Raw genomic sequence first — 55,298 nt, forward strand, 5'->3', positions numbered from 1 at the left:
ACCGCGGCGCCGGCGCCGGGGCGGCTCAGCCCGGGGCCCATGTGCGGGCGGCTCGGGCCGACGGGGCGCAGCCGGGTGCCGGGCCGGCCGGGGCCGTTGGAGCGGAAGTCCAGAGGGGCCGCCATGCGCTCCCGGCGAAGGGCGTCGCGTTCCCGGCGGTTCTCCGGGATCCGGGCGGCCGGACGCGGCGCGAGGCGGCTGGCTCCTTGATTCACGGATCCGAACCTACGACGCGATCGGGGGTAATCCGGGTAGCGAAACGCCGGACGTGCCGGCGGCGCGCCGGGGGCCGCGTATCAGCGCGGGAAGCGGCGCATTAGTCCGGAGAACGGATCAGTCGGCCAGTGCCCGGGTCTGGATCTCGACCTGCGCGGGCACCGCCAGTTCTTCGTCCACCAGGCCCAGCTCGTTGAGCCGGCGCGCCGTGACCAGCACCCGCGTCTCCAGCGAGCCCACAGACTGGTTGTACGCGGCCACCGCCGAGTTCAGCCCTCTCCCGACCCGGTCCAGGTGCCCGCTCATCGTGTTCAGCCGCGCGTAGAGCTCCCGCCCGAGCTCGAACACCTGCCGGGCGTTCGCCGCCAGCGCGTCCTGCGTCCAGGCGTAGGCGACGGTCCGCAGCAGTGCGATCAGCGTCGTCGGCGTGGCGATCACGACCCGGCGCGCGGCGGCGTACTCCAGCAGTTCCGGATCGATGTCCACAGCCTGTGAGAGGAACGCTTCGCCCGGGACGAACAGCACCACGAACTCCGGCGTGGGGCGTCCGCTGGCGCCGAGCGCGCGCCAGTACGCCTTCGACGCCAGCTGGTCGACGTGCCCGCGCAGGTGTTTGGCGTGCGACGTCAGGTACTGCAGCCGCTCGGCCTCGTCGGAGGCCTCCGCGGCGTCCAGGTACGCCGCCAGCGGCGTCTTCGCGTCGACGACCACGTACTTGTCGCCGGCCAGATGCACCACGAGGTCGGGCCGCAGCATGCCCTCGCCGCCGGTGGCGCCGTGCGAGCCGGGCAGCACGGTCTGGGTCTGGAAGTCGCAGCGGTCGACCATGCCGGCCAGCTCCACGGCCCGGCGCAGGTGCATCTCGCCCCACTGGCCGCGCACCTCCGGCCGGCGCAGCGCGGTGACCAGGGCCGCGGTCTGCGTGCCGAGGGCGCCGGCGGCGGTGCGCACGTCGTCGATCTGCTGGGCCAGCGCGGCCTGGGAGGCGGCGCGGCCCTGCTCGATCTCCCGGAGCCGGTCGTCGAGCCGGGACAGCGACTCGTTGATCGGCCGGCCGGCCGCGTCGAACTGCGCGCCGGCCAGGGCCAGCAGCCGGTCGGCGGAGTGGTCCAGGGCCGCGGTGCCCACCGCCAGCCTCCGGGACCGTTCCCAGAGCACGCCGAGCAGCGCGCCGATCGCGATCCCGATCACCAGCAGCAGCACAGGCATCATGAGTCCATAGTGTCCCCTGCGCCCCGCCATCGCCCGGTCCGAGCGCGGCGTGGCGACGGTGAGCGGTGCTCCGGCCTGGCGCGGACCGCCGGCGGGCCATGGGCGGGCCGAGGCTAGAGCAGGGGAGGGCGGGCCCGAGGCGGCGATTTCGCTCGGACGGACGAGGCGCTCGAGCAGGCTGCGATAATCGAGGAGGACCGGGGCCCGGTCCACCTCTCACCCCCTGCATCTCACCGTGCACCGCTACGTCGATAGGACAGCTGGACAATGGCGCTCACCATCGGAATCGTCGGACTCCCGAACGTGGGCAAGTCGACCTTGTTCAACGCCCTCACCAAGAACGACGTGCTGGCTGCGAACTACCCCTTCGCCACCATCGACCCCAACGAGGGCGTGGTCGGCGTCCCCGACCCCCGGCTGGCCAAGCTGGCCGAGATCTACGGCTCGCAGAAGACGCTCCCGGCGACCGTGACCTTCGTCGACATCGCCGGCATCGTCCGCGGCGCCTCCGAGGGCCAGGGCCTGGGCAACAAGTTCCTCGCCAACATCCGCGAGGCCGACGCCATCTGCCAGGTGATCCGGGTCTTCACCGACCCCAACGTGGTCCACGTCGACGGCAAGGTCTCCCCGGCCGACGACATCGAGACCATCAACACCGAGCTGATCCTGGCCGACCTCCAGACCATCGACAAGGCCCTCCCGCGCCTCCAGAAGGAGGCCCGGATGAAGAAGGAGACCCAGGCCACGGTCAACGCCATCGAGGAGGCGAAGAAGGTCCTCGACTCCGGCCGCACCGTCTTCGCCGCCGGCCTCGACCGCGAACCCCTGCGCGAACTCCACCTCCTGACGGCGAAGCCGTTCCTGTACGTGTTCAACGTGGACGAGGACGAACTCACCAACGAGGCCCTGAAGGACGAGATGCGCGCCCTCGTCGCCCCGGCCGAGGCCATCTTCCTCGACGCGAAGATCGAGCACGAGCTCATGGAGCTCCCCGACGACGAGGCCCTGGAACTCCTGCAGAGCATGGGCCAGGAGGAGTCGGGCCTGAATCAGCTGGCCCGCGTCGGCTTCGACACCCTCGGCCTGCAGACGTACCTGACGGCCGGCCCGAAGGAGTCCCGCGCGTGGACGATCCGCAAGGGCGCGACCGCTCCCGAGGCCGCGGGCGTGATCCACACGGACTTCCAGCGCGGGTTCATCAAGGCGGAGATCGTTTCGTTCGACGACCTGGTGGCGTGCGGGTCCGTGGCCGAGGCGCGATCCAAGGGGAAGGCTCGGATCGAGGGGAAGGACTACGTGATGGCGGACGGCGACGTCGTCGACTTCCGCTTCAACGTGTGACCGTTCCGTTACTGCGCATCAAGGTTTCCTTCAAGCGCACAGGCCACAGGAGCCGAGCCTGCCGGGGCTGGGCTCCTTCTTCGTTCCGGTGCTGGATCGGGCGGGCGGTAGGGAGTAAGCGAGGTGATACCCGCACCGTGGTGTAATGCACCATGGTGCGGGTATCGTAGTAGAAGCAAGCTCCACCGGAGGGAGAGCCATGAGCAGCACCGAGACCCGCGCCTTTACTGTGCGTGTCCCCGTTGAGCAGGCCGAAGCGCTAGAGCTGATCGCCAAGGCCGATGGCATCTCGGTCGCCGAGGAGGTTCGGGGTGCCCTGCAGGAGCGCATCGAGGCTCGTAAGGCTGACCCTGAGTTCATGGCGCTGGTAAAGGCCACCGTCGAGCGCAGTCAGGCGGCCCTGGACCTGCTGGCCAAGTAAGGAACCCGGTACGGCGTGAACGTGTGGTACCCGCAGTTGGAGGACCTGCTCGTCATCGGCGAGCAGGTCCTCGGCGTTCCCGCCGAGGACCTGGCCAAGATGATCGACATCGCGCTGGCTGATTCCGCCTTGGCGTCGCCTGCCGCGAGTTTCGGTGGTCACGAGTTCTATCCCGATCCCATCGTCAAGGCTGCCGTGTTGTGTTCGCACCTGTCCAAGAACCATGCGATGCCCGACGGCAACAAGCGGCTCGCTTATGTGTCTATGACGGTGTTCCTTCAGGTGAATGGCTACGCCTGGACTGAGCCCGACCCGGCCGATGTCGACATGATGATCCGCACCGTTACTGCTGGGGATCCGGACGACGACGTGATGATGGGCGAGTTCGTGGCGTGGATCCGAGAGCATGCCATCGCGTGAGGTTGAATGTTCCGCTTCAACGTGTGACCACCACGCCACTCTGAGTCAGGATCCGGACTCCGCCGTCCGCCGGTCGATCGCCGGCCCCAGCGCCGCGATCCCCGCGATGGCTCCGACGCCGGCCGCGAGCATGCCCCACCACAGGAACCCGGGGCCGACGAGCGTGTAGACGGTCGTGCCGAGGGTCAGGGCCAGGAAGCGGGCCACGCCCCAGGTCCAGCTGAACGCGCCCTGGTAGCGGCCTCGGGCCTGGCTGGGGGCCAGGTCGGCGATCAGGGCGCCGGCGATGCCGCCGACGGCGACCTCGCCGAGGGACCAGAGGGCGACGGTGGCGGCGTACGCCGCGGTGGTGTGGGCGACGCCGGTGAGGGCGACGCCGAGGGCTATCAGGATGCTGCCGAAGATGTAGACCGGGGTGCGCGGGAAGCGGGACAGGTAGGTGGTCGCCAGCGGCTGCAGGGCGACGACCAGGCCGGCGTTCACTGCGGCGGCCAGGCCCATCACGGAGGCGGGGAGGCCGTCGGTGCGGATCGCGAGGGGGAGCGCGCTTTCGGTCAGGCTGTAGATGAACAGCTGGATGCCGAACAGGGGCATCAGCTTCCGGGCCAGACGGTCGCGGAAGACCACGCCGTAGCCGGAGCCGCCGGGGGTGGAGCCCGTGGCGGCCTGCGCCGCAGCCGCCCGCTCCGCGATCCGCGCCGCCCGGTCCGACGGCAGCTGTGTCGCCACGATCACCGCGAACGCCAGCGAGGTTCCGGCGTCCAGCGCGAACAGCATCCAGTACCCATGCGCGGCGAGGTAGCCGCCGAGGACGCCCGCCATGGCGGTCCCGATGTTCACCGCCCAGCCGAACAGGGCGAACGCTTCGCGCCGGCGTTCCGGCGCCACGGTGTCCGTCAGCGTCGCGTACGCCGCCGGCCCCACCATCGTGGCCGTGGCGCTCAGTGCGATCGCCGCCACCGCCATCGTCGCCACGTTCGGCGCGATGAACAGCGCGCCCTGTGCCGCGGCGGTGCCCAGCAGCCCGGCCAGCATCGTCAGCTTCCGGCTGTGCCGGTCGGCCAGCCAGCCGCCGACCGCCGGGCCGACGAGGTTGCCCGCTCCCAGCGCCCCGAGGACGTACGGGGTCTGGTCCGTGGAGACGCCGCGGGAGCCGAGGAAGAAGACGAGGAACGGGCCGACGAGGAAGCCGATCCGGTTGACGACGGTGCCGGTGAAGATCACCCAGATCGCCTTGGGGAAGCCGGCGAAGGCCGCGAGGGGGTGACGGCGGGTGTGGGGCCGCGGGATACGCTCCCCGGGGCGGACGCTCGTGGTGGTCATGACGGCAACGGTGGCTCCCGGCGGCGATCATGCGACAATGATTCGGCCCCGTCCGAATCCACGGGTCCGGGGCGGGAACCGGGAGGGAAGTGCCATGGGGCTGGGAACCGGGAGGGGCGGCGAGCCGGCCGTGCTGTCGTTCACCGCTGAAGAACTGGCGCTGGTGCGTTTCTCCGTCTCCCCGATGTGGGAGGTGCTGACCAGTTTCCGCATCCTGAACCGGCCCGGCCTCTTTCCTGTCCACGGTCCCTGGTTCGACCAGGTGCGTCCTCGGCTCGCCGCGGCCGGGCTGCTCAACGGCCGCCTCAGCTCGCTGTTCCAGGACGAGACCTACGTCCCCGACTTCCTCACCCCGGCGCCGACCGTCGGCGCGCCCACCCTCGACGACGAGCTCGCCGCCATTCGGGCGACGCCCCCGGACCACCTTTCGGCTGATCTCGAGATCTACGCGGCCAAGTTCGAGGGCGGGCCGCGGCAGCCGTTCGTCGAGCGCCTCCGCACCCACGCCGAACAAGGCCTCAGTGAACTCGCCGTCGAGATCGAGCAGTACTTCCAGATAGCCCTGGCGCCCTACTGGTCACGCATCAGGACCCTGCTGGACGCCGACGTCTACCACCGTGCCCGGCAGGTCGCCGAGCACGGTGCCGCCCACCTGTTCAACGAGCTGCACCCGGACCTCAGCTGGAACGGCGGAACCCTGCGGATGCTGCACCGGCAACGGGTTCTGTGCCGCGACGACAACGCGCCCGGGCTGATCCTCGTCCCGTCGGCCTTCGCCTGGAACAAGATCCTTACTCGCTCCGCCACCGGCGACGTCCCCCAGCTCTGCTACGGCGCGCGCGGCGTCGGCACCGTCTTCGCCCGCCGCACGCCCGAGCCGTCCGAAGCGGTCGCCGCGGTGATCGGCCGTTCCCGCGCGCTGCTGCTGGCCGAACTCGAGGCGCCGGCGTCCACCACGGAACTGGCCGCCCGCACCGGGATGTCGGCCGGCGGCGTCTCCGAGCACCTGACCGCGCTGCGTGGAGCGGGCATGGTCAGTGCTCATCGCGCGGGTCGCTCCGTACTGTACGCGCGCACTTCGGTCGCCGACTCCCTGCTGGCCGCAGCGGTTTGACATCGCGTCCAACAACGCCGGGACACTGCGGGATTTCGTAGAAAGATGCGATGCGCCCCTGGCGCGCCGGTGGCGGTCAGTGCTTCATTTGTAGGCGGGGAGAGAACGGAGCGCTGTCAGCCATTAGCTGAACGGAGTCAAGGCGATGCCGCGATCACGCCGCAAGTTCGACATCGACGAGTTCGTCCGGGAGTGTCTGGAGGCCTGGGAAGCAGACGGAGCGGACGCGGTCAAGGACGTACTGGACCGGACGCTCGGGCGCGGGTGCGCGCCGGTGCGGGAGTGTTTCGGCGACCCGCGCGAGGCCCACCTGCAGGTTCTGTATCCGGGACCTGAGCTCGTCATCGAGAACATGGTGTGGGCGCCAGGGATGTCGTACCCCGCGCACAACCACAACACCCCGGTCATGACCGGGGTCTACGCAGGTCTGGAGGTCAACGACTTCTACCACCCGAGCCCGCTGATCGGCGGCCGTTTACAGCGGACTGAAACGGTTGACATCGGCGAAGGCGACGCGGTCTTGATGGGCTACGACGCCATTCACCGGATAGCCAATCCGAACCGGCGCAGTTTCACTGGGGCATTCCACATATATATGGGGGATTATCTTCACTCTTCCCGCTCGATCTGGTACCCCGACGAGGCCTCGGAGACCCCGGCCTCGTTCGCGCTGACCAAGGACATCTTCGCCGCGGCGAACCGCGACCTGGCCGCGGCGCGCGCCACCGCGGCCGAACCGGAGCAACGCAGACGAAGAAGCGCGGCCGGGCTCACGGCCGTGACCGTCTCGGCTTCCGGGGCCGGGGCCGGGAACGCCGCGAAGCCGGCGGCCACCGCGAAGGCGACGAAAGCCGCACCGTCTTCGGGCGCTTCGACGGCGTCGGCGTCATCCGCCACCGCCGCCGCCCCGAGGCGTGCGGCCAAGGCCCGCACGGCGACCCAGAAGGCCGCCGGCGCCCATCTCCATCCGCCGGGTGACCAGGGCTAATCCGCCCGCCGGAAGCCCCCGTCCAGCAACCACCGTATTTCCGGGTACGCACCGGGGATGCGCGCAACCCTCTGCTCGACACTGGTTGCCGAGCATCCCGACCGGCAGCGCGGCGTCCCGCCGGGCCCCGCGGAACCTCCGAGGTTCCCCGGGGCCCGGCGGCGTCTGCGCGCCGGGCCGGTCGCGAAGCTCCGGTCGGGTCGCGAGCGGTGAGGGTTGGGGAGACGGTGTTCGGATTCAGAATGGCCGCGGTCGGCGACGCCGACGCGCCGCACGGGTCGCGGCGGTCACGGCGCGCTTCCGGCGCGGCGGCGGGGATGGCGGTCGCGGTCACGGCGCTGGCCGTTGCGGCCGCGGTGGTGCCGACGGCGGCGGCCGCGGGCCGGGGACCATACGGGGCCGGAGCACCGCTGGCGGCCCGGGGTTCCTCCACGCACTCGACGCCGTCGTCGAGCGACTCGTCGAGCTCGTCTGACCCCACGTCGGACCCGAGCTCGCCGTCGTCGCCGAGCTCGCCGTCCTCGCCCTCCTCGCCGTCCTCCCCGTCCTCCCCGTCTTCGCCCCCGAGCACGCCGCCCAGCACGCCCCCGTCCTCCCCGCCGCCTCCGCCCCCGCAGCAGTCCGCGCCGAACGCGGTCTTCCTGGAGAACCAGAAGCCGGGCAGCGGCGCGTGGCAGATCCCGCAGCCGGGCAAGCGCGTCGGCGACGACGCGCAGCTGCAGCTGGAGGCGTACGGCGACCAGAACAGCGTGCAGCACGGCCAGACCATCGGCTTCCACGTCACCACCACGCCGGCGCAGAACTACAGCGTCCAGGTCTTCCGGATGGGCTACTACGGCGGCGCCGGCGGGCGGCTGATGGCGACCAGCCCGCAGATCGCCGGCTCGCCGCAGCCGACCTGCCCGCTGGACGTGCCGACCGGGCTGATCGAGTGCCACTGGGCCACCGGCTGGCAGCTGACGGTCCCCACCGACTGGCTGTCCGGGCTCTACCTCGCGGTGTTCACCAACGCCAGCGGGTACCAGTGGGCCGACCCGTTCACCGTGACCGAGCCGAGCCGGCCCTCGCAGATCGTGCTGGTCGACCCGGTGAACAACTACGAGGCCTACAACGAGTGGCCCTACGACCACGTCTACGGCAAGAACCTGTACGTCGGCTTCGGGCCGATGACGGTGGCCGGGACCGGGCAGGCCGTGAAGGTCTCCTTCGACCGCCCGTACCAGCAGGAGTACGGCGCCGGTGAGCGGGACCGCGGGTCGAACTGGGCGGCGCGCTGGCTGGAGCAGAACGGCTACGACGTCACCTACGCGACGTCGACCGACATGCAGCAGAACACGATCGACCTGGCCAAGTACAAGGTCTACATGTCGCCGAACCATGACGAGTACTGGTCGGCGCAGATGTACGACAAGCTGCAGGCCGCCGAGCAGAAGGGCCTGAACCTGGCCTTCCTGTCGGCGAACTCGATCTACTGGCAGGTGCGGAGCGAGCCGTCGTCCTCGGGTCAGGCCGACCGCGTCGTCGTCTGCTACAAGGGCATCAACGACCCGGTGCAGGGCGCCGCCAACACGCGGCTGTGGCGGGACGTGGGACGTCCGGAGCAGGCGCTGCTGGGCGCCAGCTACGAGTGGGCGATGGCCGCGGACACCAACTGGGTGTCCAGCGGCGGCGGCGGGCCCGCGCAGGCCGGTGCGCAGGTCGGCAAGGGCGCGGTGATCCCGAAGCTGGTCGGCGTGGAGGCGGACCGGGTGGTGCCGGGCCAGGCGCATCCGCAGGCCAAGCAGTTCTTCGTGCTCTCCAACTCGCCGTTCTCCAGCCGGTACGCGCCCAACGCCGCGCCGCAGTACCTGCAGCAGTCCACGCTGTACCAGGCGATGTCGAACGCGTGGGTCTTCGACGCGGGCACCTTCAACTGGGGCAAGGGACTGGCCGACACCGACCGCGGATACGCCGACGGCCGGGTGGCCACGATGATGGCCGACATCCTGGCGACGATGCTCGGACAGTCGAACACCGCGACCGTCGACCGCGTCGCGGGCGGCGACCGGTACGCGACGGCGGCGGCGATCGCGCGGTACGCGTTCCCCGGCGGGGCGTCGTCGGTCTACATAGCCAACGGCACCGCCTTCGCCGACGCGCTCACCGGCGCCCCGGCGGCGGGTCACGACAAGGCGCCGACGCTGCTCACCGGAACGGACGCCCTGCCGCCGGCGACCGTCGCCGAGCTGACCCGCCTGGCACCGCGCAACATCTACGTGCTCGGCGGCCCCGCGGTCGTCTCCGCGGCGGTGCTGGCCCAGCTGGGCCACTACGCGCACGGCGGGGTGGTGCAGCGCCTGGCCGGCTCCGACCGCTACGGCACGGCGGTGGCGGTGTCGCAGCACGCGTTCGCCCCGGGCGTGCCGGTCGCGTACGTGGCGGCGGGCAACGGCTACCCGGACGCGATGGCGGCCGGCGCCGCGGGCGCGCGCGAGGGCGCCCCGGTCCTGCTGACCGCCGGCAACGCCCTGACTCCCGCCACCGCGGCCGAGCTGCAACGCCTGCACCCGGCCGAGATCGTGGTCCTGGGCGGCCCGAAGGCGGTGTCCTGGACGGTGCAGGCTCAACTCTGGAACTACGCGCCGGTGAGCCGCGCCGCGGGCGCCGACCGCTACCAGACCGCGGCCGCGCTGGCCGCCATGACCCAGCACCAGGGCACCGTGGACACGGTCTTCCTGGCCAACGGCCTGACCCTGGCCGACGGCCTGACCGGCGGCGCGGCCGCGGGCCTGGTCGGCGCTCCGCTGCTGACCACCGACAGCACCGGGCTGAACCCCTGGACCGCCGCCGAGATCAAGGTCCTGAACCCCAAGCACATCGTGGTCCTCGGCGGCCCGGCGGTGGTGACCCAGGGCGCCCTGAACGTGATGGCGCAGCTGTTCACGGCGACGTCGTACAAGGCGTACGCGGCGGTGCAGGGCGACCTGACGCCGCCGGCACCGGTGGCCACCACGACCGCGCCCACGACGCCGGCCACGCCCACGACGCCCGCCGACCCGACGCCCACGACGCCGGCCGCCACGACGCCGGCCACGCCGACGGCGCCGAAGCCGACCGGGACGGCGGCCAGCAGTGGCTGAGCCCGAGGAGGGGTTCGACGACGCGGGCAGCCTGGTCGACGCGGCTTTCGGGGTGCGGCCGGAGGAACCGGCGGCCGACGTGACTCCGGCTGACGAGACTCAGATTGACGAGACTCAGATGGACGAGCTTGCGAGTGAGTCTGCTGCGTCGGAGATCAGCGCCGCAGAAAGCGCTGCGGTAGAGGCCAGTGCGGCAGACAGTGATGCCGCGGACAGCAGCGCGGCAGACAGCAGCCTCGCAGACGGCAGCGCGGCGGAAGACGGTGCCGTAGAAACCGCTGATCCGCCTGTAGCAGCGGCGGCTGACGACGCCGAGCCGAGCGGTGCTGAGCCGAGCAACGCCGAGCCGGACAACGCGGAGCAGGACAACGCCGAGCCGGACAACGCCGAGCCGGAAAACGCCGCCGCGCTGCCGAAACCTGCCTTCACCAAGTCCCTCAAACTCACCCGAGCCCGCCTCGTCGGCGCCGCCGCCGTCGTCGCCGGCGTGGCGGCGGCGAGCATCCTGGTGCTGTCCGGCGGCGGTTCCGGCGACGCGGCCACGCCGTCCGGCTCGCCGAGCACGCAGCCGTCGGTGAATCCGCAGGCGTTCTATCCGGTGCAGAGCGCGTCGCCGTTCGAGACCGGGGTGAAGTCGGCGCTGACCGACGCCCAGCTTCAGGCGGCGGTCGGCGGGTGTGACGCGTGCAAGCTGGTCACCCGGGCCAACGGCTTCACGCCCGACGGCGGGGTGCTCGCGCTCTTCCGGACGGGCGCGCCCCAGGGCGGGAAGTCCAACGTGCGGTTGGTCGTGGTCGGCGGCGACGGGAAGCTGGTGTGGTCGGCGCCCGGTGGCGTCAAGGCCCTGACCGCGGGGATCGAGCGGTTCAGCGTCGACGGCGCGGGGAACTTCTACCTCGCGCTGCCCGGGGCCAGGTCGGGGCAGGTGCTCATCGCCCTCGCGTGGCGGGACGGGAAGGTGCAGGACCTCGGCGGGCTGCTGGATCCGAAGATCAAGAGCGACTCGATCGTCGGGGTGCTGCCGCAGGCCCCGGCCGGCGCGGCCGCCACCGCCACCGCCACCGCCACCGCCACCATCGTCTCGCAGACCACCGCCGGGGTCCCGGACGCCGACACCGGCGGTCTGGTCGAGTCCCAGTACCAGATCAAGGACGGCAAGCCCGTGCTCACCGGGTGCCGGCGGCATGTCGGCGAGTCCGGGCAGTGGATCCCCTTCCAGCCCTCCGCCGACGGCTGCACGCACTGGCCCGACGGTCCCGTCGGCCCGCCGGACGGCGACGACAACCCCACCGCCCCGCACTAGTCCCCACCGAAGCGAAGGCCCCCAGCGCGTCCCTCACAGCGCTGGGGGCCTTCAGTCCTGTCCCTACCGGCTCACCCGAAGCGGCCGGTGATGTAGTCCTCGGTCGCCTTCTCCGTCGGGTTGGCGAAGATCCGCGACGTGTCGTCGATCTCGATCAGCCGGCCCGGCGTGCCGGTCCCGGAGATGTTGAAGAACGCCGTCCGGTCCGACACGCGCGCCGCCTGCTGCATGTTGTGGGTCACGATCACGATCGTGTACTCCGACTTCAGCTGCGAGATCAGGTCCTCGATCGCGGTGGTCGAGATCGGGTCCAGCGCCGAGCACGGCTCGTCCATCAGCAGCACGTCCGGGGACACCGCGATCGCGCGCGCGATGCACAGCCGCTGCTGCTGCCCGCCGGACAGGCCCGAGCCCGGCTTCTTCAGCCGGTTCTCGACTTCCTTCCAGAGGTTCGCGCCCTTCAGCGAGGACTCGACGACGTCGTCCAGCTCGCTCTTCTTCTTCACCCCCGCCAGGCGCAGGCCCGCGGCCACGTTCTCGTAGATGGACATCGTCGGGAACGGGTTCGGGCGCTGGAACACCATGCCGATGCTTCGGCGCACCGCCACCGGGTCCACGCCGGCGCCGTACAGGTCCACGTCGTCCAGCGTGACCTTGCCCTCCACCCGCGCGCCCGGGATCACCTCGTGCATCCGGTTCAGGGTGCGCAGGAAGGTGGACTTGCCGCAGCCGGAAGGGCCGATGAAGGCCGTCACGGTGCGCGGCTCGATGGTCATCGAGATGCCCTCGATGGCCCGGGTCGGGCCGTAGTAGGCGTTCAGGTCCGCGACGTCTATTCGCTTCGCCATTTCGATCTCTCCTAGGCCCGGCCGGGCTTCTTCCACCAGGCGATCAGCCTGGCGATGACGTTCAGCAGCATGATGATGATGATCAGCAGCAGGGCCGCCGACCAGGTGCGGTCGTTGGAGGCCTGCTGCGACGAGGTGTAGGTGTTGTAGATCACCGTCGGCAGCGTGGCCTGGCCCTGGTCGCCGCTGAAGGGGTCGGCGTTGATGTTCGAGATGTACCCGACCACCAGCAGGATCGGGGCGGTCTCGCCCATCACGCGGGCCACACCCAGCATGACACCGGTGATGATGCCCGGCAGCGCCGTCGGGATGACGATCTTCGTGATGGTCCGCCACTTCGGCACGCCCAGCGCGTAGGACGCCTCGCGCAGCGAGTCCGGCACCAGCTTGAGCATCTCCTCGCTGGAGCGGATGACGATCGGCAGCATCAGGATCATCAGCGCCAGGGCGCCGGCGAAACCGTTCGCCTTCTGGCCCAGCCCCAGGATCCACAGCGACAGGATGAACAGCCCGGCCACGATCGAGGGCAGGCCCATCATCACGTCCACGAAGAACGTCACCGACCGGGCCAGCATCCCGCGCCCGTACTCCACCAGGTAGACCGCCACCAGCAGGCCGATCGGCACCGCCATCAGGGTGGCCAGCCCGGCCTGCTCCAGCGTGCCGATGATGGCGTGGTACACGCCGCCGCCGACCTGGCTCTCGTCGATGTTGCGCAGCGAGTGCGTCAGGAAGTCCAGGTTCAGCGCGTTCGTGCCCTTGGAGAACACCAGCCACAGGATCGAGGCCAGCGGGATGACCGCCAGCGCGAAGGTGGCGACGGTGAGCCCGCCGGCCAGCCCGCTGCGCACCCGGCGGCCGGCGGAGGGCGCGGCCAGCACCCCGCCGCCCACGGCGCCGGAGGCCGCCCGGTGCGAGCGCCCGCGTCCGGCCGTGTCGTCCGCGGCCACCTCGCCCGGCGTGTCCTTGGCCTCGAACGCGCCCCGGGCCTCCGGCAGGTCGGCGGACGCGCCGCCGGTGGCCGCCGAGGAGACGGCGGCGTCGTAGGAGGACTCGTAGCGCATCGACTCGCCGGAGCCGCCGATCCGGAACAGTCCGCCGATGCCGCGCCGCTCGCCCTTGGCGCCGCCGTGCTTGGTGATCCGCCGGGCCAGCCAGTTCACCAGGAACGTGACCACGAACAGCACCAGACCGGAGGCGATCAGCGCGCCCTGGCCGGTCTTGAACGCCGAGCCGAACTGCAGCGCGATGTTGGCCGCGATGGTGTTGCCGCCGGGCTGCAGCAGCTTGGTGACGAAGATGTAGGACGGCGAGAGCACCATCGCGACCGCGACGGTCTCGCCGAGCGCGCGGCCGAAGCCCAGCACGACCGCCGAGCCCACGCCGCTGCGCCCGTACGGCAGCACCGCGAGCTTGATCATCTCCCAGCGGGTGGCGCCCAGCGCGTAGGCCGCCTCGACCTGGTCGCGCGGGGTCTGCAGGAACACCTCGCGGGAGATCGCGGCGATGATCGGCAGGATCATGATGGACAGGATCACGCCGGCGGTGAACACCGAGCGCCCGAAGATCCCGGACTCGAACGGCGGGAGCCAGCCCAGCAGGTCGGAGACCACCTGGGAGGCGCCCTGCATGTGCGGTACCAGGAACAGGATGCCCCACAGGCCGTAGATGATCGACGGGACGGCGGCCAGCAGGTCGACGATGTAGCCGAGCACCTGCGCCAGCCGGCGCGGCGCGTACTGGGTGATGAACAGCGCCACCCCGACCGCGACCGGGGCGGCGATGACGATCGCGATCAGCGAGGTGACCAGCGTGCCCCAGGCCAGCGCGCCGATCCCGAACTTCGGCGGGGTGTCGTCCGGCGCCCACTGGCCGGTGTACGTCACCACGTTCGCGGTGTTCGCGGACAGGGCGTCGGAGGCCCGGTAGACCAGGAAGGCGGCGATCGCCCCCATCAGGATCAGCAACAGGATCGCGGAGCCGCGCACCGCTCCGGAGAAGACGGCGTCGCCCCGGCGGGTCCCGGAGTCCAGGGTCTTGGCGGATCCCCCGCCGCCGCGCGGGGTGGGCCGGGTGGCGGTCGGCGCTATGCCGCTCATTCGGGTCCTGCCTCGTCGCTCGGGCGCCCAACGAGTGGAGCTGGGCCCGGGTGGTAAGTGTTCACTGCTGGTTTCGATTCCGTTAGACCAAAACGGACAATGCGGGACGCTGCTGGACCGGCGTCCCAGCGCCGACACGTCGGAGCCGTACGGTGGTGGCCGACGGCTCCGACGTGTCGCATCAGATCGCTGTGTCCTGCGTGCGGGCGACTACTAGCTCAGGCCCGCGAAGATGGCGCCGACCTTGGTCTGCTGGTCCGAGGACAGCGCGACGTAGCCCAGCTTCTCCAGCTGCGACTGCGCGCCGGTGCCCGCGGTGTACTGCAGGAAGTTCTTCAGCACCGGGAGCTTGGCCGAGTCGTTGCCGGTGGAGCAGACGATCTCGTAGGTCACCAGGACGGCCGGGTAGGCGTCGTCGGCCGCGTAGGTGTAGTCGAAGTTGAACTTGTAGTTGCCGTCGGCGGTGTCGACCTGCGCCTTGGAGATGAAGTTCGAGGCGTTGGCGATGGTCAGCGGGACGAACTTGCCCTGCGCGTTGCCGATCGCGGCGGTCTTCAGGTTGTTCGAGGTGGCGTAGGAGACCTCGGCGTAGCCGACCGCGCCCGCGGTGGACTGCACGGCCTGGGCCACGCCCTTCGAACCCTGGGCCGCCTGGCCGGTGCTGGCCGGCCACTGCTTGTTCGCCGCCGTCGGGAAGTCCGCCGCGGCGGTCTTGTTCAGGTAGTTCGAGAAGTTGAACGAGGTGCCCGAGGCGTCGGAGCGGTGGTAGGCCTGGATGGCCAGGTCCGGCAGGCTCACACCCGGGTTCTCGGTGGCGATCGCCTGGTCGTTCCACTTGGTGATCTTGCCGGTGTAGATCTTGCCCAGGGTGGAGGCGGACAGGTTCAGCTTGTCCACGCCCGGCACGTTGTACATCACGGCGATGGCGCCGGGGATGGTGCCCACGGAGACGGCCTTGCCGCCGCAGCGCTGGTCGGCCTGCTTCTGCTGGTCGGCGTTCAGCGGATAGTCCGAACCCGCCCAGTCGGCCTGCTTCTGCACGAACGCGGTCACACCCGGGCCGGAGCCGTTGCCGTTGTAGCTGATGTTGGTCCCGCTACCGCACTTGGTCTGGTAGTCCTTGATGAACTGGGTGATCGCCGTGGCCTGCGCCGACGAGCCCTGCCCGGAGAGCGTGCCGTTGGCACAGTTGATGGCACCGCCGGTGGCGCCCGAGGCGGAGGACGAGGAACCCGAGGCGGGGCTGGACGAGCCGCCGGCCGCCGAGCTGGTCGACGACGAGCCGCCGGAGCTGGACGACGTGTTGTTGTCGGAACCACAAGCCGTCAGGGAGGCAAGGGCGATGGCCAGCACCCCGGCGCCGACCGCGGCACTGCGTCCATTAACACCAGCGTGGATCTTCACCGGGAAGTCCCTTCGAGAAATCGGAAGTCATGAGCATGCGCTGTCATCGACGAAGCTAGGGAGGTCAGGTGAATCGATGGACGGGTGAAGGTGAACGGAGGGTGAACGGTGCCGGGCGGCCGGGCGAGTGGGACGGGAGGTGTACGTTCGGTCCGGCCGGGTAGTCGGGGAGCGGTCGGGACATGGGACGGGGAGTCCGTGTGGGGGAGGGTCGAGCTTTGCGAGGGTGGGCGATACGAGCCGCGGCGACGGCGCTGGCGGCGGCACTGGCCCTGTCGGGGTGCCAGAGCAAGGGCAAGAGCGGAGCCAAGGGGCGGCCGAAGCCGCGTTCGGTGACCAGCACGCACACCTCGTCTCCACCGTCGACCCCGTCCGCGACGGGCGGGACGTGCCACGCGCGACCGGGCCCGCTGCCCGACGCGGCCTGTACGCCCGGCGCGACGAACCCGCAGGTCACCCAGGCGAACATCAACGACACGATCTGCAAGTCCGGCTGGACGGCGACCATCCGGCCGCCGGTCGGCTACACCGACAAGCTCAAGTCCGACGGTATCCGGGCCTACGGATACAGCAACACGAGCGCGTCCGCCTACGAGGAGGACCACCTGATCAGCCTCGAACTCGGAGGCGCGCCGTCCGACCCGAAGAACCTGTGGCCGGAGCCCGGCGGCTCGCCGAACGCCAAGGACAAGGTGGAGAACGACCTCAACCGGGCGGTGTGCGGCGGCAAGGTGAAGCTGGCCGACGCGCAGCAGGCGATCGCGAGCGACTGGACCGGCGCCGAGCGGAAGCTCGGGATCGGGGGCTGAGCGGCCGGGCCTCGGCCGTCGCCCGTGCGTCAGCATGAAGCGATGGCGATCCTTCGCCGAGGCCCGGGACCGGGACTGAGGGTCAGACCTTCAGCCGGTCGATCGCCACGACCGCGCCCTCCCGCGCGTGCAGTACCCAGGCCTCGCCCGTCGCCAGCGCCCGCCGCCCGGCCCGCACCGCCTGCCCCAGCGGTGTCTCGCCGAGCAGCTCCGGCAGCACCGGCCGGTGCGTGCAGGCGACGACGGGGCGTCCCGCCTTCAGCACCTGGCGCAGCCACGCGCGTCCGGCCTCCGGCTCGGCGTCCTCCGCGAGCGCGCGTTCGGTCTCGATCTCCACGCCGAACGCGCGCGACGCGGGCAGCACCGTCTCCAGGCAGCGCGCGAAGGGCGAGCTCACCAGCGCGGCGTCGCCGTACGCCGCCAGGGCCGGCACCAGGGCCTCGGCCTCCTCGCGGCCGCGCTCGGTCAGCGGCCGCTCCGGCTCGGTGCCGTCCCAGCGCTTGCGGGGCAGCGCCTCGCCGTGCCGCAGCAGGAGCACGGGCACGGTGTCGACCGGAGCCGCCGTGAACGCCTCCAGCAGATCCTGGTCGGTCTGCCGGGTCAGCAGTGCGCGGGCCTGGGCGGCCGACACCCACTCCAGCCGGTCCACCTCGGAGTTCGGCCTGAACTCCGCGCCGGCCACGGCCTGCGCGGCCCAGTACTTCACGCGCTTCGTCCGCGGCGGGCCGCCGAACGAGACGTCGTACTCCTGCGTCGGCAGGCGCCGGCCCACCAGCACCGGACAGCCCGTCTCCTCCAGGACCTCGCGGACCGCCGCGGCCAGCCAGGTCTCGCCCGGGTCCAGCTTCCCCTTGGGAAAAGACCAGTCGTCGTAGCGCGGGCGGTGGATCACCGCCACCTCCGGCCCGGCGGGGCCCGGCCGCCACACGACGCAGCCGGCGGCCCGGACGCGGATGGGACCAGGTGGTGGTGGGGCGGAGCTGCGGGCGTTCATGGGCGAGGCGACCTTTCTCAGTACTCGTTTCCGGCGGTGCCGAGCCCCGCACCCGGAACCGTCTGCGATCCGACGGCGGTGCCCCCGGACCCGCGGCCCGGGGTACGCCCGCCACTCTCAATCCAACAACATCGCCGAACTCCGCGCCCGCAGGACCGCCAACCGCTGCTCCTCGTGCAGCCGGCCCAGCACGTAGCCGGTCGTCGCGGCGATCCGCGGGGTGTCGGCGGCGCGGTGCACGCAGTCGGCCGCCAGCACCGCGTCCCGCTGCTCGCTCAGGGCGCCGGCCGCCAGGGTGAGCCGGGTGATCAGCGCCGCCGGATCGTGGCCTCCGATCACGGCTCCGGCCGGCCGGCAGAGCTCCGTGGTGTGCAGCGCGGCCTCGGCCGCCCCGACCGCCGCCAGCCACCGGGCGTCGCCCTCGGCGTCCTCGGCGGTCAGCGGTTCCGGCAGGTGTTCGGCCAGCCGGTGCCAGGCGTCGTAGGCCGCGCCCGCGATCTCCGGCAGCACGTCCTCGCAGGCCCGCTCGGCGGCCGGGGTCAGCGGCACGTCCCGCGCCAGCGTCGCCATCCGGTCCGCCAGCGCGTGGAAGCCCGGTCCGACCAGGGCCGCGGTCGCCGCCCCGTGCGCCGCCGACCGCTCCCGGTCCAGCATCCGGGTCAGCAGGGTCCGGGTGCGGGCCGCGCCGCCGTCCGGATAGCGTCCCTCGGCGATCCACCGGTCCAGCGGGGCCAGCAGCCGCGGGCGCACCGCGTCGGCGTCCCGTTCGGCGGCCAGCACCCGCGCCGTCGCCTCCAGCTCCGCGCCGAGTTCGTCGGCCCAGGCCGGGTCGACCAGGTCCCGGCACGCGGCCAGGGCCGAGCCCACCCGCCGGCAGGCCGCGCGCAGCCGGACCGCCGCCGCCTGCTGCACCGGCAGCGCGCTGTGCGTCAGGAAGGCGCGGGACTGCTCCGCGAGGTAGCCCCGCACCGCCAGTCCCGCAGGTCCGTCCGGTGCGGCCGCCCCGAAGCCGGCCATCGCGCGCTGAGTCGCTGCATCCATGTGTCCGCCACTGCCCCCACGACGTGCGTCAGGCCTCTGCCTGACGGTTCGGTTCCGCCGTTGCCCGGATGGCGGTGCTGGTCCCTGTCCCTGTCCTGCTGCGCCGGGCGCGCACGCCCGGTCCGTCCGGCACCCGCGGACGGCCGCTCCGGCCCGCCGTCTCCCCAGCAGCGTCCACCGCGCTCACCGTGCTCACCGCGCCCACCGTGGTCACCCCGCCGGCCGCCGGCTCCACCAGGTGGACCGCTCGGCGATCAGCGTGCTCTGCAGATCCGCCAGCGGCGATCCGTCCTCGGCGTACTCCGACCGGGTCCAGGTCCCGTCGCCGCCCAGGTCCCAGGCCGCGGTGCGGGGGTCCATCGCCAGGTCGAACAGCGCCGAGATGGCGCGCCGCTGCTGCGGCTCGACCAGCCGCACCAGGGTCTCCACCCGGCGGTCCAGGTTGCGGTGCATCAGGTCCGAGCTGCCGATCCACACCTGCGCCTCGTCGTCGAGCCCGAACACGAAGGCCCGGGAGTGCTCCAGGAACCGGCCCAGCACGCTGCGGACCCGGATGTTCTCCGACATCCCCTCGACCCCGGGCCGCAGGGCGCAGATGCCCCGCACCCAGACCTCGACCGGGACGCCGGCCTGCGACGCCTCGTAGAGCGCGTCGATCACCGCCTCGTCGACGATCGAGTTCACCTTGATCCGGATCCGGGACGGCTGCCCGGCCTCGGCCCGCTCCTTCTGCTGCCCGATCAGCTCGACCAGTCCGGGCCGCAGCGCGTTCGGCGCGGTGAGCAGCCGCCCGAACTTCGTCGGGTGCGCGTAGCCGCTGAGCCGGTTGAACAGGTCCGACAGGTCCGCGCCGATCTCGTTGTCGCAGGTGAGCAGGCCCAGGTCCTCGTAGAGCCGGGCGGTCTTGGGGTTGTAGTTGCCGGTGCCGACGTGCGAGTAGCGGCGCAGGAACCCGCCCTCGCGCCGCACCACCAGCGACAGCTTGCAGTGCGTCTTCAGCCCGATCAGCCCGTAGACCACGTGGCAGCCGGCCTGCTCCAGCTTGCGGGCCCAGGAGATGTTGGCGTGCTCGTCGAACCGGGCCTTGATCTCCACCAGCACCAGCACCTGCTTGCCGGCCTCGGCGGCGTCGATCAGGGCGTCCACGATCGGCGAGTCGCCGCTGGTCCGGTACAGCGTCTGCTTGATCGCCAGCACGTCCGGGTCGGACGCGGCCTGCTCCAGGAACGCCTGCACGCTGGTGGCGAACGAGTCGTAGGGGTGGTGCAGCAGGATGTCCCGGCGCCGGATCGCGGCGAACACGTCGGCCGGCTTGCCCGGCCCCTCGTCGGCCAGGTCCGGGTGGGTCTTGGTGGCGAACGACGGGTACCGCAGCTCGCTGTACTCGCCGAGCTTGCCGATGTCGGCGATCTGGTGCAGCCCGGTCAGGTCCAGCGGCGCGGACAGCTTGAAGACCTCGTCCTCGTTGATGTCCAGCTCGCGGATCAGCAGGTCCAGCACCTGCGGCCGGATGTGCTCGTCGACCTCCAGCCGCACCGGCGGCCCGAAGCGGCGGCGCATCAGCTCCCGCTCCAGCGCCTGCAGCAGGTTCTCGTCGGTGTCCGCCTCGACCTCGAGGTCCTCGTTGCGGGTCACCCGGAAGGCGTGGTGGTCCAGGATCTCCATGCCCGGGAACAGCAGCTCCAGGTGGGCGGCGATGACGTCCTCGACCGGCACGTAGCGGCCCGGGTTGGCCTCGACGAAGCGCGGCAGCAGCGGCGGCACCTTCACCCGGGCGAAGTGCTCCTGCCCGGTGTCCGGGTCGCGCAGCGAGACCGCGAGGTTCAGCGACAGGCCGGAGATGTACGGGAACGGGTGCGCCGGGTCCACCGCCAGCGGCGTCAGCACCGGGAACAGCTGGTAGCGGAACAGCTGGAACAGCTTCTCCCGCTCCTCGCCGTCCAGGTCGCCCCAGCGGATGATGGCGATCCCGACCGCGGCCAGCTCCGGGCGCAGCTTCTCCTGGAACACCGCGGCGTGGCGGGCCATCAGCTCCCTGGTCTCGGCCAGGATCCGGCGCAGAACCTCCCGCGGCGGCAGTCCGGAGGCCGAGGTGGTGGCCACCCCCGTGGCCAGGCGGCGGCGCAGGCCGGCCACCCGGACCATGTAGAACTCGTCGAGGTTGGAGGCGAAGATCGCGAGGAAGCGCGCGCGCTCCAGGAGCGGTACCTGGGCTGAGTCCTGAGCGAGTTCCAGTACGCGCTCGTTGAACCTCAGCCAGGAGATCTCCCGGTCCAGGAAGCGGGTCTCAGGGGCCGGGCCGGTCATGATGGTCAGCCTGACACGTCGCGATGAACGGCGGGTAGCGGGAGGGTGGAATCTCGGCGTCCGGGTGAACGCGTGCGCCATCCGGGCGAAAAAGCGCTGCTCAACAGGTGAAACCCCTTCCGTGGCGGTATCGATGGATCTGGAAGGTGTACCCGGGTCCGCCCGAGGCACCTCCCCTGCTTTTGCCGCTTCGAACCGTGACGACAGCGTGACGACAGGAGGCCCCGGAGATGTTCGGGATGAAGACCCTGGTGGTGGGCGGCGGCGCGGCCGCGCTGTTGTGGATGATGAACACACATGCCAGCGCCGGAGACCTCGTGGACAACGTCAAGAACGGCGCCTCCACGGTCTCGAACGGAGTCCAGAACCTGCAGAGCGGATACCAGAGCCTTTCCAGCGGCGTCCAGAGCCTCTCCGGCGGCGTCTCCGGCGGCGTCCAGAGCCTGTCGGGCGTGGCCGCCGCGGTCCAGGGCGCGCTGCCGGCCGACAGCACCTCCCCGGGCAGCGGCCTCAGCGGCCCGGCGGTGGAGCTCAGCCCGAGCGCGGCCAAGCCCGGCCAGCAGGTGCTGATCACCGTGCCCACCTGCATCCAGCCCGACTCCGGCACCGCGACCTCGTCGGTGTTCACCAACAACGGCTCGGTCGCGCTGACCCGCAACCCCAAGGGCGCGGGTCTGGCCGGCACCGCGACGATCATCTCGACCGCGCAGAACGGCAACTGGTCGGTGAACGTCACCTGCGGCACCGGCGCCAACAAGCTGAACGGCGTCACCAGCATCACGATCTACGGCGGCCGCAACCCCACGCCGACCAACCCGCCCAAGGCCGGCGGCGGCGGTTCGGTGATGAAGGGCGACGTCGGCATGACCGCCGGCGGTATCGCGCTGGTGGCCGGCGGCATCAGCTACGGACTGTGGACGATGCGGCGCCGCGGGGCCTCCGGCACGCATGTCGGGTGACCCCGCCCCGGCGAGCCCGGGCGGCGCCGGCCGGACCGGCGGCGCCGGACCGGGCCCGCGGCGCCACCGCAGGGTTCTGCAGATCGTCCTCGCCGTGGCCGTCGTGGCGGCCGGGTTCAAGCTGCTGAGCTCCGGTGTCAGCGCCCTGACCGGGCCGCCGTCACCGTCCCGGGGCGCGCTGTTCGGCACCTGGTCCGGCCCGGCGGCCGCGCCGCTGGAGCGGTCGGTGCCGTTGCGGGTGAAGGTGCCCTCGGTGGGCATCGACGCCCCGCTGATCCGACTGGGGATGGACCGGGACGGCGCCGTCGCGGTGCCGCCGATGTCCGCGCCGTCCGAGGCCGGCTGGTTCACCGGCAACCCGACGCCGGGGGAGCGCGGCGCGGCGATCATCGTCGGCCACGTCGACACCGACTACGGCCGCGCCGTGTTCTACCCGCTCGGGAACGTTCAGCCCGGTGCGCTGGTCGTGGTCGACCGCGCGGACAAGAAGCACGCGCAGTTCCGGGTGACGTCGGTCGAGGTGGTGGACAAGGGCCGGTTCCCGGCGCAGCGCGTGTATGGCGTCGGCGAGGACATCGACACTGCGCAGCTGCGGCTGATCACCTGTGGCGGCGCCTTCGACGGCCAGCACTACGCCGACAACCTGGTGGTCTACGCGCAGCTGGTCGGCTCCACCGGCTGAGCGGTCAGGGCACGCGGTACATCACGTCGGCGCTGCGCCGCGTGAACCCGAGCCCGCCGTACACGGCGATCGCCGGCTTGTTGTCGCCCTCGACATAGAGGATCACCTCGCTGAGTCCGCGCTCCCGCAGGTGCTCCAGTCCCAGAAGGGTCAGGGCCTTGCCGAGCCCGCGGCCCTGTTCGGCCGGGTCCACGCCGAGCACGTAGACCTCGCCGACCGGTCCGTCGCCGTAGGCGCTGTGGTCGTGGACCTTGGTCCAGTGGAAACCGACGAGCTTCCCGTCCCGCCAGGCAAGGAGGAACCCGGCCGGATCGAACCAGGGCTCGGCCATGCGCGCGCGCAGGTCATCGAGCGTCATCGAGCCCTGCTCCGGGTGGTGCGCGAAGGCCCGCGCGTTGAGGTCGACCCAGGCCTCGTCGTCGGCACCGGGCCGGAACGCGGCGACCGTGACGCCCTCGACCTCCGGCGCCGGCGGCACCTCGTCGAGGGGCCGCGCCATCACCCACAGCTCGCGGTCCAGCTCCAGACCGCGCTTCCCGGCCAGCGCCGCGGCCGCCGGGAGTCCGCCGTGCGCCCACACGCGCAACGGCTTGTCGCCGCGGCGCACCTTCATCCGCAGGGCGTCCAGCAGCGCGCCGCCGACGCCCTGTCGGCGCGCCGACGGGGCGACCACGACCTCGGCCGAGGGGCCTTCCTCGGGATTCGTCTTGTCCAGGAAGGCGTAGCCGATCAACTCCGAACCCTGACCGGAGAGCCGCCGGGCCACGAAGTGCCAGGCGTCGGCGTCGCCCTGGTGCTTCAGGTGGAGCAGGACCTGCTCCGGGAGCGGCGCCACGCCGTCGGTCCGCTCGGCGGCTTCGGCCAGGGCTCGGATGGCGGCGACATCCGCCTCGGTCACATGGCGGAGGACGCCGATGGAGATACCAGTTCCTGTCACCCCACCACGGTACGGGCCGGTTCGGGGTCGGCGGAGCGCGCGTCGACCGACCCGCCGCCGGAGCCCCCGGACCCGCCGGACCCGTTGTTCGACCCGGTGCCGCGCTTGTCCGGCGTGACGAAGCGGTAACCGACGTTGCGCACCGTGCCGATCAGCGCCTCGTGCTCCACGCCGAGCTTGGCGCGCAGCCGCCGCACGTGGACGTCCACGGTGCGGGTGCCGCCGAAGTAGTCGTAGCCCCAGACCTCCTGCAGCAGCTGCGCGCGGGTGAACACCCGGCCCGGATGCTGCGCGAGGTACTTGATGAGCTCGAACTCCTTGAAGGTGAGGTCCAGGACCCGGTTGCGGATCCGCGCCGTGTAGGTGCCCTCGTCGATCGACAGGTCGCCGCTCTTGATCTCCAGCGGGACGTCGTCCGCGACCGCGCCGGCCGCCAGCTTCCCGATGGCCAGCCGCAGCCGGGCCTCCACCTCCGCCGGCCCGGCCGACTCCAGCAGCACGTCGTCGATGCCCCACTCGGCCGTGACCGCGGCCAGCGCGCCCTCGGTGGTGATCAGCAGCAGCGGGCAGTCGACGCCGGTGGTGCGCAGCAGCCGGCACAGGGAACGCATCTGGGGCAGGTCGCGACGGCCGTCCACGAGCAGGGCGTCGGCCGGTGGGGTGTCGATCAGCGCGGAGGCCTCCGCCGGCGCCACCCGCACGTTGTGCAGCAGCAGGCCGAGGGCTGGAAGCACCTCGGAGGACGGGGTCAGGGAGTTGGTCAGCAACAACAGGTTGGACATCCGCGGATCGCTCCTCGCCAGTCCGGGGGCGTCTTCTTTTCGGCGCCCGCCAGAAAACACATAGAGGACCCGTGGGGCGTCATCGCCCTGGTCCTCTGTCAGAGAGGATAGCCGTCATGAGCCGTTTCCCCGAGGTTTCCGTGCCGGAGTTCACACGTATTTTACCTGGGCAAAGGCGCAGCTCCAGCCGGTCCGGGACCGGCCAGACCCTTCTCACGGCGGACGGAGTACGGCTCAACGCGGTGCACAGGCCCGGTGTCGACAGGAGGTGGGCGTTCGTTCTGTGCCACGGATTCACCGGTTCGTGGCGTGGCGCGGACATGTCCCGGATCGCGGCCGCGTTACGGGCTCATGGCGGAGTGATCGCGTTCGACTTCCGCGGTCACGGACAGTCACACGGAAGATCCACGGTCGGTGATCTCGAGGTGCTCGACCTGCACGCGGCGGTGGAGTGGGCGCGCGTCCTCGGTTACCGGAATGTGGCGACGGTGGGTTTCTCCATGGGCGCCTCGGTCGTGGTGCGGCACGGCGGCCTGTGCGGCTCGGGCGTCGGTCCCGGCACCGTGACCGACGCCGTGGTGTCGGTGAGCGGACCGGGCTGGTGGTTCGAGCGCTCCACCCGGCCCATGAAAATGGTCCACTGGTTGGTACAGCACCCGATGGGACGGATGGTGTCGAGCGTGGCGCTGAGGACCCGCATCCTGCCGGACGGCTGGAACCCGGTGCCCGAGTCGCCGGTGGAGCTGGTGGCGCGGATCGCCCCGGTGCCGCTGCTGGTGGTGCACGGCGACGCGGACCGGTACTTCCCGCTCGGTCACGCCCAGGCCCTCTACGCCGCGGCGGGGGAGCCCCGCGAGCTGTGGATCGAGCGCGGGTTCGGGCACGCCGAGGCGTCCGCCGGCGTGGACCTCATCGGCCGGATCGGCCGCTGGGTGCGTGCCCTCCCCGCCGCGGACGAGCACGTGGGGGAACTGGAAGGAGAAGCGGGATGAGCGGACTGATCCGTTACTGGGCCGCGGCCAAGGCGGCCGCCGGCACCAGCGAGGAGCCGTACGAGGGCGAGCTGCTCGCCGACGTGCTGGCCGCCGCCGTGGCCCGGCACGGCGCCGGGCTGGGCGAGGTGGTGCGGCGCTCGTCGTTCTTGGTGGACGGCACCCCGGTGGGCCGCCGCGACCCGGCCGCCGTGGCCCTGCCGCCAGGGGCGGTGGTGGAGGTCCTGCCGCCGTTCGCCGGAGGCTGAGCCCCCGCCCTGGTACCTTCAGGCGGGCAGGCAGTCGGCAGGAGGAACGCAGGGTGGGCGAGTACACGGGCCGGCGACGTGGGCGGCCGGCTTCCGAGCCGCAGCCTGAGGAGCCCCAGTACGCCGAGGCACCCGCGTACCAGGACGGGTATTACGCCGACGAGGGATACGGGTACCAGTACGAGCAGGGTTATGAGCAGGGGTACGAGCAACAGCCCGAGTACACCGGCTATGAATACGACTATGGCTACGAGACGCCTGCGCCCTCGTACGAGCCTGCGCCTTCGTACGAGCCTGCGCCTTCATATGAGCCTCAGCAGCGGCCGCACTCGCGCCGGGGGCAGCCATCGCCTGAGGAGATGTACGGCTACGCCGAGCAGCAGTACACAGAGCAATACAACGATCAGTACTACGACGGGTACACGGAGCAGTACACCGAGCAGTACACCGAGCAGTACGTAGACGACTACACCGAGCAGTATGTCGAGCAGTACCCCGGGCAGTACGCCGAAGAGTACGTCGAGCAGTACTCGGAAGAGTACGTCGAGGGCTACGCCGAACCGCGCTTCGAGCCCCGCCGCCGTTCCGCCGCCGACGTTCCAGAGGACTATGCCCAGCAGGACTACGGCCCGGAGGACTACACCCCCGCAGCGCCGCGGCCCTACCGCGAAGCACTTCCCCTGCTCGCCCACCTCCCCTTCCTCGGGGCCTCGACCGCGGCGCTCGTCATCGCCTCCTTCGTCTCCGTGAAGGCCGTCGCGGCCGTCGTCATCCCGCTGCAGATCCTCGTCGCCTGGGCGATTCTCGACCTCGCCGGCTACGCCTCCCGCCGCACCGCGGCGTTCGTCGCCCTCCCGGCCCTCGCGGCCACCGTCGGCACGTTCAAGTTCCAGGCCGACGAGTCCGCGACCGCGGTCGCCGGGGGACTCGGTGTGGGGTTTTTCCTCGTGGCGGCGGACGCGGTGTTCCGGGCGCGCCGCCGGGGCGTAGAACCCGGTACCGTCCGGGCGATCGCGGCCGCCTCCGCGGCGCTGCTGTTCACCGGTCTGACCGGCCTGTTCCTGCCCGCCGCGCGCTTGGAGACCGGCTCCGTCGCCATCGGCGCGGCGGTCGGCGCCCTCGTCGGTCTGGTGGCCGCCCGCAACCCGGAACTGGGCTCCAGCCGGGTCGTGGTGGTGGCTCTTCCGGCCGTTGTGGCCGCCCTAGCGTCCTATACCGCGGCTATCCTCGTGGCATGACTTACGAGGAGGGGATCGAACAGCTGAACTGGCAGGCGCAACCACCGCCGCCGGCCAGGCGGCGCAAGTGGCCGCTGCGGCTGGCGATCGTGCTGCTCGTGCTGGCGGGGCTGTTCGTCGCGGCGGACCGGATCACGGTGGGGATCGCGGAGAGCCAGATCGCCAAACGCGTGCAGTCGTCCCAGAACCTGGCGACCAAGCCGTCGGTGACCATCGCCGACTTCCCGTTCCTGACCCAGCTGATCGGGATGAAGCTGGACCACGTCTCGATGGACGCGCGCGGCGTCGTGCGCAACGGGGTCCGGGTCAGCGACCTGCACGTGGACCTGAACGGCGTCGCGCCCTCCAACGGGTTCACGGAGGCCAAGGTCGACAGACTGTCCGGCACCGCCTTCTTCAGCTGGGCCGACCTGGAGGCGGCCGCGGCCGCCCAGCACCTGGACGTCACGCTGGCCGAGGGCCCGGACAACTCGATCCGCGTCACCGGCCCGCTCGCCGGCCTCGGCAAGGTCACGCTGCAGAGCAAGCTGAGCCTCGGCCCGGACAACCGGCTGCAGCTCGCCGCCACGAAGGTGGAGACGCCGATCCCCGGCCTGTCCGGCCGGATCCCGAAGGACCTCGACTTCCCGATTCCGGTCGGCGCGCTGCCGATGAACCTGACCCTGCAGCTGAACGACCTGAAGACCTCCGGCGACGGGCTGCGGGTGAAGGCTCTGGCCGACCACGTCACCATCACCAGTTCGGGCATCTCCGGCGACTGACCCCGGCCGCCCCGGCCCGTCACCGGCCTAGGTGACGATCAGCTTCCCGTGCATCTCCGGGTGGATCGAGCAGTGGAACGGGTACGTGCCCGGGGCCGTCGGCGCCTTGAACGTCACCGTCTGCCCGGCCGGCGCCCGCACGTCGAACTGCCCCGGGGCGTCCCCTGTGACGGTGTGGTCGGCGGAGTCGGAGTTGGTCACCGTGACGGTCGCCCCGGCCGGGACGGTCAGCGGCCCGGAGAAGGTGAAGCTCGCGATGGTGATCGTGCCCGCGGTCGCCGGAGCCGATGAGCTCGGTGGGGCTGAAGTGGTGGGTGGGTTGTACGGTCCGGATGAGCCAGACGAGCTTGACGAGCCGCTGGAACACGCGGCAGCCGCGATCAGCAGCGCCGTGGCGACTCCGGAGACGAGTGCTGTGCGCTTCATACCGGTGCAAACGCGGCCGGGCGCCCGACGGTTCACCGCCAACCTCGAGCGCGACTGGACGCGAACAGGTGTCGGCGGTTCACCGTCGGTGCCATCATGCGGTGGTGGCGTGGTGGCGACGAGTTGAACCGGATCCGCCGCCCTTGCGTGTCCCTGGTGTGGACGTCGCGAGCGCGGACGCGGAACGCCTCAGGATTCTTTATGCGGACCACGCGGGCCCGCTGCTGGGCTACGTCCTCAAACTGACCAACGGCGACCGGGCGCAGGCCGAGGACGTGGTGCAGGAGACGTTCCTGCGGGCCTGGCAGCACGCCGAGGCGTTCGCCCCGGACCGCGGCTCCCCGCGGGCCTGGCTGTGCACGGTCGCCCGCAACATCGTGGTGGACTACGCGCGGGCCCGCCGCTCCCGGCCGCAGGAGGTCGGCGAGGAGGGCCTGCACCTGGCGGCGGCGCGCGGCGCGGTCGTCGAGGACGACCACGACCGGATCCTGTTGGGATGGGAGGTGGCGGAGGCCATGGCGACACTGAGCCCCGACCACCGGGCCGTGCTGCGGGAGACGTACTTCAAGGGCTTGTCCGTGGCCGAGGCCGCGAAGGTGCTCGGCATCCCGCCGGGTACCGTCAAGTCGCGCACGTACTACGCGTTGCGCGCGCTGCGGACGGCTTTCGAGGAACGGGGGATCAAGCCGTGAATCGGGAGTCGGAGATGTGCGACCGCGAGGACCTGAGGTTCTCGATCGGGGCGTTGGCGCTGGGCGCGCTCGACGCCGACGAGGCCCGTGACGTGCGCAGGCACCTCGCGGACTGCCCGGAGTGCCAGGCGGAGTACACGTCTTTCGTCGGCGTGAAGCGGATCATGGACGTCGGCCTGGTCGGGGCCCCGATGCCGGAGCCGGTGGAGCAGCCGAAGCGGCGGCGCCCGCGCCTGCCCGCGTTCGCCTCGCCACTGCGCCGCCGTCTGGCGCTCGGCACGGCCGGCGGGCTGGCGGCGCTGGCCCTGGTCGGGGGCGGCTTCGCCGTGGGCCAGAACCACACCTCGCCGCCGGCGGCGGTCGCGGTGGGCACTCCTCTGCCCCCGGTCACGGCGAGCGGCGTCACGGCCCAGATCTCCTATGAGGGCCGCGGCTGGGGCACCTGGATCGACGCCAAGATGAGCGGTGCGCCGGCCGAGACGATCTGCACGCTCTACGTCTACGACAAGAACCAGACGAGGATCCAGCTGTCGAGCTGGAAGTCGGTCGGCGGCAAGCAGATCGACATCCCGGCCGCCACCAGCCTCACCCCGGACCAGATCGACCACTTCGAGGTGCGGGTCGACGACCACGGCTACGACATCTCGGTGCCGATGGCCTCGTGACCTGCCGGGTGCACGAATCTTAAGACCGGTGTCTCACAGTGCGGTACATACGTGACACCGCCGCGAGCCCTCTCTAGAGTCGGATCCATGAAGCAGCAGGCGGATTTCACCAAGCGACGCGCAGTCGATCTGTGCCGCGTCGCCGCCTGCCTGTGTCGAATGCGCTGACCCCGAAGGGTCGGCTCCTTCCGTGATCCCTGCTCTCTAGGGTCACGACGCCTGGGCTGAAGCCCGGCGGCCCTTCGTTTCAGCGCGGACCCATTGGACACGCACCTGCTTCCGCGTGCCCGCGGCCGGGACCAAGCCGGCCCCGTGGGCCTCATCCACTCCGATCCGAACCCCGAACCATCCGGAGGACTCCCATGAGTCGCAACGACGTCCTGGTGGACGCCGACTGGGTCCAGGCGCACCTGGACGATCCGAAGGTCGTCCTCGTCGAGGTCGACGAGGACACCGCCGCCTACGAGAAGAACCACATCCGCAACGCCGTCCGGATCGACTGGAAGCGCGACCTGCAGGACCCGGTCCGCCGCGACTTCGTGAACCAGGAGCAGTTCGCCGCCCTGCTCTCCGAGCGCGGCATCGCCAACGACGACACGGTCGTCCTCTACGGCGGCAACAACAACTGGTTCGCCTCCTACGCCTACTGGTACTTCAAGCTCTACGGCCACGGCGACGTGAAGCTCCTCGACGGCGGCCGCAAGAAGTGGGAGCTGGAGTCCCGCGAGCTGGTCGCCGAGGTCCCCACCCGCGCGGCCACCACCTACACGGCGCAGCCCCAGGACCAGTCCATCCGCGCCTACCGCGACGACGTCGTGGCCGCGATCGGCACCACCAACCTGGTCGACGTCCGCAGCCCCGACGAGTACTCGGGCAAGCTCCTGGCCCCGGCCCACCTCCCGCAGGAGCAGAGCCAGCGCCCGGGCCACGTCCCGACCGCCCGCAACATCCCCTGGTCCAAGGCGGCCAACGACGACGGCACCTTCAAGTCCGACGCCGACCTCACGGCCCTCTACGAGGCCGAGGGCGTCGACCTGTCCAAGGACACCATCGCGTACTGCCGCATCGGCGAGCGCAGCGCCCACACCTGGTTCGTCCTGCACGAGCTCCTGGGCCAGCCCAACGTGAAGAACTACGACGGCTCCTGGACCGAGTACGGCTCGCTGGTCGGCGTGCCCGTCGCCCTCGGCACCGAGCCGGGCGCACCGGAAGGCGGCAAGCAGTGACGGCCTCGTGCGGAGCCCCCGCAGGCGGATACAGCATCGAAGGAGTGGACGTGGCGAAGGAAACGGTCATCCAGGGCGCGGTCTCCCGTGACGGCAGCCCCGTCACCGGTTACGTCCGCCTGCTCGACTCCGGCGGCGAGTTCACCGCCGAGGTCCCCACCAGCCCCGAGGGCGGCTTCCGCTTCTTCGCGGCCCCCGGCACCTGGACCGTGCGCGCCCTGGTGCCCGGCGGCACCGTCGACGCCACGGTCGAGGCCACCCTGGGCGAGGTGTCGGAGATCGCCCTGGCGGTCTGAACCGCCCGAGTCCCAGACGTATGAGGGGAGCGCCCGTCGCCGGTCAGCGGACCGGCGGCGGGCGCCGTTCGTCGGTCACCACGCCGGCCACGCCCATCACGCCCGAGACCAAGCTCACCGAGTAGCACTCCCACCCCTCCGCTAGACTCCAGATCATGAGCGTCCAGACCCTCTTCGACATCCTCCTGGTCCTTGTGGCCGTGCTCGTCCTGTGGTTCGCCTCCTTCGTGGTGCTGCGCCTGTTCAAGGGCCAGAGCTGAGAGCCGGGATCTAGGAGAAGAAGGGCCGCGCCATGCCTCTGGAGATCCCCTCGGACCTGCACCCCAACTGCGTCCCCCTGGCCTTCCTCCTCGGCACCTGGGCCGGCGCCGGTGTCGGCGGCTATCCGACCATCGAGTCCTTCAACTTCGGGCAAGAGGTCGTGTTCTCCTACACACCCGGCAAGCCCTTCCTGCGTTACGAATCCCGTTCCTGGCTGCTCGACGAGGACGGAAACCAGGTCCGCCCGCTCGCCCAGGAATCCGGCTACTGGCGGCCGCAGGAGCGCACCGAGGCGAACGGCACCGCCGGCACCACGCGGACCCACCTCGAAGTGCTCCTCGCCCACCCGACCGGCATCTCCGAGATCTGGGTCGGGGAAGCCGACGGCGCCAAGATCGAACTGCGGACCGACGTCGTCGCGCGTACCGAGACGGCCAAGGAGTACACCGCCGGCCACCGCCTCTACGGCCTGGTCCAGGGCGACCTGCTGTGGGCGTTCGACATGGCGGCGATGGGCCAGCCGATGCAGTCGCACCTGTCCGCGCAGCTCAAGCCGACTGCGTAGCGCGCACCTCGCCGCCGCAGCGCCACTCGTGCCCCACCCGAGTCGCATCAATTAGCGAATGACTGGCGAACCGCGCCCGCACCCAGTGGGATAGTGGACATATGGACACCGCGGCCACGGAACTCACCAAGGAGCTGCGCGCGAAGGGCTACCGCCTGACGCCACAGCGCCAGTTCGTCCTCCAGGCCGTGGCTTCCCTGGACCATGCGACCCCCGAGTCCATCTGCGAAGAGGTCCGCCGCACGGCCCGCGGGGTCAATCTCTCGACGGTCTACCGGACCCTCGAACTCCTTGAGGAACTCGGCCTGGTCACCCACACGCACCTGGGCCACGGCGCGCAGATCTACCACACCGCCGACCAGCCCGCGCACGTCCACCTCGTCTGCCGCCGCTGCGGCCGCATCGTCGAGGCTGAGGACTCGGCCGCCGAGCCGCTGGTCGAGCGGCTGCGTGCCGACTACGGCTTCGAGACCGACGTACGCCATCTCGCGGTGTTCGGGAACTGCTCGGACTGCGCCGCGGCCGAGAAGGCCGAGTAGCGGTCCTAGCCGGCGGTCAGCCGCACGTCGATCACCGCGGCCCGCCCTGACGGCTGTGGGTCCACGAGGTACAAGTCCTTCGCGTCCGCGTACAGGTAGTACGACCCCGCAGTCCCGCTCTTGCCGAGGTAGTCCGACACGGGTTGCGAAAGATCCGCTTCAACGACCACGGTACCGTCACCGGTCACCCGGCACAGTGACGCGCGTGTGTGCCCGGGCACGCCGGTCGTCACGATCCGGGCGGTAGCGCCTGTCCCCAGTACCGGATACACGTCGTGGTGCTCGGCGCCCTCGTTCGGCAGCCCGTGCGGAGTCGTCGGCGTGCCGCCGGCGGTCCAGCAGGAAGCCTGGTGCCCGCCGAAGCACAGCACATCCTTCCCGACGCTGACCTGAGCTCGTGACGCCCCCTTGTCGCTCAGCGTCGCGAACAGCCCGCCGAGGTCCGTGACCGTCACCGGCCCGCCCGCGCCGAAGCTCAGGGCCTTCGGGCTGCTGCCATCGTCGGCGACCACCAGGGGATCGGCCGACACCACCTGGGGATGTGTCGCCCCACCCAGGTTCGGCACGGCAGCACCCGCCACGGCGCCGCCAGTCACCGCATCAAGCACCCGGATCTTCGCCTGGCCCTGGCAAACCTCGGCGACGACGACGTGTCCCCCGGCGGCGCTGAAGCCCTTGCCTCGGTGTTCACACTCTCCGCCGTACTTCCACTTCTGGACCCCCGTCTTCACATCCAGCCCGACGACACCGGTCTCCGCCTGGTCCCGGTCCGAATCGACGATCGCCGTTCCACCGGTGGCGGCGTAGTCCGCGGCTCCCGCGTCGGGATCCCCGAACGAACTCGACATCGGCGTCGTCCAGAGCACCTTGCCGCTTGTGACGTCCACCCCCGAGACCACCGAGCAGTCCGCGGAGCCGGCGCCGCCCCGGGTTTCGGTCGTGCCCTGCGACGCGACGATCCCCACCCCGTCGTCGACGGCCGCCGACATCCCGCACAGGTCTCCGCCGCCCGGCGTCGGCAGGTCCCAGGCCGCGCTTCCGTCGCCGCGCCTCATCGCGTGCAGGCCGTCGACCCCACCCCGGACCACGATGTCCGATCCGATCCAGAAGCCGGTCAGCGCGCTCAGCTCCGGTGCGTCATGCGCGCCGTTCACCACCCACGCCGCGTTCCGCACCGGCGGCGGGGTGGCCGGCGCCGATGCGGCGCTGGCGCTGCCAGAATGCTTTCCGGTCAGCGTGACAGTTCCTACTACGGAAGCCGCCACGATCCCCACCGCTATAAGGCTCGGCAGTACCGGCCCACGTAATACGTTCGTCGCGCTCATATGGAGCTCCGGAACCACGCCGCGTACCCCGAGGTGAACTGATCCGTGCTAGTACCGAGCACGTTCTTCATAGCGTCGTCCACACACATCGTCCCCGTGGCGTGCTTGTACACGTACAGCACGAACTGGTCCACCTTCTCCGGGCCGTACTTGTCAGCCATGTACCGCATCGCCATATGCGAATAGAAGTAACTCGAACCCGATGTATCGGAATTGGAGCTGTATACCTCTGCATCCGTCGGCAGCGCCTTCGGAGCCCCGTGCTTGCTCGCATAGCTGTGCAACGACGCCCCGTCGTACAGCAGCTCTGTCGGGGAGTACATCCGCTGCGACTCCCACTCCGCGAACCCCTCGACGACCCACAGGTGGTCCTGCTGGGATCGTCCGCTCACGTCTTCGAACGGGTCGATCATCGCGTGCGTCATCTCGTGCTTGAACACGATGTCGGCGTCCGCCGGATCCACGTTCTTGTAGTGCGTCGTGTCCACCGCTATCCGTGAGCTCGGATAGGACGCGCTGTTCACCGTCCCCGAACCCGTCCCCGCGGCCGGGGTCGGCGCTGGAGCCGCCGGCATGGGCACCGTCACGCCGACCGACTCGTCCCGTCCCTGATCATAAATATCCTGGTACAGGGTACGGTTCGACGTCAGGAACACCGCGAAGCCCGGTGCCGTCCCCGATCCACCGGTCCAGTGCGCGAAGTCGTACTCCGCGTCGCTCTCCAGAGCGTCCGCATGACTCTTCGCGAACCCCGATGACGTGTCGTCCGCCATCACCACCACATGCGTTCGCGTCACGACCGTCAGGCTCGGTACGGAATCCCACGGCGCCGGATAGCCACGACGCTGTGAAGGCGCGCCTACGTCCGTCACGAGCAGTCCTGTCGCGCCCCGCACCACGGTCCACCGGTACCGCTCTTCCACCGGTTCCTTGTCGACCCCACTGATCTGATGGTCGAAGTTCACGGTGACCGTGGCCTGCGCTCCCTGTGCGAACGTGCTCTCACCGCCGTCCACGGCGTCGACGGAGTACGTAGCGCTTTTGAACGGGATCTTCTGCAGGTTGTCGTAGAGCTGGCCCTGCTTCTTCACGAGGTCCGGCTTCTTGGGGTCGGCGATGCCGACGAACGCTGCTCGGTTCTTCCCCTTCAGCGCCGCGCCGTAGGACGCCACGAACGCGTCAAGGTCGGCCCGCGTTATAGAACCACCGGCACCTGCTTTGACGGCTTCCGGTAATGACGTCTGCTCGCCAGGTGCACCAGCTGGCGACGTCAACACCTTCGAACTCGCGGCACCTGCCCCCGTCAACCGCGGTTCCTGCCGCACCTTCGCAGCCGCGACCCCGCCGACCGTGAGCGATCCGGCCAAGGTCAGCACCGCGCACGCCGCCCATGCGACGACCGTCGGCCTTGCCATGGATTTCCCCGCCCTGTGCGTTGCACGTGGTGAACCCTGCGAGCGGACCCCCACAGGGAGAACGGCAGCGTAGCAGGCGCTTTGCGATAGGAGAGACTGGAATCATGACGAGCCCGTTGCTGACCCTGCCCTCCGCCGTCCCGGCCGACCCGCCGGACGCCGGCGTCGCCGCGCACTATGGCGATCCCCACGGTGAGCAGCGGCGGCTGGCCGAGGATCGGACCGGGTTCGTGGACCTGTCCCACCGGGGCGTGCTGCGGGTCTCCGGGCCGGACCGCCTGACCTGGCTCCACTCGTTCACCAGCCAGCATCTGGAGGGGCTGAAGCCCGGCCAGGCCGTGGAGGCGCTCATCCTGTCCCCGCAGGGCCGGATCGAACACGCGCTCTACCTCGTCGACGACGGCGAGGCGACATGGTTCCACGTGGAACCCGGCACCGCGCCCGAGATCCTCGCCTTCCTGGAGAAGATGCGCTTCATGATGCGCGTCGAGCCCCAGGACGTGACCGACCAGTACGCGGTGGTCTTCACCACCGGCCCGGTCCCCGACGGGGTCCTCGCCCGCGAGGTCGACCTCGGCCACGAGCTCTTCCTCCCGCGCGAGCGCCTCGCGGACTTCGCCAAGAGCGCCAAGGACACCGGCGCCGGCGAGCCCGCGGGGATGTGGGCCTACGAAGCCCTCCGCATCGCCGCCCACCGCCCCCGCGTGGGACGGGAGACCGACGACCGCACCATCCCCCACGAGGTGGACTGGATCGCCACCGAGGGACATCCGGGCGCGGTGCACCTGAACAAGGGCTGCTACCGCGGCCAGGAGACGGTGGCCCGAGTGGACAACCTCGGCCATCCGCCGCGCCGCCTCGTCTTCCTCCACCTCGACGGCACCCCGGAGCACCTCCCCGCCCACGGCGCCGAGGTGACGACCGGCGACGGCCGCGTGGTCGGCCACGTGACCTCGGCGGCCCGCCACTACGAGCTCGGCCCCGTCGCGCTGGCTCTGGTGAAGCGGACGACACCGGTCGACGACCAGCTGCTCGCCGACGGAGTGCCGGCGGCCCAGGAGATCGTGGTGCCGCCGGAGACGGGGGCGAACCGGCGGCCGACGTTCCGCGCGGCACGGTAGGCGGCCTCGGCGACCGGGCCGGGAGGTGGCCTCGGCGACCGGGTCGGGAGGTGGTTCGGCGACCGGGTCGGGAGGTGGTTTCGGCCATCGGCTCGGTCGCTGGTCATCGGCTCTGCGGTCGGCTTGGCCGGTGGTCACGGGCTGGGTCGCCGGGCCGCCGGGCACGGGCTCGGTCGCTGCTCACTGGCTCTGCCACCGCCTTGGTCGGTGGTCACGGGCGTGGTCGGTGGTCACGGGCGTGGTCGGTGGTCACGGGCTTGGTCGCGAGTGCGGGGCACGGGCCTGGTTGCCGGGCACGGGCACGGGCTCGGTCGCTGGTTTGGTCGCCGTCGGCCCGGCGTGGTCGCCGGCCACGGCCTGTCCGGTGCCCGGCTCGCCGAACCGGCAACCCCCGATCGCAACTCCGCCTCGCAACTCTGCCTCTGAACCCGGCTCCCGCGCCGCGCCGTGGTCCACCTCGTCCGGCCCGTGAGACATCCACCCCGTCCAGCTCCGCGACATCCGGATCATATGGTCGCCTGACAAGCGCCTCCGCCCCTCGGCACTTGATGGATCGGTGCCCCGTTCACACCCTCCGCCTATCGCGATCGGGTGGCGATCGGGCCAACCTCGATCCGCACTATTCCCCACCATGGAACGATGCTGTTATGGGCACCCAAGCCACCAGACTCGACCGGGTCCTGGCCGCCGCGCGCCGGCCGGACTCCGAGGTCGAGGCCCTCGAGGTCACCGCGATCCGGCGGGAGCGCGGTGAAGCGCTCCGGGAGGAGTCCGAACTCTCCTATCTGCGGCGCGTGCTGCACGGGCGGATCGACATAATCGATGCGGAGCTGCGGCGGCGGGCCGCCGGGTCGGCCGCGCCGCTGGTGGAGTCCCTGGCGGCGATCCTGGCCGACGAGCCGCCGGCCAACGCGCGGTCGCCCCGGCACATGGACATCGTGCCGGATCCCGATCCGGGGGAGTACCGGTCGCAGATGGAGGAGCGGATCGACGCCGCGGGGCCGGCGATCGTGCTGGACCTCTCCGACGAGCGGCTGGCCGAGGCGCGGCTGACGCTCAAGGAGTACGAGCGGGAGGTCTCCGAGTACCGGCGGATCGCGCAGGGGGTGATCGACCGGTTCGCGGCCGAGCTGGCGCGCCGCTACCGTGAGGGGCAGGCAACCGTCGACGATCTGCTCAATGAGGAGCAGAAGATGGAGTAACACCGCACATGACCGCTCAGGGAGTCGTCCCGCTCGCCGAGATAGTCCGTTCCGGCTTCACCGAGGGGTGGCACGACGGCCGCCTGGTGGCCCTGGACGCCGACGGCCGCGTGGAGTTCGCGTACGGCGACGTGGAGGCGGTCATGCTGCCGCGCTCCAGCAACAAGCCGATGCAGGCGGTGGCGATGCTGGAGCAGGGGCTGGACCTCACCGGCGAGCTGCTGGCGCTGGCCGCCGCCTCGCACGCCGGCGAGCCGTTCCACCTGGAGGGTGTGCGCAAGATCCTGGCCGGCGCCGGCCTGGGCGAGGACGCCCTGGCCTGCCCGCCGGACTGGCCGCTGGCCGAGGACGCGAAGCTGGCGATGGTCCGGGCCGGCGGCGGCAAGCAGCGGGTCACGATGAACTGTTCGGGCAAGCACGCTGCGATGCTCGCCACCTGTGTGCACAACGGCTGGTCCCTCGCGGACTACCTGCACCGGGACCACCCCCTGCAGCGTGCCTCCCGCGACACGGTGGCGCGGCTGGCCGGCGAGCCCGTCCGCTTCGACGCCGTCGACGGCTGCGGCGCCCCGCTCTACGGCATCTCGCTGACCGGGCTGGCGCGCGCCTTCCAGGCCGCGGTCCTCGCCGCTCCCGCCACGGCCGAGCGCCGGGTCGCCGACGCGATGCGCGCGCACCCCGAGTACGTCTCCGGCACCGACCGCCTGGACACCGACCTGATGGTCGGGATCCCGGGCCTGCTGGCCAAGGGCGGCGCCGAGGGCGTGCAGGCGGTCGCTCTGCCGGACGGCCGGGCCGTCGCGCTGAAGGTGGCCGACGGCGACCACGAGCGCCGCGCGGTGGGCCCGGTGCTGGTCGCGGCCCTGCGGCGGCTCGGCGTCGAGGCCGAGGTCCTGGACCGGTACGCGGAGTCCCCGCTGCTCGGCGGAGGCGTTCCGGTCGGCGCCGTGCGCTCCGCCATCTGACGCGATCCGGTTCCCCGGGCGTCCCGGGCGGGGAGGACGTCGACGAGCACCGGATCCGTTCCGCGCTTAGGCTCGCGGACATGAGCGACCCGACGCCGATCTCGACGGAAGTCCTTCCCGCCCTCCCCTACGAGGAGTGGCGGCCCACCAGGGAGACCCTGCACCGCTACCTGCAGATCGTCGGAAAGCTCGCCTTGGCCCAGGGGGTCCGGCGCAACCACTGGTGGCACATCACGTTGCGCAACCGGCCGCGCGGCTGGTCCACGGTCGAGCTCGGCCAAGCGCGCTCGGGGCCCTTGTTCACGTGCGAGTTCGACTTCTTCGACCATGTCCTGCGGATCGACACCGACCACGGCGGCCAGGCGCTGGTCCCGCTCGCCGACCAGTCGGTGGCGTCTTTCTACACGCAGACCCAGGAAGCTCTGCGCATGCTGGACATCGATCCGCGGCTCGCGAACCCGCATCCGTACGACCTGCCGGACAAGGCGCGGCCGTTCGCTGAGGACACCGAGCACGACACCTACGTCCCGGAACACGCGCACCTGGCGTTCCGGGTCTTCAGCCAGGTGGGCCGGATTCTGGAGGAGTTCAGTGCGGCCTTCTCCGGGAAGACCAGCCCGGTCCAGATCTTCTGGCACTCCTTCGACATCGCCACCCAGCGCTACTCGCCCCGGCAGATCCCTGCCCCGGAAGGGATGGACGAGGCTACGCGGGAGTCCTACTCACGGGAGCAAATCAGCTCCGGGTTCTGGTACGGCGACCCTAATACGCCGGAACCCACGTTCTACTCCTATACGTATCCCGAGCCCGAAGGCATCGAGAGCCATACGCTGCGCCCTGACAAAGCACTATGGACGTCGGCCCGCGGAAGCCACACAGCCAACTACTCCTATGACGACGCACGCAGTCATGACGACCCAGTGGGCTGTGCTCTGGAGTTCTTCCAGTCCGCCTATGAGGCCGGCTCCTCCCTCGCGGGCTGGGACTCCGCCTCCCTCGCATGCTGGAACGGCATCACCGACCCGCTCCTGCGCAGCGAAGAGCCGCTCGGGGGCCGGCGCTGGCCCGAGCGGCCCTGAGCGGACGAGCCGTCGACGGCGGTGACGCAGTCAGGCCTCCGCAGCATCGCAAGCGGCGGCGCGGGTCAGTAGGAGAGTGCGCTCCCGCGTGTTGGCGGTGAGCTCGGCGGCCGCTCGAACTCCGCGCGGGCCTCGGCATGCCGCCCGAGCCGGAACAGCAGGTCGCCGCGGACGCGCCTTGGCGAGCTGCTCGTTGTAGGCGGTCATGGCGGCGATGATCTCCGGCGGGGGCACGACCCCCGCTTCGGACTCGGTGGTGCCCGGCATGAAGACCATGAACTTCGGCATCTCGCAACCTCGGTGTGGGACTGGTGGATCCAGCCTTCCTGAGAGCGTCGGACGGTGCGCGCCGGAATCGACGGCCCGCCGTGGGAAGCCTTGATACCAAGCAAGCCTAAGCCTAGACTGTCTAGGTATGAGTCAGGACATGATGCGCGGCCACCTCGACGGCCTTGTGCTCGCCGTCCTCACCGCGGGCCCGGCCCACGGGTACGGCCTCATCGAGGCGCTGCGAGAACGCAGTGACGGGTTCTTCGACCTGCCGGAGGGTTCCGTCTACCCGGCCCTCCACCGCCTGGAGCGCGCCGGGCTGGTGGCCAGCGGCTGGTCCGAGGCCGGCGGCCGACGACGGCGGGTGTACTCGCTGACCACGACCGGGCGGCGGGCCGCGCAGGAGCGGCAGAGCGAGTGGCGCTCGTTCTCGGCGGCGGTGGAACGGGTGTTCGGTGCGCCTTCCCGGCCGGCTTCGCAGACGGGGGCGGTGACGTCATGAGCTACCGGTCGGTCGATGCCTATGTGGACGATCTCGCCTGGCGGCTGCGCGTGGGGATGCGCGGGCGCCGTCGGATCACGCGTGAGGTGGCAGCGCATCTCGCGGACCTGGTGGCCGAGGAGGAGGCGGCCGGGCTGACGCCGCAGGCCGCCGCGCGGCGCGCGACGGCACGGTTCGGTGCGCCCGAGGAACTCGCCGCCGAGTTCAACCGTGACAGCGCCCTGCACAGCGCGCGGTCGGCGGCGTGGGCGCTCGCGGTCAGTGTGGGCGCGGCCTTCGTCGCGGCCGGGCTGGCCCAACGTGAGGCGCCGGCGAATCCGTGGCCCAACGACGTCTTCTACTACGGCCTTCCGGTGCTGCTCGTCCAAGTGGCGGCGTTCAGCGCGGGGACGGCGTTCCTGCTGGCGGTCCTGGCGCCCTGGCTGCTTCGGCGTCCGCCGCGGAGCCTGGGGATCGCGGCCCGCGCACAGATGGCGGCCGTGGCCGCGCTCGCCCCGGTCGCGGTCGTCTCGGCGGGCAACGTCACCGACGCCGGACGGGCCGAGGGGGCGTTGTCGGCGTTCGTGGCGCTCGCGGTGCCGGTCGCGGCGTGGTTCAGTGTGCGGGCGGCGCTGCGTGCCGACCGGAGTCCGGGCACGTCGACGCTCGACGTCATCGCTGATTGCTGCGAAGACCTCGCCCTGCGCTGGTCCCCGACCGCGCGGCTCCACGCTTCGGTGACCCGGACCTGGACCGCGGCGGTCGGGCGGGCTCCCCACCTGATGAGCTGGCTCGAGCTGCGCCGGCATCCATGGCGCGCCGCGGCCACCGTCTCCGTCGCGGCCGGTGTCGCGCTCAAGCTGCCGGATCTGCTGCTCGGCGACGTCGATCTCCCCGCGGCGGCGGTCGAAGCGGTCGCGGCCTACATCGGCTTCGTCCTGTTCGGCGGTCTGCTCGGCCTGCGCGCACGGGTCCGGACGGCCGAACCCCTCGACGCGCTCGGCGCCGAGGGGTGAGAGCTCTGTCGTGAGCCCTGCCTGATCAGACGGCGGCCACCGTGAGCTCCGCGTCGGCCGCCGTCTCGTCGACCACCTCAGCATCCTGCGGCCTCCCCCGCTCCGGCCGCAGCACCCCGACCGCCACCACCAGCGCGGCGGCCAGCAGGACGACCCCGACCCCGAACGCCACCTTGTAGCCGCCGGCCAACGCCTCCGCCGCGCCGCGGCCCTCGGCCAGCAGGTGTCCGGTACGGCCGGCGGCCAGCGTGGACAGCACCGCGGCCCCGATGGCGGCGCCGATCTGCTGCGTGGTGTTGAACAGGCCGGAGACCAGGCCCGCGTCCTCCTCGCGGGAGCCTGCCATGCCCAGGCCGGCCGCCGCCGGCATCGCCAGGCCGCCGCCGCCGATCAACAGCATCGTGGGGAGCAGGTCGGTGGCGTAGCCGGCGTGCACCGGCAGGCGCAGCAGCAGCGACAGCGCGGCGGCCAGCAGCACCAGACCGGTGATCAGCACGGCGCGGGCGCCGAACCGGGCGATCACGCGGGCCGAGACGCCGAGCGCGATGCCGCCGATCGCCAGCGCCGCCGGCAGCATCGCCAGGCCGGTCTCGGTGGCGCCGTAGCCGAGCACCTTCTGCATGTCGAGCGCGACGACGATCTGGAAGGCGAACATGGCCGAGATCATCAGCATCTGCACCAGGTTCGCGGCGACCACGGAGCGCGAGCGCAGAATCCGCAGCGGCATCAGCGGGGTGGCGGCGGTGGCCTGCCGGACGAAGAACCCGGCGAGCAGCACGGCGGCCAGGGCCCCGAGGCCGAGCGTGCGGGACGAACCCCAGCCGTGGTCCGCGGTGCCGACGACGGTGAAGATGCCGAGCATCAGGCCGGAGGTCACCAGCAGCGCCCCGAGCAGGTCGACGCCGCCGCGCAGGCCCTGCCCGCGGTCGTCCGGGATCGCCTTCGCCGCGGCGGCCAGCGTCAGGACGCCGATCGGGACGTTGATCGTGAAGTTCCAGTGCCAGCTCAGGGAGTCGGTCAGCACGCCGCCCAGCACCTGGCCGATCGAGGCGCCGGCCGCTCCGGTGAAGGCGAACACGCCGAGCGCCCGCGCGCGCTCGCGGGAGTCGGTGAACAGGGTGACCAGGATGCCCAGGCTCACCCCGGAGGACGCGGCGCCGCCGACGCCCTGCAGGATCCGGGCGGCCACCAGCATCGCCGGCGAGGAGGCGGCGCCGGCCAGCGCCGAGGCCGCGACGAAGACCGCGGTCCCGGCCAGGAACATCCGCTTGCGGCCGACCAGGTCGCCGAGCCGCCCGGCGAGCAGCAGCAGGCCGCCGAAGGCCAGCAGGTAGCCGTTCATCACCCAGCTCAGGCCGGCCGGGGAGAAGCCGAGGTCGCCCTGGATGGTGGGCATCGCGACGGTGACGATGCTGCCGTCCAGGACCGCCATCAGCGCGCTGGTCGCGATGACGGCGAGGGCCAGGCGCTTCGCGCCCGGACTCGGAACGTGTGACTCGAGAGACATGCGATCACTCCTGCGAACCGGGGATGCCGGGGATGCCGACAGGAACGACAGTAGCGGATAGTTTTGAAGCAGACAATCTTTCTCGGGAAGATCTGCTGGCGGAGTTCTCGCGGGGTAGACTGGCGGGCATGACCTCCCTGGCCCCCGCGTTCACCGGTGACATCGCCGCCTGCACGGCGCCGGACCTGTCGTTCCTGCTCGACCACACCTCACATGTGCTCCGCACCCGGATGGCCGCGGCGCTGGCCGAGATCGGGATGACCGCGCGCATGCACTGCGTGCTGGTCAAGGCGCTGGAGGAGGAGCGCACGCAGATCCAGATCGCGGAGCTCGGCGACATGGACAAGACCACGATGGTGGTCACGGTCGACGCGCTGGAACAGGCCGGACTGGCCGAGCGGCGCCCGTCGGCCACCGATCGCCGGGCCCGGATCATCGCGGTCACCGAGGCCGGCGCCGAGATGGCGAAGCGCAGCCAGGCGATCGTGGACGGCGTGCACGCCGAGGCGATCGGCGCGCTGCCGGAGGCGCTGCGGTCGGCGCTGCTGGAGGGATTGACGCTGCTGGCCCGCGGGCATCTGGCCGAGCCGGTGGAGAGCCCGGTGGGGGCGCGGCGCGCGCGCCAGGCGTGAAGACGCGTCGCGGCGGGGCGTCCCAGGCTCGCCCGCGCCGCGCCGCGTGCCGTCATCAGAGCACGCGATGGTTAAGCCGTCTTTAAAGACCGCGCGGAAAGCGGGAAAACACCGAACCGCCCGGCCGGTGAACCGCTGCTCAGGGAGGAGGACTGAGCGGCCTCACCGGACGGGCGGTCCGGGTCTTGCATCCCACACACCAGACGCCGCAGGCGGCGTCCCCACCGGTCCACACATCCGCCAGGTCTTGGAAAGTTGACCCGACGCCCCGGCCCATCAGGACCGGGGCCCAGCGTGGCCGTCTCGTCAGCAGCCACACCGTCCGGGAGTCGGGCTCTCCCGGGTTTTTCGGGGGTGAGTCCACTATGGCCCCGCCGCCCCAGGGATTCGCTGAGACCCCTGTGAGAAAACCCTGAGAAAAGAAAGCCCAGGTCGACATGGGTAAAAGACGATAAAAGAAACCTAACGACCGTCAGCGCTGAGAAGTTCCGGCGGGGCTCAGGAATCCGCTGATCAATTCTCTGAGTTCGCTCCGGTGCCCCCACAGCGCGCCCTGCTCGTCGAAGATCGTCAGCTCGGCGGTCGGCAGCGCGTCGGCGATGCGGCGGGCGGTGGCCGACGGATGCGCCGCGTCGCCCTCCTGACCGATCACGAGGATCGGCGCCGTGACGCGGTGCAGCCCGGGCAGGTCCCGCGGTTCGAGGGGGACCGCGGCGGCGAGGGGGAGCCAGCGCCGGGGGTCGCCGCCTTCTTCCTCGAGCTCCGTGACCAGCTCCTTCGCGCGGCGGAGGGCCCAGTTGCGGGCGACCGGGCCGTCCTGGACCGCCGCGGGCTGGGTCCGCAGCAGGGCCGCGGCGACCCCGTCGACGTCGCCGGCGGCGAGGCGCTCGGCGAGCGCGCGGTGCGGGGCGACGGCCTCGGGCGCGCGGGGGACGTCGGCGACGGCCGGCAGGTACAGCACGACGCGTCCGAAACGGCCGGGGTCACGGGCCAGGATCCGCAGCAGCGTCGCGGCGCCGAGGGAGACGCCGACCGCCGCGGTGGCGTGCTCGTGGTCGGCGACGGCGAGCGCCGCGGCGGCGAGGACGTCGTAGGAGAGCGGGTCCGGACCGGTGGAGCGGCCGTGGCCGGGCAGGTGCGCGAAGACCTTGCGGCCGGGCAGCCCGGAGGCCAGGGGGCGGGTGTCCTGGATGGAGCCGGCCAGGCCGTGGAGGAACAGGGTGGTCGGCGGCTGCGGGCTTCCCAGGGCCGTGTACTCGACGACGCCGCTGACGACACCGCCGACGGCGGGGCCGTCGGCGGTGTAGCGAAGCGTTCGGGTCGGGAGGGCGGTCACCAGGGGCCGTAGGGGCCCTGGCGGCGGTTGTCGCGGGAGCCGCCGGAGACTTCCTTGAGGGCCGGGCGGACGTCCACCCAGTACACCATCGCGACGACCACGCCGATGATGGTGAACAGCAGGCCGAGCAGCAGGTTCGCGGCGATCGCCACGGTGAGGATGATCAGCCAGCCCGGCTTGGTGAGCTTCCCGGCCGCGCGGTAGGCGTCCTCGCGCTTGAGGGCGGCGTCGATCAGCACGACGACCTGGCCGATCACCACGGCGAGGGAGATCAGCGCGAGGAAGCTGTAGAGGCCGTCGCGCAGTGCGGAGCCGATCATGCGGCCGTCCTCCTCCTTCTCGGTTCAGGGGCGGTCCGAGGCTGGAACCCGCCGTTCGCTACGTTCAACGTACGCGACCGGCGGGCTCGTTCCCAGCTTCCGGCCCCACCGATCAGGCCTGGTCGGCCTTCTTGGCGCGGGAGGCGGCGGACTTGCGAGCCGTGCTCTTCGGCGCGGCCTTGGCCTGGGGCTGGGCCTTGGGGGCGGCCGCGGGCTTGGGCTCCTCGGCCCGGGGAGCGGCGTCGGCCGCGGTCTTGCCGTCGGCCGGCTCCGCCTTGTCGTCGGCCTTGTCGGCCGTCTTGTCGTCCGCCTTGTCGTCCACGACGGTGACCGACTCGACGGTGACGCCGTTGGCCCGCGTCTGCTCGACGGTCACCACCTCGACCTCGGTGACCCGCCCGGCCAGCACCCGCTCCACGACGGCCTTGCCGCGCTCGGAGTAGCCGTCGTAGGTCTCCACGGCCTTGCCGGCCACCTCCAGCGCCCGCCCGACCTGGACGAGCAGCAGGGTCTGCGCCTTCTCCCGCGCGGCCCGCAGGTCCGGCTCGGTGATCCGCTCCCGCAGCGCCTTGGCGTCGTCCTGCCACTGCCCCAGCGCGATCTTCGACTGCACCGTCTCGGCGACCCCGGCCACCCGCCCGGCCACGGACGTCGCGACCTCCCCGGCCTTGGCCCCGGCCACGGTCAGCCGCGTCGGCGCATCCTTGATCGCCTCCACGGCGGCTTCCCCGACCCCCGCCGCGAAGTAGAACGGCTTCGGGTTGCTGACGGTGGTCGCGACGGTCTTCCGAGCGCTGTCGACGAGGTTCATGACATGCCTCTCAATTCACTGCTGATCGGGCCCGATCCGGGTCCCGGGTTCGGATGAGTCCTAGTCCTGCGAGTCGTGCCCGGCGCCCTCATTGCGGAAGGCCTCGTAGATGTCGAGCAGGGCGCGCTTCTGCCGCCCGGAGAGCCAGGGATCCTCGGCGACGGCCTCGCGCACCCCGCCGGTCCTGTTCCCACCCTCGCCACCCACACCACCGGCGCCCTGGGCGCCACGGGTGCCACCGTCGGTCGCCGCGTCCTCGTCGACGCCTCCGGCCGCCCCCTCGGGCGCCCCGTCCAGCAACCCGGCCTGCACATAGAGCGTCTCCGCCGAGATCCGCAACGCCTTCGCCAGCTGCTGCAAGATCTCCGCACTGGGCTTCCGCAGCCCTCGCTCGATCTGACTGAGGTACGGATTCGACACCCCAGCGGCCTGCGCCAACTGCCGCACGGAGTACTGCGCGTTGCGCCGCTGCTCGCGGATGTACTCGCCGAGCGGCTTGATGGGGAGGGCTCCCAGGGGGTTGTGGGGCATGGGACCAGGGTGGCACGGGTGTGCTTGCAATTGCAAGCAGAGTGCTAGCAGATGTGATGCAGGGCACGGGGAAGGCCCTACAGCCGCGCCCTGCGCAGTCACGCTCGCGGCGGTCTCAGCACGCTGTGTCGGTGTCGAACACGACGGTGAGCGGCGTCACGGTGCTCAGAAGCCGCCACTCAGGTCGGTCGGCGAGCGCATCGAACCATTGATCGCGAGGCTGAGCCTCGTCGGCGAACCACCACTGGCTGTACCTGCCGAGTCCAGCGAGCTCCTCGCTCATCGAGTAGTCCAGGCGGCATTCGACCCGGGTGTGGCCGCCGTCGGCATCGGTGGCCAGCCGGCGGACGAAGCTCACCGTGAACACCGGATCTCCCTCTGATCCGAACGGGCCGTACTGATAGAGCAGCCCGTCCGCGTCGGGAACGTCCGCGGACGCGATCTCGCGCACGGCGAAGGCGCGGAACGTCGCCAAAGCGTGCTGCGCGTGGTACGGGCTGGGACGCCACGCATCGTAGTCGTCGTCGAGCTGCTCGAAGGTCTGCCGCCAGGCCGCTGCGGCCTCATCGACGTTCAAGGGCCTTGTCAGCAGGATCGGCCGCGGCCTGCTCCAGTGCGCGTAGCTGCCGTCGACGAAGTATTCCTCCTCGTCGTCCCCCACCAGCCGTGCGCCGAGTTTCTGCGCGATGCCGGCGAGTTCCGGGGTCGCGTCGCCCTTGTTCAGCGTGATCAAGCCGTCGCGCCACTCGATGCACGCGCTGTGGCCTTCGGCATACGTGTATCCGTAGGTTCCCGGCCTGTCGATCTGCTCGGGCTTCACCATGCTGGGCTCCCCGTCGGCCACCGTGATCCACTCGCGCAGCGAGATCGGATACATCGCGCTGCTGGTCCAGACGTCAGCTCGGGTGATGTGGAAGTTGTAGCCCATGAAGACTCCGGAGGGGATGGACCGAAATCGGTCAGGTGGGGCCGTGACCAAACTCGCGCTCAACGGGCTTGGACTCCGGTTAGCAACCGTTGCCGCGTCTTCACAAAACCACATCGTCAAGTCCAGGCCGTCGGGGGCCAGTCCATGAGCAGGCGGCTTCGCAAGCCGAACGCGTCGGTGAGGCGTTCAGACGTGGCGTCCCGTGTCACGTTTCGCGGGGCCTGTCTCGTCTCGGAGCCGGAAACCGGAACGTGACGAGGAAGGCACTGGAACTCATGAACGTCGCACTGTGGATCGCCGCCGGGCTGCTGGCCGTGGTCGGCTTGGTGGGTGGGGCCCTCAAGGTGGTGACGCCGAAGGCGAAGCTGGCCGCTATGCGGGGCGGCGAGTGGACGCAGGGGCTCAGCGACGGGCTCATCAAGGGCATCGGGGTGTTGGAGGTGCTGGCCGCGTTCGGGTTCGTGCTGCCGCGGATGCTGGACATCGCGCCGGTCATGGTGCCGGTGACCGCCGTGTGCTGGATGGCGCTGATGGTCGGGGCGACCGTCACCAACCAGCGGGTGGGGCAGGGCAAGCTGGCGGTGGCGACGGTGATGTACCTGGCGATCGCGGCGTTCGTCGCGGTGGGGCGCTTCTGAGCGGGGTCTTCTTTGACCGATCGGGTCACTGCGGGCGCCGGCCCAGTCGCTGAGCAAGCTGCTGGCCCGGCCGCCTGTCCACCCGGGGGCGGCGACGCAGGCGGTCGAGGCGGTCGAGGCGGGCCAGGCGGCCGAGGCAGAGCCCGCAGTCGGGGCAGGCCCGGTGGCCGAGGCGCCGAAGCCGAACTCGCGCAGGTCGTCGACGGCATCTACGCCTTCGTTGAAGCCGACCGCACCATTCTCCGACTCTTCGCCCGCTGCTCGGCCGACCTGCCGGAGCTGGCGCAGTGGTACTACGTCGACACCCGCTGCGGGCTCCTGGACATGCTCGCCGCCTATCTCCACGCCCGGATCGACGCCGGACTGCTCCGCCCGGTCCCGGACGTCCCGATCGCCGCGCGTTTCATCACCGAGACCATCGCCTGGTCCGCCATGCACCGCCACGGGGACCCCGATTCGGCGACGCTCGGCGACGAGGACTGCCGCCGGACGGTGCGCGACCTCGTGACGGCCTCGTTCCTGCCTCGCGGGCCGGTCGAGGGCTAGCGGCACGGTCGCCGTCACCTCGCTGTTCCGACGAGCCCGAAGCTCGACGCCGTCGCCGGACCGGTCCATTCGGACGACGGCCTGGCCGTGCCGTATGAGGGCTTGGCCGGTGGCGTATGAGCAGTTCCTCGACGGAATCCCGCCACTGCTCGCCGACGGGGATCTCGTGGACGTCGGCCTGGGCGACGCGCCGGAAGGGCTCGCGGTGACCAGCCCGTCCCGGCCCTCGGCGAGGTGCTTGTCGACAGCCGCCCGCCGTGGCTCGGCGCGGCGCTGGACCGGCACGGCGTCAGCGTCCATGAGTCGGCCTTCGACGCCGTCACGCCCTTCGTCGATGGTTTCCGCTGCTCACGGCACCTGATCCGGTGCATGATGGCGGGGCGCGGCCGTCACGGTGCGCGATGTAAATATCTTCCTTACGTGGCTTTGACATCGGACATGCCACGCTTAGAGCCCTCCGGGGGAGCCCGACCCTCGGCGGTGTGCGAGTGCAGACCCGCGCGCCTGCCCGGCCCCGTGCCGCTCACGTCCCCGCGTGATCGGCGTGCGGGGCCGGGCTTCTTTTCGCCCTTTTTTCGCCAGGTTTCCGCCGCGATTGCCGTCCCGGCCGCCGAGCCCCGTAGAGTCGTCCGATGATCGGACCGCCGGTGTGCGTTCCCGGCCGGGGAAGCGGGCCGGGAATGCGCTGCCGAGCCGCCACTGTTGCACCGTTGGCGGCCCTTGCCGTCGGTCTTCCCGCAAGAACCCCGATGGAGGAGGTAGCGCGCCGTGGAAACGCTGCCCAGGCGTGTGGCGCTCTTGTCCGTGCACACCTCCCCGCTGCACCAGCCGGGGACCGGCGACGCGGGCGGCATGAACGTCTACATCGTGGAGCTCTCCCGGCGCCTGGCCGCGCTCGGCATGGAGGTGGAGATCTTCACCCGGGCCACCACCGGCGCGCTGCCGCCGGCCGTGGACCTGGCGCCGGGCGTCCTGGTGAGGCACGTCACAGCCGGCCCCTATGAGGGGCTGTCCAAGGAGGACCTGCCGGGTCAGCTGTGCGCCTTCACCTCCGGGGTGCTGCGCACCGAGGCCATGCACGAGCCCGGCTACTACGACCTGATCCACTCCCACTACTGGCTCTCCGGCCAGGTGGGCTGGCTGGCCAAGGAGCGCTGGGGCGTCCCGCTCATCCACTCCATGCACACCCTGGGCAAGGTGAAGAACGCCGCGCTGGCCCTGGGCGACGACCCCGAGCCCACGGCCCGGCTGGTCGGCGAGGACCAGGTGGTGGACGCCGCCGACCGGTTGATCGCCAACACCGACCAGGAGGCCTCGGAGCTGGTCCGGCTCTACGGCGCCGACCCGGACCGGGTGTCCACCGTGAACCCCGGCGTCGACCTGGAACGCTTCCGACCCGGCGGCAAACTCGCCGCGCGCAAGATGGTGGGACTGCCGCAGGACGCGGCGGTCCTGCTGTTCGTCGGACGGATCCAGCCGCTGAAGGCCCCCGACGTGCTGCTGCGGGCCGCCGCCGAGCTGATCGCCCGCGATCCGGGGCGCCGCGAGAAGCTGGTCGTGGCGGTGGTCGGCGGGCCCAGCGGCTCCGGGCTGGCCGAGCCCACACACCTGCACCGGCTGGCGCGGCGGCTCGGGATCGCCGACGTGGTGCGGTTCGTGAAGCCGGTGGACCAGACGCGGCTGGCCGACTGGTACCGCGCCGCCGACGTGGCCGTGGTGCCGTCCTACAGCGAGTCCTTCGGGCTGGTCGCCATCGAGGCTCAGGCCTGTGGGACGCCGGTGGTGGCCGCGCGGGTCGGCGGGCTGGCGACGGCGGTGGCCGGCGGCCGGTCCGGGACGCTGGTGACCGGGCACGACCCCGCGGACTACGCCACCGCGATAGCCCGGCTGCTGGACTCGCCGCGCATGCTGGGCGAGTACGGCGCCCACGCGGTGCGGCACGCGGCGCGGTTCGGCTGGGCCGCGACCGCCGCCGCCACCGCCGACGTCTACCGTCACTCGATCGAGAGTCTCCGGCAGGCCCGGGTCAGCGAGCTCTGCGCCGGGCAATAGGGTCGGACCATGGGTGGTGATCGAGAGGGCCTCAAAGCCGCCGCGCGGTCGGCGGTGCTGGACGCGCTGGCCGACGCCGAAGTGGAGTACGAGCGGCCCGACGAAGGGTCGTTCGTCGTGCGGCTGCCCGGCGAGCACAAGCTGTGGACCACGTGCTCGCTGGTGGTCGGGGACCACACGCTGTCGCTGAACGCGTTCGTCGCGCGGCGGCCGGACGAGAACCACGAGGGCGTCTACCGGTGGCTGCTGGAGCGCAACACCCGCCTGGGGTCCCTGGCGTTCGCCCTCGACCGGCTGGGAGACGTCTACCTGGTGGCGCGGCTGCCGCTGGGGCTGATCACGCCGGAGACGGTTGACCAGTTGCTCGGGGAGACGGTCGCCGCCGCCGACTCGTCGTTCGACCAGCTGCTGGAACTGGGCTTCGCCTCGGCGATCCGGCGGGAGTGGGAGTGGCGGACCTCCCGCGGCGAGTCGCTGGCGAACCTCGCGGCGTTCCGCCATCTCATCGAGCGGACACCTGAGGGGCACGGGGCGAGCGCGGGCGAACCGCCCCAGTAGTCTGGCGTTATGACCGCCGAATACCGTCTCATCCTGCTCCGCCACGGCGAGAGCGAGTGGAACGCGAAGAATCTGTTCACCGGCTGGGTGGACGTCAATCTCACTCCCAAGGGTGAGGCCGAGGCCGTGCGCGGCGGCGAGCTGCTGCGCGAGCGGGACCTGCTGCCGGACGTGGTGCACACGTCGGTGCAGAAGCGGGCGATCCGCACGGCGCAGCTGGCGCTGGAGGCGGCCGACCGCCACTGGATCCCGGTCCGGCGGAGCTGGCGGCTGAACGAGCGCCACTACGGCGCGTTGCAGGGCAAGGACAAGGCGGCGACGCTGGCCGAGTTCGGCGAGGAGCAGTTCATGCTCTGGCGCCGCTCGTACGACGTGCCCCCGCCGCCGCTCCCGGTGGACGACGAGTACTCGCAGTTCCACGACGCGCGGTACGCGGAGCTGCCGATCGAGCTGCGGCCGCAGACGGAGTGCCTGAAGGACGTGGTCGCGCGGATGCTGCCGTACTGGTACGACGCGATCGTGCCGGACGTGCGGCTCGGGCGCACCGTGCTGATCGCGGCGCACGGGAACTCGCTGCGGGCGCTGGTGAAGCACCTGGACGGGATCTCGGACGAGGAGATCGCGGGCCTGAACATCCCGACGGGGATCCCGCTGCTGTACACGCTGGACGCGGACCTGCGGCCGACGGTGCGGGGCGGGGAGTACCTGGACCCGGCGGCCGCGGCCGAGGCGATCGAGGCCGTGAAGAACCAGGGCAAGAAGTAGGGACGGGTCCCCGCAGCGAAAACCGTTTGCGGCGTCTGGTGCCGCCGTGCGAGTCTGCGCGGCGGCACTGTCGTTGGACGAGGAAGGGCACGGGCATGCGCCGAGGCTTCGAATTCTCCGCTTCCCTTATGGATCGAGTCTTCGAGGTCGAAAACCACCGTGCCCATTGTGAACATCGGAATCCTCGCGCATGTCGACGCGGGTAAGACCAGCCTGACCGAGCGTCTGCTCTTCGAGACCGGGGCCATCGGCCGGCTCGGGAGCGTGGACGCCGGGACCACCCAGACGGACCGCGGCGAGATCGAGCGGCGCCGCGGGATCACCATCAAGTCCGCCGTCGCCGCCTTCGAGGTCGGCGATCTGCGGGTGAATCTCATCGACACTCCGGGGCACTCCGACTTCGTCGCCGAGGTGGAGCGGGCGCTCGGAGTGCTGGACGGTGCCGTTCTGGTGCTGTCGGCGGTGGAGGGCGTGCAAGCTCACACGCGGCGGTTGATGAAGACGCTGCGGCGGCTGCGGGTGCCCACGGTGATGTTCGTGAACAAGGTCGACCGGGTGGGTGCTCGGGAGGCGGAGCTGTTGGCGGATGTGCGGCGGTTGCTGACGCCGGGAGCGGTGGCGGTGACCGCGGTCGACGGCGTGGGGACGAAGGCGGCCTCGGTGCGGGCGGCGGCGCTGGGTGCGGACGATGCCGAGCGGCTCGCCGAACACGACGAGGGCGTGCTGGCGGCGCTGGTCGAGGACCGGGTGCCGGGGCAGGCGCGGTTGTGGGCGGCTTTGGCGGCGCAGACCGCGCGGAGTGAGGCCTGCCCGGTCTACTTCGGGTCGGCCATCACCGGGGCCGGGGTCGCGGAGCTCGTCCAGGGCGTGCGGGATCTGTTGCCGCCGGCTGGCGGGAACGCCGGCGCCGAGCTCCGGGGCACCGTGTTCGCGATCGAGCGGGGGCGGGCCGGAGAGAAGAGCGCTTACGTGCGGGTGCACGACGGCGAGCTCCGGACCCGGGACCGTACCGAGCACGGCACGATCACGGCGCTGGAGGTGATCGGTGTGGACGGGGCCGCGACGGCCGGGCCGGGCGACATCGCGAAGGTCCGGGGGCTGGCGGGGATCCGCGTCGGCGACCGGTTCGGCGGTGCCGTCGGGGGCGAGGGAGGAGCACGGTCGGCCGACGTCGCCCGCGACTTCGCCGCGCCGAGTCTGGAGACCGTGGTCCGGGCCGCGGACGGGGACGCGACGCGTCTGCACACCGCCTTGGTCGAGTTGGCCGACCAGGATCCGCTGATCAGCACCCGGGCCCTGCCGAGCGGGGAGAGCTCGGTCCTGCTGTTCGGAGAGGTCCAGAAGGAGGTCATCGCCGCGACCTTGGCCGAGGTGTACGGGGTCGAGGCGTGGTTCGCACCGAGCCGCACCGTTTACACGGAGCGGGTCGTGGGCGTCGGGCAGTACCAGGAAGACATGAACCACTACCCGAGTACGCGGTTCTGGGCGACGCTCGGATTCCGTGTCGAGGCGGGCGCCCCGGGCAGCGGAAGGGTCTTCCGGTACGAGACCGAGCTCGGCGCGCTGCCGCCGGTGTTCCACCGCACGACCGAGGAGACCGTGCTGAAGGCGCTGGAGCAGGGGCTGGACGGCTGGGCGGTGACGGATGTGGTGGTCACCATGGTGCACAGCGGGTTCAACTCGGTGATGAGTACGGCGGGCGACTTCCGGAAGCTGGCGCCGTTCGTGCTGATGCGGGCGTTGGCGGAGGCCGGGACCGAGGTCTACGAGCCTTGCCACGCCTTCGAACTGGACGTGCCGGCGGACGCGGTGTCGGGGGTGTTGTCAGCGCTGATCGCCCACGAGGCCGAGATCGAGGCTTCGGAAGGCGGCACGGTGGTGTGGACGTTGCGGGGGAGTCTGCCGGCGCGGACGGTGCAGGAAGTGGAGAAGGTGCTGCCGGGACTGACCCACGGCGAGGCGGTATGGCTGTCGCACCCTGCGGGGGATCGGTTGGTGCGAGTGCGGCCTGAGGGGCGCGTGCGTACCGACGGGAACCCAGGTGACCTGGAGGAGTATCTGAGGTTCCTCTCCTTGGAGAGGGGTTAAGCGCTCGCGGCGTGACTCACGCCGAAGCGCCGCCGACCCCCCGGGCGACGGCGCTTTCGGCCGGTCGTCAGCCGTCGTCAGCCCGTCGTCACCCGGCCGCGGCCGGGTGCTCGCCGGTGACCAGGAAGACCATGCGCTTCGCGACCGAGACGGCGTGGTCGGCATAGCGCTCGTAGTACCGACCGCAGAGGGTCACGTCGACCGCGGTCTCGATGCCGTGCTTCCACTTGTCGTCCATGAGCGCCTTGAAGAGGCCGCGGTGCAGGCGGTCCATCTCGTCGTCCTCGGACTCCAGGGCCAGGGCGGCCTCGACGTCGCGGGCGGCGATGATCGAGCCGACCTTGGCCACCAGCTCCTCGGCGATGGAGCCCATCTCGACGATGGTGCCGCGCAGCTCCGGCGGGATGGCCGACTGCGGGTAGCGGCGGCGGGCCACCTTGGCGACGTGGCGGGCCAGGTCACCCATGCGCTCCAGGTCGGCGCTCATGCGCAGGCTGGTGATGATGGTGCGGAGGTCGCCGGCCACCGGCTGCTGGCGGGCCAGCATGTCGAAGCTCTGGTCGTCCAGCGCGTGCTGGAGCTGGTCGACCTGGTCGTCGGCGGCGATCACGGACTCGGCGAGGGAGAGGTCGGCGTCCAGCAGCGCCGTGGTGGCGCGGGCCATCGCCGAGCCCACCAGCCGGGTCATCTCGACCAGGGTGTCGCTGATCGAGTCGAGTTCCTCGTGGAAGGCGTCGCGCATAGGGTTACCGCTCCTGTCGTCGCTGGCTAAGTCGTCGGCTGTGCGAACGGACATTACTCTGGCCCGTTCAGGCAACCCGCGCCAATGCCGCCGGTGAACCGACGGGGGCGGGAAAGTGAACTCTTGGCCACCTGGGCGCGGCGGAATGATCCGTGGGCGTGTTGGGGGTGCACAGCGCCTTTACTGTTGGTGGTGTGAACGTCAATGCTGCGACCGCCGGGCTGGCCGCGCTGATCGGTCTCGGGACCGGGGTCAGCGGGGCACTGGCCTTCCGGTTCAGTGAAAGGGAACGCGTGGGTCCACCCGAACCGCCTAACGACGACCCGGTCCCGCCGGGTGTGGCCGCGGTGCTGCAAGTGCTGCGCAGCTCGGCCGTCGTGCTCGACGCCAGCGACGCCGTGGTCAAGGCCTCGCCGGCCGCCTATGCCATGGGACTGGTCAAGTCCCGCAGCCTGACCTCGCCCGAACTCCTGGACCTGGCCCGCCAGGTCCGCCGGGACGGCGAGATACGCCAGGTGGAGATGGACCTGCCGCACGGCTCCAGCTCCACGCTGCACTCCACCGTCCGCATCGCGCCGCTGGGCGCGACCCTGGTCCTGGTCCTGGTCGAGGACCGGACCGAGGCGCGGCGGGTGGACGAGGTGCGCCGGGACTTCGTGGCCAACGTCTCGCACGAGCTCAAGACCCCGGTCGGGGCGCTGTCGCTGCTGGCCGAGGCCGTGCAGTCGGCCTCCGACGACCC

57 protein-coding genes and 2 pseudogenes (1 of these 59 running past the window's edge) are annotated in these 55,298 nt (G+C 71.2%); 36 read left to right on the forward strand and 23 right to left on the reverse strand.

The features are described from left to right. Positions 1–215 (reverse strand): annotated as a pseudogene (locus tag ABD466_RS36760) (hypothetical protein); the annotation flags it as partial. A 118-nt stretch (positions 216–333) separates the two neighbouring features. Further along, the gene (locus ABD466_RS36765; protein ID WP_344661885.1) at positions 334–1,428 is read right to left on the reverse strand and encodes a DNA recombination protein RmuC; all 1,095 of its coding nucleotides are present in this window, start codon (positions 1,426–1,428) and stop codon (positions 334–336) included. 267 nt (positions 1,429–1,695) lie between these two features. Between ABD466_RS36765 and ychF the strand changes: the two genes are divergently transcribed. The 3 genes from ychF (at position 1,696) to ABD466_RS36780 (ending at position 3,610) form a co-directional block, all read left to right on the forward strand. Further along, positions 1,696–2,769, forward strand: coding sequence for a redox-regulated ATPase YchF (gene ychF / locus ABD466_RS36770; RefSeq protein WP_344661886.1), 1,074 nt, complete (start codon positions 1,696–1,698; stop codon positions 2,767–2,769). Positions 2,770–2,968: 199 nt separating this feature from the next. Continuing rightward, positions 2,969–3,190 (forward strand): ribbon-helix-helix protein, CopG family, encoded by a 222-nt coding sequence (locus ABD466_RS36775; RefSeq protein ID WP_344661887.1) that lies wholly within the window; start codon positions 2,969–2,971, stop codon positions 3,188–3,190. 15 nt (positions 3,191–3,205) lie between these two features. Further along, a complete protein-coding gene (locus ABD466_RS36780) occupies positions 3,206–3,610 on the forward strand; it encodes a type II toxin-antitoxin system death-on-curing family toxin (RefSeq protein WP_344661888.1) in 405 nt (134 codons plus the stop codon). A 45-nt stretch (positions 3,611–3,655) separates the two neighbouring features. Here ABD466_RS36780 and ABD466_RS36785 read toward each other — a convergent pair whose 3' ends face one another. Further along, complete coding sequence (locus ABD466_RS36785) at positions 3,656–4,933, reverse strand: MFS transporter (protein ID WP_344661889.1); 1,278 nt, start codon at positions 4,931–4,933, stop codon at positions 3,656–3,658. Positions 4,934–5,027: 94 nt separating this feature from the next. Here ABD466_RS36785 and ABD466_RS36790 point away from each other — a divergent pair, with 94 nt between their 5' ends. The 4 genes from ABD466_RS36790 to ABD466_RS36805 all read left to right on the forward strand — a co-directional run bounded on the left by ABD466_RS36790 (position 5,028) and on the right by ABD466_RS36805 (position 11,457). Beyond that, entirely contained in the window at positions 5,028–6,047 is a 1,020-nt protein-coding gene (locus tag ABD466_RS36790) for an ArsR/SmtB family transcription factor (RefSeq protein ID WP_344661890.1), read from the forward strand. Positions 6,048–6,192: 145 nt separating this feature from the next. Then, positions 6,193–7,035, forward strand: a complete 843-nt coding sequence (locus ABD466_RS36795; RefSeq protein ID WP_344661891.1) for a hypothetical protein — start codon at positions 6,193–6,195, stop codon at positions 7,033–7,035. Positions 7,036–7,262: 227 nt separating this feature from the next. Further along, positions 7,263–10,154, forward strand: a complete 2,892-nt coding sequence (locus ABD466_RS36800; RefSeq protein WP_344661892.1) for a N,N-dimethylformamidase beta subunit family domain-containing protein — start codon at positions 7,263–7,265, stop codon at positions 10,152–10,154. Then, entirely contained in the window at positions 10,147–11,457 is a 1,311-nt protein-coding gene (locus ABD466_RS36805) for a hypothetical protein (protein ID WP_344661893.1), read from the forward strand. The genes ABD466_RS36800 and ABD466_RS36805 overlap by 8 nt, the downstream gene beginning before the upstream one ends. 71 nt (positions 11,458–11,528) lie before the next feature. Here ABD466_RS36805 and pstB read toward each other — a convergent pair whose 3' ends face one another. From pstB to pstS, 4 genes and pseudogenes are all read right to left on the reverse strand, one after another. After that, entirely contained in the window at positions 11,529–12,305 is a 777-nt protein-coding gene (gene pstB, locus ABD466_RS36810) for a phosphate ABC transporter ATP-binding protein PstB (RefSeq protein ID WP_344661894.1), read from the reverse strand. An 11-nt stretch (positions 12,306–12,316) separates the two neighbouring features. Further along, positions 12,317–13,369, reverse strand: coding sequence for a phosphate ABC transporter permease PstA (gene pstA, locus ABD466_RS36815; RefSeq protein WP_425558838.1), 1,053 nt, complete (start codon positions 13,367–13,369; stop codon positions 12,317–12,319). A 51-nt stretch (positions 13,370–13,420) separates the two neighbouring features. Continuing rightward, a pseudogene (gene pstC / locus ABD466_RS36820) lies at positions 13,421–14,404 on the reverse strand (phosphate ABC transporter permease subunit PstC); the annotation flags it as partial. Positions 14,405–14,617: 213 nt separating this feature from the next. Then, the gene (pstS, locus tag ABD466_RS36825) at positions 14,618–15,808 is read right to left on the reverse strand and encodes a phosphate ABC transporter substrate-binding protein PstS (protein ID WP_344661895.1); all 1,191 of its coding nucleotides are present in this window, start codon (positions 15,806–15,808) and stop codon (positions 14,618–14,620) included. A 200-nt stretch (positions 15,809–16,008) separates the two neighbouring features. Between pstS and ABD466_RS36830 the strand changes: the two genes are divergently transcribed. After that, positions 16,009–16,617 carry a hypothetical protein gene (locus tag ABD466_RS36830; RefSeq protein ID WP_344661896.1) on the forward strand — a complete coding sequence of 203 codons (609 nt, stop codon included), beginning with the start codon at positions 16,009–16,011 and terminating at the stop codon, positions 16,615–16,617. A gap of 82 nt (positions 16,618–16,699) precedes the next feature. Here ABD466_RS36830 and ABD466_RS36835 read toward each other — a convergent pair whose 3' ends face one another. From ABD466_RS36835 to ABD466_RS36845, 3 genes are all read right to left on the reverse strand, one after another. Beyond that, on the reverse strand, positions 16,700–17,611 hold the full coding sequence (locus ABD466_RS36835) for an NUDIX hydrolase (RefSeq protein WP_344661897.1): 912 nt from the start codon (positions 17,609–17,611) through the stop codon (positions 16,700–16,702). Positions 17,612–17,728: 117 nt separating this feature from the next. Next, complete coding sequence (locus ABD466_RS36840) at positions 17,729–18,652, reverse strand: CHAD domain-containing protein (RefSeq protein ID WP_344661898.1); 924 nt, start codon at positions 18,650–18,652, stop codon at positions 17,729–17,731. 210 nt (positions 18,653–18,862) lie between these two features. Beyond that, entirely contained in the window at positions 18,863–20,959 is a 2,097-nt protein-coding gene (locus tag ABD466_RS36845) for an RNA degradosome polyphosphate kinase (protein ID WP_344661899.1), read from the reverse strand. A gap of 230 nt (positions 20,960–21,189) precedes the next feature. On the opposite strand from ABD466_RS36845, the gene ABD466_RS36850 reads away from it, so the two are divergent. After that, on the forward strand, positions 21,190–21,918 hold the full coding sequence (locus ABD466_RS36850; RefSeq protein ID WP_344661900.1) for a hypothetical protein: 729 nt from the start codon (positions 21,190–21,192) through the stop codon (positions 21,916–21,918). Beyond that, a complete protein-coding gene (locus ABD466_RS36855) occupies positions 21,908–22,600 on the forward strand; it encodes a class F sortase (protein WP_344661901.1) in 693 nt (230 codons plus the stop codon). The genes ABD466_RS36850 and ABD466_RS36855 overlap by 11 nt, the downstream gene beginning before the upstream one ends. A gap of 4 nt (positions 22,601–22,604) precedes the next feature. On the opposite strand, the gene mshD is transcribed toward ABD466_RS36855, so the two are convergent. Continuing rightward, positions 22,605–23,537, reverse strand: coding sequence for a mycothiol synthase (gene mshD / locus ABD466_RS36860; RefSeq protein WP_344661902.1), 933 nt, complete (start codon positions 23,535–23,537; stop codon positions 22,605–22,607). Then, a complete protein-coding gene (locus ABD466_RS36865) occupies positions 23,534–24,319 on the reverse strand; it encodes a response regulator transcription factor (RefSeq protein WP_344661903.1) in 786 nt (261 codons plus the stop codon). Before ABD466_RS36865 ends, mshD begins: the two co-directional genes overlap by 4 nt. Before the next feature lie 116 nt (positions 24,320–24,435). Between ABD466_RS36865 and ABD466_RS36870 the strand changes: the two genes are divergently transcribed. Genes ABD466_RS36870 through ABD466_RS36885 form a run of 4 tightly spaced genes read left to right on the forward strand, consistent with a single transcriptional unit; the run spans position 24,436 to position 27,558 of the window. After that, positions 24,436–25,311, forward strand: a complete 876-nt coding sequence (locus tag ABD466_RS36870; protein WP_344661904.1) for an alpha/beta hydrolase — start codon at positions 24,436–24,438, stop codon at positions 25,309–25,311. Further along, positions 25,308–25,559 (forward strand): MoaD/ThiS family protein, encoded by a 252-nt coding sequence (locus tag ABD466_RS36875; RefSeq protein WP_344661905.1) that lies wholly within the window; start codon positions 25,308–25,310, stop codon positions 25,557–25,559. The genes ABD466_RS36870 and ABD466_RS36875 overlap by 4 nt, the downstream gene beginning before the upstream one ends. A 53-nt stretch (positions 25,560–25,612) precedes the next feature. Continuing rightward, complete coding sequence (locus ABD466_RS36880; RefSeq protein ID WP_344661906.1) at positions 25,613–26,797, forward strand: hypothetical protein; 1,185 nt, start codon at positions 25,613–25,615, stop codon at positions 26,795–26,797. Further along, positions 26,794–27,558, forward strand: coding sequence for an LmeA family phospholipid-binding protein (locus ABD466_RS36885; protein ID WP_344661907.1), 765 nt, complete (start codon positions 26,794–26,796; stop codon positions 27,556–27,558). Before ABD466_RS36880 ends, ABD466_RS36885 begins: the two co-directional genes overlap by 4 nt. Before the next feature lie 27 nt (positions 27,559–27,585). Here ABD466_RS36885 and ABD466_RS36890 read toward each other — a convergent pair whose 3' ends face one another. Continuing rightward, the gene (locus tag ABD466_RS36890; RefSeq protein WP_344661944.1) at positions 27,586–27,822 is read right to left on the reverse strand and encodes a cupredoxin domain-containing protein; all 237 of its coding nucleotides are present in this window, start codon (positions 27,820–27,822) and stop codon (positions 27,586–27,588) included. Here ABD466_RS36890 and ABD466_RS36895 point away from each other — a divergent pair. The 8 genes from ABD466_RS36895 (at position 27,752) to ABD466_RS36930 (ending at position 32,228) form a co-directional block, all read left to right on the forward strand. After that, positions 27,752–28,111, forward strand: a complete 360-nt coding sequence (locus ABD466_RS36895) for a hypothetical protein (RefSeq protein ID WP_344661947.1) — start codon at positions 27,752–27,754, stop codon at positions 28,109–28,111. The two genes, ABD466_RS36890 and ABD466_RS36895, sit on opposite strands and share 71 nt — an antisense overlap. Positions 28,112–28,127: 16 nt before the next feature. After that, positions 28,128–28,676: a sigma-70 family RNA polymerase sigma factor gene (locus tag ABD466_RS36900; protein WP_344661908.1), complete on the forward strand. Its 549-nt coding sequence runs from the start codon at positions 28,128–28,130 to the stop codon at positions 28,674–28,676. Continuing rightward, positions 28,673–29,341 (forward strand): anti-sigma factor family protein, encoded by a 669-nt coding sequence (locus ABD466_RS36905; RefSeq protein ID WP_344661909.1) that lies wholly within the window; start codon positions 28,673–28,675, stop codon positions 29,339–29,341. Before ABD466_RS36900 ends, ABD466_RS36905 begins: the two co-directional genes overlap by 4 nt. A gap of 87 nt (positions 29,342–29,428) precedes the next feature. Continuing rightward, positions 29,429–29,509, forward strand: a complete 81-nt coding sequence (locus ABD466_RS36910; protein ID WP_344661945.1) for an Ms5788A family Cys-rich leader peptide — start codon at positions 29,429–29,431, stop codon at positions 29,507–29,509. A gap of 194 nt (positions 29,510–29,703) precedes the next feature. Beyond that, positions 29,704–30,567 carry a sulfurtransferase gene (locus tag ABD466_RS36915; protein ID WP_344661910.1) on the forward strand — a complete coding sequence of 288 codons (864 nt, stop codon included), beginning with the start codon at positions 29,704–29,706 and terminating at the stop codon, positions 30,565–30,567. Continuing rightward, the gene (locus ABD466_RS36920; RefSeq protein ID WP_344661911.1) at positions 30,564–30,863 is read left to right on the forward strand and encodes a DUF1416 domain-containing protein; all 300 of its coding nucleotides are present in this window, start codon (positions 30,564–30,566) and stop codon (positions 30,861–30,863) included. Before ABD466_RS36915 ends, ABD466_RS36920 begins: the two co-directional genes overlap by 4 nt. A 292-nt stretch (positions 30,864–31,155) precedes the next feature. Next, positions 31,156–31,689, forward strand: a complete 534-nt coding sequence (locus tag ABD466_RS36925) for a heme-binding beta-barrel domain-containing protein (protein ID WP_344661912.1) — start codon at positions 31,156–31,158, stop codon at positions 31,687–31,689. Between the two features lie 101 nt (positions 31,690–31,790). After that, the gene (locus ABD466_RS36930; RefSeq protein ID WP_344661913.1) at positions 31,791–32,228 is read left to right on the forward strand and encodes a Fur family transcriptional regulator; all 438 of its coding nucleotides are present in this window, start codon (positions 31,791–31,793) and stop codon (positions 32,226–32,228) included. Between the two features lie 5 nt (positions 32,229–32,233). On the opposite strand, the gene ABD466_RS36935 is transcribed toward ABD466_RS36930, so the two are convergent. After that, positions 32,234–33,553: a PQQ-binding-like beta-propeller repeat protein gene (locus ABD466_RS36935; RefSeq protein ID WP_344661914.1), complete on the reverse strand. Its 1,320-nt coding sequence runs from the start codon at positions 33,551–33,553 to the stop codon at positions 32,234–32,236. Beyond that, complete coding sequence (locus ABD466_RS36940) at positions 33,550–34,968, reverse strand: sugar phosphate isomerase family (protein ID WP_344661915.1); 1,419 nt, start codon at positions 34,966–34,968, stop codon at positions 33,550–33,552. Before ABD466_RS36940 ends, ABD466_RS36935 begins: the two co-directional genes overlap by 4 nt. Before the next feature lie 104 nt (positions 34,969–35,072). On the opposite strand from ABD466_RS36940, the gene ygfZ reads away from it, so the two are divergent. The 4 genes from ygfZ to ABD466_RS36960 all read left to right on the forward strand — a co-directional run bounded on the left by ygfZ (position 35,073) and on the right by ABD466_RS36960 (position 39,335). Next, positions 35,073–36,089, forward strand: a complete 1,017-nt coding sequence (gene ygfZ / locus ABD466_RS36945) for a CAF17-like 4Fe-4S cluster assembly/insertion protein YgfZ (protein WP_344661916.1) — start codon at positions 35,073–35,075, stop codon at positions 36,087–36,089. A gap of 647 nt (positions 36,090–36,736) precedes the next feature. Beyond that, positions 36,737–37,291 carry an RsiG family protein gene (locus ABD466_RS36950; RefSeq protein WP_344661917.1) on the forward strand — a complete coding sequence of 185 codons (555 nt, stop codon included), beginning with the start codon at positions 36,737–36,739 and terminating at the stop codon, positions 37,289–37,291. An 8-nt stretch (positions 37,292–37,299) separates the two neighbouring features. Continuing rightward, positions 37,300–38,256, forward strand: a complete 957-nt coding sequence (locus ABD466_RS36955; RefSeq protein WP_344661918.1) for an asparaginase — start codon at positions 37,300–37,302, stop codon at positions 38,254–38,256. 80 nt (positions 38,257–38,336) lie between these two features. Then, a complete protein-coding gene (locus tag ABD466_RS36960) occupies positions 38,337–39,335 on the forward strand; it encodes a DUF5996 family protein (RefSeq protein WP_344661919.1) in 999 nt (332 codons plus the stop codon). A gap of 30 nt (positions 39,336–39,365) precedes the next feature. Here ABD466_RS36960 and ABD466_RS36965 read toward each other — a convergent pair whose 3' ends face one another. Further along, positions 39,366–39,623 carry a YciI family protein gene (locus tag ABD466_RS36965; RefSeq protein WP_344661920.1) on the reverse strand — a complete coding sequence of 86 codons (258 nt, stop codon included), beginning with the start codon at positions 39,621–39,623 and terminating at the stop codon, positions 39,366–39,368. 127 nt (positions 39,624–39,750) lie between these two features. Between ABD466_RS36965 and ABD466_RS36970 the strand changes: the two genes are divergently transcribed. Both ABD466_RS36970 and ABD466_RS36975 read left to right on the forward strand, forming a co-directional pair. Further along, the gene (locus tag ABD466_RS36970; RefSeq protein ID WP_344661921.1) at positions 39,751–40,107 is read left to right on the forward strand and encodes a PadR family transcriptional regulator; all 357 of its coding nucleotides are present in this window, start codon (positions 39,751–39,753) and stop codon (positions 40,105–40,107) included. Then, positions 40,104–41,102 (forward strand): permease prefix domain 1-containing protein, encoded by a 999-nt coding sequence (locus ABD466_RS36975; protein ID WP_344661922.1) that lies wholly within the window; start codon positions 40,104–40,106, stop codon positions 41,100–41,102. The genes ABD466_RS36970 and ABD466_RS36975 overlap by 4 nt, the downstream gene beginning before the upstream one ends. A gap of 25 nt (positions 41,103–41,127) precedes the next feature. Here the strand turns inward: ABD466_RS36975 and ABD466_RS36980 are convergent, their stop codons facing one another. Further along, positions 41,128–42,609, reverse strand: coding sequence for an MFS transporter (locus ABD466_RS36980; protein ID WP_344661923.1), 1,482 nt, complete (start codon positions 42,607–42,609; stop codon positions 41,128–41,130). 128 nt (positions 42,610–42,737) lie between these two features. Here ABD466_RS36980 and ABD466_RS36985 point away from each other — a divergent pair, with 128 nt between their 5' ends. Next, positions 42,738–43,241 carry a MarR family winged helix-turn-helix transcriptional regulator gene (locus ABD466_RS36985; protein WP_344661924.1) on the forward strand — a complete coding sequence of 168 codons (504 nt, stop codon included), beginning with the start codon at positions 42,738–42,740 and terminating at the stop codon, positions 43,239–43,241. 472 nt (positions 43,242–43,713) lie between these two features. Here the strand turns inward: ABD466_RS36985 and ABD466_RS36990 are convergent, their stop codons facing one another. From ABD466_RS36990 to ABD466_RS37010, 5 genes are all read right to left on the reverse strand, one after another. Beyond that, the gene (locus ABD466_RS36990; RefSeq protein WP_344661925.1) at positions 43,714–44,577 is read right to left on the reverse strand and encodes an alpha/beta fold hydrolase; all 864 of its coding nucleotides are present in this window, start codon (positions 44,575–44,577) and stop codon (positions 43,714–43,716) included. Beyond that, positions 44,574–44,897, reverse strand: coding sequence for a DUF2516 family protein (locus tag ABD466_RS36995; RefSeq protein WP_344661926.1), 324 nt, complete (start codon positions 44,895–44,897; stop codon positions 44,574–44,576). The genes ABD466_RS36990 and ABD466_RS36995 overlap by 4 nt, the downstream gene beginning before the upstream one ends. Before the next feature lie 112 nt (positions 44,898–45,009). Next, positions 45,010–45,708: a hypothetical protein gene (locus tag ABD466_RS37000; RefSeq protein WP_344661927.1), complete on the reverse strand. Its 699-nt coding sequence runs from the start codon at positions 45,706–45,708 to the stop codon at positions 45,010–45,012. Positions 45,709–45,768: 60 nt separating this feature from the next. After that, entirely contained in the window at positions 45,769–46,239 is a 471-nt protein-coding gene (locus ABD466_RS37005; protein WP_425558836.1) for a helix-turn-helix domain-containing protein, read from the reverse strand. Positions 46,240–46,354: 115 nt separating this feature from the next. Beyond that, positions 46,355–47,062, reverse strand: coding sequence for a hypothetical protein (locus ABD466_RS37010; protein WP_344661928.1), 708 nt, complete (start codon positions 47,060–47,062; stop codon positions 46,355–46,357). 380 nt (positions 47,063–47,442) lie between these two features. Between ABD466_RS37010 and ABD466_RS37015 the strand changes: the two genes are divergently transcribed. The 6 genes from ABD466_RS37015 (at position 47,443) to ABD466_RS37040 (ending at position 53,814) form a co-directional block, all read left to right on the forward strand. Then, positions 47,443–47,805 carry a DoxX family protein gene (locus tag ABD466_RS37015; RefSeq protein ID WP_344661929.1) on the forward strand — a complete coding sequence of 121 codons (363 nt, stop codon included), beginning with the start codon at positions 47,443–47,445 and terminating at the stop codon, positions 47,803–47,805. Between the two features lie 324 nt (positions 47,806–48,129). Continuing rightward, complete coding sequence (locus tag ABD466_RS44570) at positions 48,130–48,351, forward strand: hypothetical protein (RefSeq protein ID WP_425558837.1); 222 nt, start codon at positions 48,130–48,132, stop codon at positions 48,349–48,351. Between the two features lie 768 nt (positions 48,352–49,119). Beyond that, on the forward strand, positions 49,120–50,403 hold the full coding sequence (gene mshA / locus ABD466_RS37025) for a D-inositol-3-phosphate glycosyltransferase (RefSeq protein WP_344661931.1): 1,284 nt from the start codon (positions 49,120–49,122) through the stop codon (positions 50,401–50,403). 9 nt (positions 50,404–50,412) lie between these two features. Then, the gene (locus ABD466_RS37030; RefSeq protein ID WP_344661932.1) at positions 50,413–50,961 is read left to right on the forward strand and encodes a type III secretion system chaperone family protein; all 549 of its coding nucleotides are present in this window, start codon (positions 50,413–50,415) and stop codon (positions 50,959–50,961) included. Between the two features lie 9 nt (positions 50,962–50,970). Next, on the forward strand, positions 50,971–51,726 hold the full coding sequence (locus ABD466_RS37035) for a phosphoglyceromutase (RefSeq protein ID WP_344661933.1): 756 nt from the start codon (positions 50,971–50,973) through the stop codon (positions 51,724–51,726). A gap of 159 nt (positions 51,727–51,885) precedes the next feature. After that, positions 51,886–53,814, forward strand: coding sequence for a GTP-binding protein (locus ABD466_RS37040; protein WP_344661934.1), 1,929 nt, complete (start codon positions 51,886–51,888; stop codon positions 53,812–53,814). An 88-nt stretch (positions 53,815–53,902) separates the two neighbouring features. Here ABD466_RS37040 and phoU read toward each other — a convergent pair whose 3' ends face one another. Then, entirely contained in the window at positions 53,903–54,556 is a 654-nt protein-coding gene (phoU, locus tag ABD466_RS37045) for a phosphate signaling complex protein PhoU (protein ID WP_344661935.1), read from the reverse strand. Positions 54,557–54,750: 194 nt separating this feature from the next. Here phoU and ABD466_RS37050 point away from each other — a divergent pair, with 194 nt between their 5' ends. Then, on the forward strand, positions 54,751–55,298 hold the 5' portion of the coding sequence (locus tag ABD466_RS37050; protein ID WP_344661936.1) for a sensor histidine kinase. The gene runs 604 nt beyond the window's last position; 548 of the gene's 1,152 nt are visible here — the first part of the coding sequence; it begins with the start codon at positions 54,751–54,753; the stop codon falls past the right edge of the window.

This window comes from Catenulispora subtropica, from assembly GCF_039531675.1.
GTDB lineage: Bacteria > Actinomycetota > Actinomycetes > Streptomycetales > Catenulisporaceae > Catenulispora > Catenulispora subtropica.

Bases quoted from the DNA above. Each gene is read 5' to 3' on its own strand.
- ABD466_RS36765 (WP_344661885.1), bottom strand. From the start codon at position 1,428: ATGATGCCTGTGCTGCTGCTGGTGATCGGGATCGCGATCGGCGCGCTG.
- ychF (WP_344661886.1), top strand. From the start codon at position 1,696: ATGGCGCTCACCATCGGAATCGTCGGACTCCCGAACGTGGGCAAGTCG.
- ABD466_RS36775 (WP_344661887.1), top strand. From the start codon at position 2,969: ATGAGCAGCACCGAGACCCGCGCCTTTACTGTGCGTGTCCCCGTTGAG.
- ABD466_RS36785 (WP_344661889.1), bottom strand. From the start codon at position 4,933: ATGACCACCACGAGCGTCCGCCCCGGGGAGCGTATCCCGCGGCCCCAC.
- ABD466_RS36790 (WP_344661890.1), top strand. From the start codon at position 5,028: ATGGGGCTGGGAACCGGGAGGGGCGGCGAGCCGGCCGTGCTGTCGTTC.
- ABD466_RS36795 (WP_344661891.1), top strand. From the start codon at position 6,193: ATGCCGCGATCACGCCGCAAGTTCGACATCGACGAGTTCGTCCGGGAG.
- pstB (WP_344661894.1), bottom strand. From the start codon at position 12,305: ATGGCGAAGCGAATAGACGTCGCGGACCTGAACGCCTACTACGGCCCG.
- pstA (WP_425558838.1), bottom strand. From the start codon at position 13,369: ATGCGCTACGAGTCCTCCTACGACGCCGCCGTCTCCTCGGCGGCCACC.
- ABD466_RS36835 (WP_344661897.1), bottom strand. From the start codon at position 17,611: ATGAACGCCCGCAGCTCCGCCCCACCACCACCTGGTCCCATCCGCGTC.
- ABD466_RS36840 (WP_344661898.1), bottom strand. From the start codon at position 18,652: ATGGATGCAGCGACTCAGCGCGCGATGGCCGGCTTCGGGGCGGCCGCA.
- ABD466_RS36845 (WP_344661899.1), bottom strand. From the start codon at position 20,959: ATGACCGGCCCGGCCCCTGAGACCCGCTTCCTGGACCGGGAGATCTCC.
- ABD466_RS36850 (WP_344661900.1), top strand. From the start codon at position 21,190: ATGTTCGGGATGAAGACCCTGGTGGTGGGCGGCGGCGCGGCCGCGCTG.
- ABD466_RS36855 (WP_344661901.1), top strand. From the start codon at position 21,908: ATGTCGGGTGACCCCGCCCCGGCGAGCCCGGGCGGCGCCGGCCGGACC.
- ABD466_RS36865 (WP_344661903.1), bottom strand. From the start codon at position 24,319: ATGTCCAACCTGTTGTTGCTGACCAACTCCCTGACCCCGTCCTCCGAG.
- ABD466_RS36870 (WP_344661904.1), top strand. From the start codon at position 24,436: ATGAGCCGTTTCCCCGAGGTTTCCGTGCCGGAGTTCACACGTATTTTA.
- ABD466_RS36875 (WP_344661905.1), top strand. From the start codon at position 25,308: ATGAGCGGACTGATCCGTTACTGGGCCGCGGCCAAGGCGGCCGCCGGC.
- ABD466_RS36885 (WP_344661907.1), top strand. From the start codon at position 26,794: ATGACTTACGAGGAGGGGATCGAACAGCTGAACTGGCAGGCGCAACCA.
- ABD466_RS36910 (WP_344661945.1), top strand. From the start codon at position 29,429: ATGAAGCAGCAGGCGGATTTCACCAAGCGACGCGCAGTCGATCTGTGC.
- ABD466_RS36915 (WP_344661910.1), top strand. From the start codon at position 29,704: ATGAGTCGCAACGACGTCCTGGTGGACGCCGACTGGGTCCAGGCGCAC.
- ABD466_RS36925 (WP_344661912.1), top strand. From the start codon at position 31,156: ATGCCTCTGGAGATCCCCTCGGACCTGCACCCCAACTGCGTCCCCCTG.
- ABD466_RS36930 (WP_344661913.1), top strand. From the start codon at position 31,791: ATGGACACCGCGGCCACGGAACTCACCAAGGAGCTGCGCGCGAAGGGC.
- ABD466_RS36935 (WP_344661914.1), bottom strand. From the start codon at position 33,553: ATGAGCGCGACGAACGTATTACGTGGGCCGGTACTGCCGAGCCTTATA.
- ABD466_RS36940 (WP_344661915.1), bottom strand. From the start codon at position 34,968: ATGGCAAGGCCGACGGTCGTCGCATGGGCGGCGTGCGCGGTGCTGACC.
- ygfZ (WP_344661916.1), top strand. From the start codon at position 35,073: ATGACGAGCCCGTTGCTGACCCTGCCCTCCGCCGTCCCGGCCGACCCG.
- ABD466_RS36950 (WP_344661917.1), top strand. From the start codon at position 36,737: ATGGGCACCCAAGCCACCAGACTCGACCGGGTCCTGGCCGCCGCGCGC.
- ABD466_RS36955 (WP_344661918.1), top strand. From the start codon at position 37,300: ATGACCGCTCAGGGAGTCGTCCCGCTCGCCGAGATAGTCCGTTCCGGC.
- ABD466_RS36960 (WP_344661919.1), top strand. From the start codon at position 38,337: ATGAGCGACCCGACGCCGATCTCGACGGAAGTCCTTCCCGCCCTCCCC.
- ABD466_RS36965 (WP_344661920.1), bottom strand. From the start codon at position 39,623: ATGCCGAAGTTCATGGTCTTCATGCCGGGCACCACCGAGTCCGAAGCG.
- ABD466_RS36970 (WP_344661921.1), top strand. From the start codon at position 39,751: ATGAGTCAGGACATGATGCGCGGCCACCTCGACGGCCTTGTGCTCGCC.
- ABD466_RS36975 (WP_344661922.1), top strand. From the start codon at position 40,104: ATGAGCTACCGGTCGGTCGATGCCTATGTGGACGATCTCGCCTGGCGG.
- ABD466_RS36980 (WP_344661923.1), bottom strand. From the start codon at position 42,609: ATGTCTCTCGAGTCACACGTTCCGAGTCCGGGCGCGAAGCGCCTGGCC.
- ABD466_RS36985 (WP_344661924.1), top strand. From the start codon at position 42,738: ATGACCTCCCTGGCCCCCGCGTTCACCGGTGACATCGCCGCCTGCACG.
- ABD466_RS36995 (WP_344661926.1), bottom strand. From the start codon at position 44,897: ATGATCGGCTCCGCACTGCGCGACGGCCTCTACAGCTTCCTCGCGCTG.
- ABD466_RS37000 (WP_344661927.1), bottom strand. From the start codon at position 45,708: ATGAACCTCGTCGACAGCGCTCGGAAGACCGTCGCGACCACCGTCAGC.
- ABD466_RS37005 (WP_425558836.1), bottom strand. From the start codon at position 46,239: ATGCCCCACAACCCCCTGGGAGCCCTCCCCATCAAGCCGCTCGGCGAG.
- ABD466_RS37010 (WP_344661928.1), bottom strand. From the start codon at position 47,062: ATGGTGAAGCCCGAGCAGATCGACAGGCCGGGAACCTACGGATACACG.
- ABD466_RS37015 (WP_344661929.1), top strand. From the start codon at position 47,443: ATGAACGTCGCACTGTGGATCGCCGCCGGGCTGCTGGCCGTGGTCGGC.
- ABD466_RS44570 (WP_425558837.1), top strand. From the start codon at position 48,130: ATGCTCGCCGCCTATCTCCACGCCCGGATCGACGCCGGACTGCTCCGC.
- ABD466_RS37030 (WP_344661932.1), top strand. From the start codon at position 50,413: ATGGGTGGTGATCGAGAGGGCCTCAAAGCCGCCGCGCGGTCGGCGGTG.
- ABD466_RS37035 (WP_344661933.1), top strand. From the start codon at position 50,971: ATGACCGCCGAATACCGTCTCATCCTGCTCCGCCACGGCGAGAGCGAG.
- phoU (WP_344661935.1), bottom strand. From the start codon at position 54,556: ATGCGCGACGCCTTCCACGAGGAACTCGACTCGATCAGCGACACCCTG.